44 protein-coding genes and 1 tRNA gene (1 of these 45 running past the window's edge) are annotated in these 57,671 nt (G+C 35.9%); 7 read left to right on the forward strand and 38 right to left on the reverse strand.

Annotation, left to right across the window (positions count from 1 at the left end; genetic code table 11):
* Positions 1–3,554: choice-of-anchor L domain-containing protein (locus LBU54_RS00005; protein WP_224523555.1), on the reverse strand; the 3,554-nt coding region annotated here is incomplete at its 3' end.
* Between the two features lie 219 nt (positions 3,555–3,773).
* On the opposite strand from LBU54_RS00005, the gene LBU54_RS00010 reads away from it, so the two are divergent.
* The 3 genes from LBU54_RS00010 (at position 3,774) to LBU54_RS00020 (ending at position 5,819) form a co-directional block, all read left to right on the forward strand.
* Positions 3,774–4,676 (forward strand): NifU family protein, encoded by a 903-nt coding sequence (locus tag LBU54_RS00010; RefSeq protein WP_224523558.1) that lies wholly within the window; start codon positions 3,774–3,776, stop codon positions 4,674–4,676.
* Positions 4,677–4,743: 67 nt separating this feature from the next.
* Entirely contained in the window at positions 4,744–4,944 is a 201-nt protein-coding gene (locus tag LBU54_RS00015) for a dodecin family protein (protein WP_224523561.1), read from the forward strand.
* 62 nt (positions 4,945–5,006) lie between these two features.
* Positions 5,007–5,819, forward strand: coding sequence for a mechanosensitive ion channel family protein (locus LBU54_RS00020; RefSeq protein WP_224523565.1), 813 nt, complete (start codon positions 5,007–5,009; stop codon positions 5,817–5,819).
* On the opposite strand, the gene tsaB is transcribed toward LBU54_RS00020, so the two are convergent.
* The 32 genes from tsaB to LBU54_RS00180 form a co-directional block, all read right to left on the reverse strand.
* A complete protein-coding gene (gene tsaB / locus LBU54_RS00025; protein ID WP_224523567.1) occupies positions 5,816–6,484 on the reverse strand; it encodes a tRNA (adenosine(37)-N6)-threonylcarbamoyltransferase complex dimerization subunit type 1 TsaB in 669 nt (222 codons plus the stop codon). The genes LBU54_RS00020 and tsaB overlap by 4 nt on opposite strands.
* An 18-nt stretch (positions 6,485–6,502) precedes the next feature.
* Positions 6,503–7,807 carry an efflux RND transporter periplasmic adaptor subunit gene (locus tag LBU54_RS00030; RefSeq protein WP_224523570.1) on the reverse strand — a complete coding sequence of 435 codons (1,305 nt, stop codon included), beginning with the start codon at positions 7,805–7,807 and terminating at the stop codon, positions 6,503–6,505.
* Positions 7,808–7,813: 6 nt separating this feature from the next.
* Entirely contained in the window at positions 7,814–9,154 is a 1,341-nt protein-coding gene (locus LBU54_RS00035) for a TolC family protein (RefSeq protein ID WP_224523574.1), read from the reverse strand.
* Between the two features lie 48 nt (positions 9,155–9,202).
* Positions 9,203–10,366: an efflux RND transporter periplasmic adaptor subunit gene (locus LBU54_RS00040; protein ID WP_224523576.1), complete on the reverse strand. Its 1,164-nt coding sequence runs from the start codon at positions 10,364–10,366 to the stop codon at positions 9,203–9,205.
* A 27-nt stretch (positions 10,367–10,393) separates the two neighbouring features.
* Positions 10,394–11,653 carry an ABC transporter permease gene (locus tag LBU54_RS00045; protein WP_224523578.1) on the reverse strand — a complete coding sequence of 420 codons (1,260 nt, stop codon included), beginning with the start codon at positions 11,651–11,653 and terminating at the stop codon, positions 10,394–10,396.
* A gap of 1 nt (position 11,654) precedes the next feature.
* Positions 11,655–12,899, reverse strand: a complete 1,245-nt coding sequence (locus LBU54_RS00050) for an ABC transporter permease (RefSeq protein ID WP_224523582.1) — start codon at positions 12,897–12,899, stop codon at positions 11,655–11,657.
* Positions 12,892–13,593 carry an ABC transporter ATP-binding protein gene (locus LBU54_RS00055; protein WP_224523584.1) on the reverse strand — a complete coding sequence of 234 codons (702 nt, stop codon included), beginning with the start codon at positions 13,591–13,593 and terminating at the stop codon, positions 12,892–12,894. Before LBU54_RS00055 ends, LBU54_RS00050 begins: the two co-directional genes overlap by 8 nt.
* A gap of 123 nt (positions 13,594–13,716) precedes the next feature.
* Positions 13,717–13,950 (reverse strand): hypothetical protein, encoded by a 234-nt coding sequence (locus tag LBU54_RS00060; RefSeq protein WP_224523594.1) that lies wholly within the window; start codon positions 13,948–13,950, stop codon positions 13,717–13,719.
* Positions 13,951–13,952: 2 nt separating this feature from the next.
* The gene (locus LBU54_RS00065) at positions 13,953–14,498 is read right to left on the reverse strand and encodes a DUF420 domain-containing protein (RefSeq protein WP_224523596.1); all 546 of its coding nucleotides are present in this window, start codon (positions 14,496–14,498) and stop codon (positions 13,953–13,955) included.
* A 2-nt stretch (positions 14,499–14,500) separates the two neighbouring features.
* The gene (locus LBU54_RS00070; RefSeq protein WP_224523598.1) at positions 14,501–15,253 is read right to left on the reverse strand and encodes an SCO family protein; all 753 of its coding nucleotides are present in this window, start codon (positions 15,251–15,253) and stop codon (positions 14,501–14,503) included.
* Positions 15,246–15,950: a hypothetical protein gene (locus tag LBU54_RS00075; protein ID WP_224523604.1), complete on the reverse strand. Its 705-nt coding sequence runs from the start codon at positions 15,948–15,950 to the stop codon at positions 15,246–15,248. Before LBU54_RS00075 ends, LBU54_RS00070 begins: the two co-directional genes overlap by 8 nt.
* A gap of 69 nt (positions 15,951–16,019) precedes the next feature.
* A complete protein-coding gene (locus tag LBU54_RS00080; RefSeq protein ID WP_224523606.1) occupies positions 16,020–16,466 on the reverse strand; it encodes a cytochrome C oxidase subunit IV family protein in 447 nt (148 codons plus the stop codon).
* Between the two features lie 19 nt (positions 16,467–16,485).
* Positions 16,486–17,487: a cytochrome c oxidase subunit 3 gene (locus tag LBU54_RS00085; protein WP_224523609.1), complete on the reverse strand. Its 1,002-nt coding sequence runs from the start codon at positions 17,485–17,487 to the stop codon at positions 16,486–16,488.
* Positions 17,488–17,523: 36 nt separating this feature from the next.
* The gene (locus LBU54_RS00090) at positions 17,524–18,114 is read right to left on the reverse strand and encodes a cytochrome c oxidase subunit 3 (protein WP_224523616.1); all 591 of its coding nucleotides are present in this window, start codon (positions 18,112–18,114) and stop codon (positions 17,524–17,526) included.
* The gene (cyoE, locus tag LBU54_RS00095; RefSeq protein WP_224523638.1) at positions 18,115–19,008 is read right to left on the reverse strand and encodes a heme o synthase; all 894 of its coding nucleotides are present in this window, start codon (positions 19,006–19,008) and stop codon (positions 18,115–18,117) included.
* Positions 19,009–19,108: 100 nt separating this feature from the next.
* Positions 19,109–21,214: a gliding motility protein RemB gene (locus LBU54_RS00100; RefSeq protein WP_224523640.1), complete on the reverse strand. Its 2,106-nt coding sequence runs from the start codon at positions 21,212–21,214 to the stop codon at positions 19,109–19,111.
* A 277-nt stretch (positions 21,215–21,491) separates the two neighbouring features.
* A complete protein-coding gene (locus LBU54_RS00105) occupies positions 21,492–22,220 on the reverse strand; it encodes an energy transducer TonB (protein WP_224523643.1) in 729 nt (242 codons plus the stop codon).
* Between the two features lie 65 nt (positions 22,221–22,285).
* A complete protein-coding gene (locus LBU54_RS00110; protein ID WP_224523646.1) occupies positions 22,286–22,594 on the reverse strand; it encodes a VanZ family protein in 309 nt (102 codons plus the stop codon).
* Positions 22,595–22,640: 46 nt separating this feature from the next.
* Complete coding sequence (gene gcvH / locus LBU54_RS00115) at positions 22,641–23,021, reverse strand: glycine cleavage system protein GcvH (RefSeq protein ID WP_224523649.1); 381 nt, start codon at positions 23,019–23,021, stop codon at positions 22,641–22,643.
* A gap of 61 nt (positions 23,022–23,082) precedes the next feature.
* On the reverse strand, positions 23,083–30,327 hold the full coding sequence (sov, locus tag LBU54_RS00120; RefSeq protein ID WP_394370846.1) for a T9SS outer membrane translocon Sov/SprA: 7,245 nt from the start codon (positions 30,325–30,327) through the stop codon (positions 23,083–23,085).
* A gap of 5 nt (positions 30,328–30,332) precedes the next feature.
* Positions 30,333–30,914 carry a Holliday junction branch migration protein RuvA gene (gene ruvA, locus LBU54_RS00125; protein ID WP_224523657.1) on the reverse strand — a complete coding sequence of 194 codons (582 nt, stop codon included), beginning with the start codon at positions 30,912–30,914 and terminating at the stop codon, positions 30,333–30,335.
* Positions 30,915–31,084: 170 nt separating this feature from the next.
* Positions 31,085–33,364: an NADP-dependent malic enzyme gene (locus tag LBU54_RS00130; protein ID WP_224523658.1), complete on the reverse strand. Its 2,280-nt coding sequence runs from the start codon at positions 33,362–33,364 to the stop codon at positions 31,085–31,087.
* 48 nt (positions 33,365–33,412) lie between these two features.
* Complete coding sequence (gene queG, locus LBU54_RS00135; protein ID WP_224523660.1) at positions 33,413–34,339, reverse strand: tRNA epoxyqueuosine(34) reductase QueG; 927 nt, start codon at positions 34,337–34,339, stop codon at positions 33,413–33,415.
* Positions 34,340–34,374: 35 nt separating this feature from the next.
* Entirely contained in the window at positions 34,375–35,397 is a 1,023-nt protein-coding gene (gene ruvB / locus LBU54_RS00140) for a Holliday junction branch migration DNA helicase RuvB (protein ID WP_224523663.1), read from the reverse strand.
* Between the two features lie 71 nt (positions 35,398–35,468).
* Entirely contained in the window at positions 35,469–37,265 is a 1,797-nt protein-coding gene (locus tag LBU54_RS00145) for a cytochrome c oxidase subunit I (protein WP_224523665.1), read from the reverse strand.
* Positions 37,266–37,302: 37 nt separating this feature from the next.
* Positions 37,303–38,364 carry a cytochrome c oxidase subunit II gene (locus LBU54_RS00150; RefSeq protein ID WP_224523667.1) on the reverse strand — a complete coding sequence of 354 codons (1,062 nt, stop codon included), beginning with the start codon at positions 38,362–38,364 and terminating at the stop codon, positions 37,303–37,305.
* Between the two features lie 26 nt (positions 38,365–38,390).
* A complete protein-coding gene (locus LBU54_RS00155; protein WP_224523669.1) occupies positions 38,391–39,767 on the reverse strand; it encodes a quinol:cytochrome C oxidoreductase in 1,377 nt (458 codons plus the stop codon).
* Between the two features lie 22 nt (positions 39,768–39,789).
* A complete protein-coding gene (locus LBU54_RS00160; protein WP_224523671.1) occupies positions 39,790–40,350 on the reverse strand; it encodes a c-type cytochrome in 561 nt (186 codons plus the stop codon).
* A 1-nt stretch (position 40,351) separates the two neighbouring features.
* Positions 40,352–40,891, reverse strand: coding sequence for a DUF3341 domain-containing protein (locus tag LBU54_RS00165; protein WP_224523673.1), 540 nt, complete (start codon positions 40,889–40,891; stop codon positions 40,352–40,354).
* 8 nt (positions 40,892–40,899) lie between these two features.
* Complete coding sequence (gene nrfD / locus LBU54_RS00170; protein ID WP_224523675.1) at positions 40,900–42,642, reverse strand: NrfD/PsrC family molybdoenzyme membrane anchor subunit; 1,743 nt, start codon at positions 42,640–42,642, stop codon at positions 40,900–40,902.
* A 27-nt stretch (positions 42,643–42,669) separates the two neighbouring features.
* On the reverse strand, positions 42,670–45,765 hold the full coding sequence (locus LBU54_RS00175) for a TAT-variant-translocated molybdopterin oxidoreductase (RefSeq protein ID WP_224523678.1): 3,096 nt from the start codon (positions 45,763–45,765) through the stop codon (positions 42,670–42,672).
* A gap of 28 nt (positions 45,766–45,793) precedes the next feature.
* Complete coding sequence (locus LBU54_RS00180; protein ID WP_224523681.1) at positions 45,794–47,080, reverse strand: c-type cytochrome; 1,287 nt, start codon at positions 47,078–47,080, stop codon at positions 45,794–45,796.
* 270 nt (positions 47,081–47,350) lie between these two features.
* Here LBU54_RS00180 and LBU54_RS00185 point away from each other — a divergent pair, with 270 nt between their 5' ends.
* Positions 47,351–47,671: an SPOR domain-containing protein gene (locus LBU54_RS00185; RefSeq protein WP_224523684.1), complete on the forward strand. Its 321-nt coding sequence runs from the start codon at positions 47,351–47,353 to the stop codon at positions 47,669–47,671.
* A 52-nt stretch (positions 47,672–47,723) separates the two neighbouring features.
* On the opposite strand, the gene infB is transcribed toward LBU54_RS00185, so the two are convergent.
* From infB to rimP, 3 genes are all read right to left on the reverse strand, one after another.
* A complete protein-coding gene (infB, locus tag LBU54_RS00190) occupies positions 47,724–50,393 on the reverse strand; it encodes a translation initiation factor IF-2 (RefSeq protein WP_224523687.1) in 2,670 nt (889 codons plus the stop codon).
* 71 nt (positions 50,394–50,464) lie between these two features.
* Complete coding sequence (gene nusA, locus LBU54_RS00195; RefSeq protein ID WP_224523690.1) at positions 50,465–51,697, reverse strand: transcription termination factor NusA; 1,233 nt, start codon at positions 51,695–51,697, stop codon at positions 50,465–50,467.
* Positions 51,698–51,709: 12 nt separating this feature from the next.
* On the reverse strand, positions 51,710–52,174 hold the full coding sequence (rimP, locus tag LBU54_RS00200; protein WP_224523693.1) for a ribosome assembly cofactor RimP: 465 nt from the start codon (positions 52,172–52,174) through the stop codon (positions 51,710–51,712).
* Between the two features lie 150 nt (positions 52,175–52,324).
* Between rimP and LBU54_RS00205 the strand changes: the two genes are divergently transcribed.
* Positions 52,325–53,149, forward strand: coding sequence for a universal stress protein (locus LBU54_RS00205; RefSeq protein ID WP_224523696.1), 825 nt, complete (start codon positions 52,325–52,327; stop codon positions 53,147–53,149).
* Between the two features lie 52 nt (positions 53,150–53,201).
* On the opposite strand, the gene LBU54_RS00210 is transcribed toward LBU54_RS00205, so the two are convergent.
* Positions 53,202–53,274 (reverse strand) — tRNA-Gln (locus tag LBU54_RS00210).
* Positions 53,275–53,425: 151 nt separating this feature from the next.
* Between LBU54_RS00210 and LBU54_RS00215 the strand changes: the two genes are divergently transcribed.
* A complete protein-coding gene (locus tag LBU54_RS00215) occupies positions 53,426–56,824 on the forward strand; it encodes a glycosyltransferase family 117 protein (protein WP_224523698.1) in 3,399 nt (1,132 codons plus the stop codon).
* A gap of 6 nt (positions 56,825–56,830) precedes the next feature.
* A complete protein-coding gene (locus LBU54_RS00220; protein WP_224523701.1) occupies positions 56,831–57,481 on the forward strand; it encodes a polysaccharide deacetylase family protein in 651 nt (216 codons plus the stop codon).
* Here LBU54_RS00220 and LBU54_RS00225 read toward each other — a convergent pair.
* Positions 57,478–57,671 carry the 3' portion of a thioredoxin family protein gene (locus LBU54_RS00225; RefSeq protein WP_224523704.1) on the reverse strand. Its footprint extends 103 nt past the window's final position, so 194 of the gene's 297 nt are visible here — the last part of the coding sequence; its start codon lies beyond the right edge, outside the window — the gene reads right to left on this strand; the stop codon is at positions 57,478–57,480. The genes LBU54_RS00220 and LBU54_RS00225 overlap by 4 nt on opposite strands.

Genomic DNA, 57,671 nt, shown 5'->3' on the forward strand with positions numbered 1-57,671 from the left:
CCGGGATTGCCCCCGGTGATCTCAGAGTCCTTAAGGCCGAGGTCGATTGACGTGACCCCGTCGGGAACGTCGTCGTCGCAGACCTCCAACGGCGTCGGTGTTACAATGGCGGGTAACGCTATTACTTCCAAATTAAAATCAACACTCGTTGAACAACCTGTTAATGTATTAGTTAAAACAGCAATAATTGTTTGTGGGTTTGCATTATTAGTATATGGGGTTGTAATTTCATTGGTGTTTGTAACAGCATCTACCTGATTTTCAAAATAACTAACTACAACATTAGTTTGACCATTTATTATTTCTGAATCCTTCAACGTTAGGTCAAATACTTCTTGTTGATCACCTGGATTATCGTAATCACAAAGTTCGAAAGGTGTTACAGCTATTAATTCTGGTATTGGATTAACAACTAATTGTAATGTGGTAAAATCATAACATCCCGTGCTAGCATCTTCAACACGGACAAAGATTAACTGAGTATTTGGTGTTGTATTTGCGTAGTTAAATGGCAACGGATTATCACCTGTTACAGCTTCTATATCAGTAGAATGGTAGCTTACTAGCATACCGGTTTGACCTGCCAGAACATCATTACTTCTTAAACTTAAATCAAAACTAGTTAATCCATCCGTATCATCATCACACGCTTCTAACGGCATTAATGGATTTGCAATTGGATTTTCAATTACCTCCAAATCTAAAGTATTAGTATTATAACATCCGGTTATTGAATTTTCGAGTCTGACATAAATAGTTTGATTGTCTGCAATAGTATTTACAAAACCATCAAAGATTTCATCTGTATTTGTCTCTGCTCCAGCCAAGGTTTCATGAAATGTTACATTAATTCCTGTTTGACCAGTCAAGATTTCTGGTGTTTTTATTGACAGTGGAAAATCTACAAATCCATCAGTATCATCATCACATGCTTGTAATGGTGCAACAGCTATAATTTCTGGTAATGGATTAACGATTATATTAAATGATGTTGTATCATAACACGAAGGATGCATTGGATCCTCAATTCTAACATATATCGTTTGAGTATTAGCTTGTGTATTGGTGAAACTACCAGTTATAGCCCCTACATTATTGTCTGCATCGTCCTGAGTAATATGAAATGACACATTAAAAACAGCTACGTCTTGAGGACCAAGTATTTCAGGTATTGTGGAATCAAGCTCAAAAGTTTCGAATCCGTCATTAGAAGTATCGTCACATAACTGTAAATCTTCTGGTGTATTTGCAATGGCTTGTTGATTTACAAGAAGGTTAAACACTGGGTCTGGCGATGCATTGAAACAATTACCATCTAATAGACTTTGCACCCTTACATATATTGGTTGAGGATTAGCAATATTTTGATAGTTTAATGGTAGTGCATTTAAATTATTATTTGCATCAGCAAAACTTGTGTAATACGAAACTTCAAAATCTGTTGGATTCTGCACTCCCAAAATATCTGCAGTTTGAAGGTTAAGATCAAATTCTGCGATACCATCATTAGAATTATCATCACATAATTCTAGATCTGCCACAGCATTAATTGTGGGTTGGTCTGAAGTTGAAATATTAAACGACACCACATCAGGGCAGGCCTGAGTTACATCTGCCAAGCGCGCATAAATAGTCTGTGGATTTGAAATATTAGTATAATTTGTTGGTAACGGATTTAAATTATTCTCTGCATCATCTTCTGTTAAATGGTAAGAGACTACAAATTCTGTGGGATCTAATTCGCCTAAAATATTATCGTCATTTAATGACAAATTAAACTCTGCAGAACCTGTTGAATCGCACAACAGTAGGTCTACTGCCGGACTGGCTTCAGGACTCGGTATAAACTCTACAACTATTGAATCTGAGGTCTGACAGACACCAGAAAAAATAATATCAACGGAATAGTTTCCAGTTTCGGTCACAGATAAAATAGAACCTGTTTCTCCATCAATCTCTTCACCCTCAAAATACCATGTATGAGTTGCAGTAGAAACTCCTGTATCTAAATCTACAGCTATACCACCACATCTTGCTGTACCAGCTGCAATTGTTATATCTTCGCCTAAATCACCACCAAGATCAAAACTTCCAGCCTTTATAAATACTCCTGAATCTAGTGCAGTATCATTGAAGCCGTTACCATCGTCACCAATTACTAATTTTATTGTATAGGTTTCGCCTGGTGTAACGACAGATTGCGCCGTAAAAACATCAGTCCTACCATCAAAAGATATGGGCGGTTGATTGTTACCAGTGTATTCTCCAAAAAACTCTGGATAAATAACCGCTGTTGGACAATTAGCATTGAATGGGTGAATATTTGTAACTGCTATAGGCACATTTGTTCCCGGGATAACAGCGAGATTGGTAGTATTACCCAATGAATCCGTTAATAAGAATGCAAAAGCATCTGAGTAGGTACACTCAAAACCCCCCATATCATACTCCTCAGAAGCCATTAAAAATTCAAAACTAATGTTGTCAGCTAGTGGTACAAAGTCAAATTGAATGAAAGTAGCATTTGTTGTAACTGTTCCTACTACAGCGTCTAAATCAGCATCCCCTGGCCAATTCGCTGTACCTGCACTCATGGCGTTATTGTTTGGACCACGTGCTTCCGAAGCATTTCCAGAAGTCAACAATAATCCTTCTTCAAAAGGAAAATTTACGCCATCACTTACAAAATAACCTATACCATTGGGTTCAAAGGCGCTAAAGGATATACCTGTAGACCATGTAATATTTGAAACTGATGCACAAGGACTATCAATTAAGATATCTTCAATTAATTGGAGTGGTGTAAAAGTATCTTGATCAACCACTACATTTTGGCCAAGAACAAAAACTGTTATTGTTTCTGTACCTGTACATCCTTGGGGATTATCATCTGTAGCAGTAAAGGTGACCGTATAAGTGCCAGCGGTAGTAAATGTGTGTGAGACATCTGCCCCAGTTGCATTATTTCCATCACCAAAATCCCAATTATAAGTAGCATTGGTGCCATCCAAAGAAAATGTTGCGCTACCTGAAAAGTCTACCGTATCACCTGGCAATATACTTATTACGCCAGTAGCATTTGCCACTGGTGTAGTGCTGTCTATTGATGCTACAATATCCTGACAGGGTGTTGCGCACAAAATATCTGCTTCCCAGCCATCCGTAGAACCTGCACCATCTGAAATAAATTCTAGAGTTAAACACCCGGAGACATTCGTGTCTGAAGCACTTACTGTGAAAGGATCTTCTACGCCCTGGAATGAGCCTAGTAAAGGAGCTGTAATATCATCCCCATCGTATATATTAAGAACATCAGGATTTAGTCCTAACTGCGTAACAAATGATAAAAAATCGAGTATTATAAATTCACCTGCATTTTGAGGACAAATCGTTGTGACAATGTTTTCGTTATTGCCATAAAACGCAAATTCTCCGCCAGAATCATAGAATTTATCTGGAGCACATCTATTAAATGTGCCGTTTTGCATATTTAAATCTTGAGCAGTAGTGACCAATGCAGAGAAAATGGCAATGGCAACAATTAACTTTTTCATTGATTAGCTTTGGTTCTTTAATTAATTTCAACAAGAAACTAATTCAAATACCCAATAAAAACTGCACCTCAAACATGCAATATACAAAAGCAACAGATTTTTTTATTGGACAGGGAATTTAAACAAATAATTTGAATTGACTTAAGAAAATAGTCGTAAAACAACATCTTTGGGATTAACGTTTACGCTTTGAATTTCATAAATTTGCAAATAAAAAATATGCCTAAAACAACAATATCCATTCACACAACTTCAAACGATGCAATACTTAAGTTTGAAGCTGATAGATTCTTAACTAATCATAATAGCTTTGAGTTTAATAACATTGACGAGGCTAAAAACTCTCCTCTAGCCCAACAACTCTTCTATCTGCCTTTTGTAAAAAAGGTTTATATAGCTACTAACTTTGTCGCAATTGAGCGCTTTAATATTGTAGACTGGAAAGATGTTCAAGATGAAGTAGCCAAACAACTAGAAGATTATCTTTCAAACGATGGTGTTGTTGTAACAGAAGATGCTTCAAAACCCAAAGCAGCCGTTACAGTTTATGCAGAGAGTACACCAAATCCTAGTGTTTTAAAATTTGTCTGTAACAAAGTCTTAGTCCCCAATTTATATGAATTCTCTTCTATAGAGGAGGCTAAACCCTCTCCTTTTGCAACTGAATTATTTCAGTTCCCATTTGTTAAAAACGTTTTCATTGATAAGAATTATGTTTCAATCACCAAATTTGATATCGTCGAGTGGGAAGAAATTACTTTGCAGGTCCGGGAATTTATTAAGTCTTATGTTGAACAAGGTAAGACCATTTTAAATGACGATGCTCCTCAAAAATTAGAAAAAACAGAAGAAGCTATTGAGCGTAAATTTGAAGCACTTGACGACACTTCTAAAAACATTGTAAACATTTTAGAAGAATATGTAAAACCTGCTGTTGCAAGTGATGGTGGCAATATAGAGTTTAGGTCTTATGATGAAAAAACCAAGAAAGTGCAAGTGTTACTTCAAGGCGCTTGTAGTGGTTGCCCATCATCTACTTTCACTTTAAAGAATGGTATCGAGAATATGCTTAAGGAAATGCTTAATGACCATGCAATTACAGTTGATGCAATTAACGGTTAAATTAGGTGACTCTTACAAAAGTCTTGTGTCTTATAAAGAAATAATTAACAACTAAAATAAAATCATTATGGCAGTATTAAAAGTAATCGAAGTATTATCCAACTCAGAAAAAAGTTGGGAAGACGCAACAAAGAAAGCAGTAAAAGAAGCTGCAAAGACTGTAAAAAATATTAGATCTGTTTATGTTCAAGATCAAAGTGCCATTGTTAAAGGTGACGATGTTACAGAATTCAGAGTAAATGTTAAGCTAACCTTCGAAGTAAAGTAACACTAACACAGAAGGCTCGGAATTTACCGAGTCTTTTTTTAATTAAAAACTAATTACCACAGATGGAAACACAAAAATGGATTGATAAAGGTTTTGATTTAATTATTGAATTTGGACCAAAGCTATTAGGTGCCATAGTTATATGGATCGTAGGTAGCTGGATAATTAAAATCATTCTTAAAGCCCTAAAAAAGGGGATGAACAAGGCGAATTATGATGAAAGCCTAAAAAAGTTCTTGGTAAACCTTTCTAACTGGACTCTCAAAATTGTACTCATCATTGTCGTGCTAGGAACAATGGGTGTTGAAACCACATCCTTTGCCGCGATAATTGCTGCAGCTGGTTTAGCCATTGGCCTAGCATTGCAAGGGTCACTTGGTAATTTTGCTGGAGGAGTTTTAATCATGATTTTTAAACCTTTCAAAATAGGAGATTTAATTGAAGCTCAAGGCGAAATTGGTGCGGTTAAGGAAATAGAAATATTTACTACCAAATTAATAGGATTGTCTAATAAAGAAATAATTATACCAAATGGAGCGCTATCTAATGGCAATATTATAAACTATACATCAGAAGGCACACGACGCGTGGATTTAGTTTATGGGGTTAGTTATGACTCAGACATTAAAGAAACAAAAGATGTTTTGATGAATGTTCTCACCTCACATTCCAAAGTACTTAAAGATCCTAAGCCCGCAGTTACAGTTATGGAGCTAGCCGATAGTTCTGTAAATTTTGCTGTTAGGCCTTGGTGTAAAACAGAAGATTATTGGGACGTTTATTTCGATGTTACGGAAAACGTGAAGATAGCATTGGATAAAGCCGGAATTGAAATTCCATACCCACATCAAGTAGAAATTCATAAACAAGGTTAAGATTTTTTTATTGCAATAAAATCTTTAAGATAATATGGTTCAAAATAAGCGACATCTTCGGTGTCGCTTTTTTGATACTTAATTTCAGCAAGTGCAGACATCTCATTGGCAGATGGGAACTTATTTTCTACAAAAACTGCATTTGGGTGTTCTATTAAGGACTTTGTTTTTTCAACACCACTACCAATGAAGTATACTTTTGCCTTATCTAAATAGTATTTATAGCTGTCATTATCCAAAACCTCAGCCTTTATTTCTCTAATTTGATTTAATTGGGCATCAAATACGGAAGCATATACTTCTAATCTTCGTGCATCTAGCATAGGTATAATAAAACCTGTTTCAATTTCTAATTGACTGGCCAAACTTTTTAAGGTATCTACTGCTATAAGCGGTTTATCTAACGCATAACTAAGTCCTTTGGCAGAAGAAACACCAATACGCAAGCCTGTATAGGATCCTGGGCCTCTGCTTACGGCAACTCCGTCTATTGCTTCTGGTTCTATAGATGTACTTTTAAACACCTCACCTATAAAAATATGTAAGGCCTCCGCATGAGAATAACTTAGACTATTATCTTCTTTTAAAACTAAAGTCTCCCCATCTTTGGATAGAGAGACTGAACAGTTTGTTGTAGCTGTTTCTATATTTAGCAATAATGCCATATATCTTAATCGAGACTCTTACTCGGACTCTTCTTCTGTGGCTTCTTCAGTACTTTTATTCTTTTCTTCTATTAAATCGCCGGGTTTCAAGGTTTTAGAAACCATATTGTAAGGACCAGTGATAATTTTATCATTTTCCTTTAGTCCTGCAACTATTTCAATTGAAGAGTCGTCTTGAATTCCCGTTTCTACTACTTGAAGTTTGGCCTTGCCATTATCATTTACAAACACACACTCAAATTTTTGTTCTTCCTGTGGTTCGTCATCACCAGCTGCATTCATTTTTTCATAAGGCCTTTTTGTAGAACTTGTATCGGTCTTAATAACAATTGCGCTGATAGGTACCGCAATTGCATTTTTTCTAACATTAGTAATAATATCTACGGTTGCTGTCATTCCCGGTCTGAAAGGTGAATAACTTTCGGGTTTGCCTTCAGTTAAATCCTCATAGGATTCCTCCAATATTCTAACTTTTACTTTGAAATTTGTCACTTGGTCTGCAGCGAGATTTCCTGCGGCAGAGTTTGCTATCTCAGTTACAATACCTTTAAATTCTTTCTTTAAATAAGCATCTACCTCAACTATTGTAGAATCCCCAATATTTACTTTAACAATATCATTTTCATTTACATCTACTTCAACTTCCATATTGTTAAGGTTAGCTACCCTTAGAATCTCTGTACCTGCCATTTGCTGTGTACCAACCACACGCTCACCTTCCTCCACGTTTAGTAAGGAAATTGTTCCATTCATAGGTGAGTAAATCGTGGTCCGCGTTAAATTATCTCTCGCCTCATTTACGGAAGCCGCGGCACTTCGTACACTATAAAATGCAGAGCTTTTACCAGCCACAGCAGTCTCATAAGTCGCAATAGCTTGGTCCCAATCGGCTTTAGAAATTACGCCTTTATTAAATAACGCTTCGCTTCTTTCATAATCTGCCTTTGCCTGTTTAAGTGTAGCTTCAGCCTGCTCAAGATTTGCTCTTACATTTTGATAGGTTGCTTGAGCCCTATTTACCGCAGATTGAATTAAATCTGGATTGACTCTTACTAGCAAATCCCCCTTTTTTACTTGTTGGCCTTCCTTGAATGGCAACTCTAAAATCTCGCCTGAAACTTCAGATGAGATATTAACTTCTACCTCTGGTTGAATTTTTCCGGTTGCGGAAACCGTTTCAATAATATCTTTTAACGCAACCTCTTTTACAGTAACTTGTTTGAAATTTCCTTTTTTACCAAACCATCCCATTGATTTTCCTGCCACTAAAAGGATTAGGAGCAGTACGACAATACCAACGATTATCTTTACTGTTTTACTCATTTTATATTAATTTAAGTCAGTTATTGGCAGTCCAAAATAAAATTCTAGGATTTTAAGTCTAAAGATATAATCATATTTTGTTCTTACCACGTCGGATTGCGCATTTTCATACGCAGTCCTAGATTGATTAAAGTCAAATGCATTTGAAAGCCCTACATCGTAACGCTCTTTTGCATATTCAAAAGCTAATCTTCGTGCTTCCTCAGTTTTAAGTGCCGCCTCATAGGTTTTCTTTGAATTTTTGGCGTCATTATAAGCTTGGTACACTGTATTTTCCAAATCCAGCTCAGCCTGCTCTAGCTGATATTTAAATCGTTCAACAGAAACCTTTCGACGTTGCACATTGTTTCTTACACTGAATCCGTTAAAAATTGGGACATTAAGTTGAAATCCAACAGAAGTTCCATCAAATAAATACAACTGATCAATAAATGGAATATTCTCTCCCGTAAATGGATTGGTTTGTGTACTCGCCCATCTCGTATTATAACCAACAAAACCACGAATTGTTGGAAAATAATCTGCACGTGCTATCTGCAAATCTTTTGCTGCCAATTCAAAGTCTGTCTGTGCAATTTTAACATCATTGATTTCTTCCTTTGCTTTATCAGCAATTTCGGATGCCTGTCTATTTAAAATTTCTGCAGAGACTAAACCATATTCGTCATCAACGATATCAAAATTTTCGTAATCTCGTAATTGCAAGGTTTGTGCTAGACCAAATTTTGAAATAAATAAGTTGTTTTCTGCAGCAATAATTTGTTGTGCTTGAGTTGCATCAGTTGCCATAAGTTCTAACAAATCACCCTGTGGTAATACTCCTGCATCAACTAAATCTTGGGTATTCTTTAAATTTTCTTTAGTAACCACATTCTGAGCTCTTAATACTTTTAGTTGCTCGCGATTTGCTAAAATTTGTAAAAATGAATTAGCTACAAATAATGAAATATCGTCCTTCATTTTATCTAGACGATACTCTGATGCTATTTTATTGATTTTGGCTCTTTGTAGCGTTTTCCAGTTGGAAAAACCGGAGGATAAATTTACACCCGAACTCACGCCACCATTTGCAGATCTAAAGGTCGTATTCTCAAACTGGTTGGTCGCCGGGTTAATGTTAGCACCAGTATTTATGTTGTATGAGGCGTTTGAGTTTAAGTTTGGTAAAAAATTCGCAAATGCCTGATTTTTATCAATATCTGCAAGATCTACATCTAGCTCAGATTGTTGAATGGAAATATTATTCTCGAGTGCATATTCAACACACTCTAAAAGCGTCCATTTTTTAACTTGTGCTTGTGCGATTAAACCAAAAAATAAAACTGTTATAATGATTGATTTTTTCATGATGTCTAATATGTCTAGATAAATCTTGTTGTGTTACAAAAAAACTAATTAATTTCTACTGCCGAGTGCTGGCATACCTTGAATTTGATTCCAGATTTTAATATTATCTGATTTTGAAATCCCATTTTTAACCTCTACATAAATTCCATCGCTAATCCCTAACTCAATCTCTCTTCTCTCAAATTCTTGGTCTCCTACAGCCACTTCAACAAACGGTTTTTGAGTTTTCCTATCATATTGCACCAATGCCTCTCTTATAGCCAATACTTTATCTGCCTTATCTAGAATGATCGAAGCGTTTGCACTTAGGCCTGCCCTAATAAATGTAGAGTCCAAATTCTTTAATGACCCTTTAATCGAAAATTGAATAGCTCCATTTTCAGCAATTCCTTTCGGTGCGATGTAATCTAAAACCGCATCAAATTTTGTATTTTCAATAGCTCCAACAGTGATTTCTAAAGGAAGTCCCTCTTTAATTTTCCCTACTTCGCTTTCATCAATTTTCCCTTCAAATATCATTTTTTTAATATCCGCCAAAGAAGCTATTGAGGTACCTTCGTTAAAGTTATTTGCCTCAATGACTTGGTTTCCTTCTTTTATTGGTACATCTAAAACCATTCCTGCAACCGTTGCTCTTACCTGGGTTTGCGCAATATTCCCAAGACCTGATGTGGTACCAGTTTTAATGATATCATAATTTTGTCTTGACTGTTGAAGGTTAATTCTAGCCTGCTCTACTTGTTGTTTAGCCTGTAAATAAGTGTTATTTACCTGATCAAACTCATTTGCCGCAATTACACCCTTATCAAATAATTCTTTTTGACGATCGTAGACAGCCTTTTGGGTTTTAAAATTTATTTCTGCCGTTTCTAAAGCTGTTCTATTAGAAGCTATATTATTTTTAGCACTTGTTAAATTAGAAACATTTGGTATTACTCTAATCTGCGCTATTAAATCACCTTGTTGGACAAATTCGCCCGCCTCAATAAAAACCTCTTCTACTACACCAGAAATATTTGGTTTAATTAACACCTCTTCCTTTGGTACAATGCTTCCTGTTGCCATTGTTTTTACAACAATAGTTTGCTGAGAAGGTGTTTCCGTTGCGTAGACAATAGGATCCTCCTGATTTTTTTGCCATAAATAAATTAGTGCCGTTGCAAATGCAGCAACAATGACTATTAATAAAATTACTGTGGTTGTTCGTTTCATTACGGTGTAATTATTTAATTTTTGAAGTTATTCAATTCTGAGTGCATCTACTGGTTTCATTCTAGTTGCACTGTTAGCTGGAATCATTCCTGCTAATAATCCTGATACTATTAATATGGTAAGTGCAGTAAAAATAACTGACATTCCTACACTTGGATTCGCAAAATTCTCAACAGGTCCACTTTGGTCTAATGAATAATTCATTAACCAAATAACACCGCCTGCAAAAGCCACACCAGTCATTCCTGAAAGTATGGTAAGAATCAAGCTTTCTTGTAAAATTTGTAATCTTATATTCCATGGCGTAGCACCCAAAGCTCTTCTAACGCCAATTTCTTTGGTTCTTTCTTTAACAACAATTAGCATGATGTTGCTGATGCCAATAATACCGGACAATAGTATTAACGCTCCTACAAAGTATCCTACCAAGGTGAGAATAGAGAAGAGTCCAGTTACCTTTGCAAAATCTTCAGAAATATCTCTATGACCAAACGCTCTATTATCGTTCGGGTGAATCGTATGTCTTCCTTTTAACACATTAAAAATTCTTTCTTTTAAGCCAGTAATACCATATTCATCATAGGCTGTGATGGCCATCCATCCAACGCGATCTCCGTAGTTAAAGGCTTGATTAAAAGTTGAAAATGGAATAAATATGGTATTAGCCTCTTCCTCGCTATCGCCTTGGCTGTTTACATTCTTAAAAACGCCAACCACCATAAAATTGACACCATTTATTTTAATGTAGGTCCCTATAGCATCTTCTCCCTTATCGTATAAAGAAGCAACAACATCAACTCCAATAACACAAATCTTGCGTTTTGCATTAATGTCTGAATGACTTATAAAACGCCCTTGAAGAATATCCATTGGAAGTTGTTCAATAAATTCCGGATAATCTCCATAAATTTGAAAAGCTCCAATCTTTGTGCCTCTAGTGACATTGTTAGCGCCACGATAGCCACCTAGTGAATTTCGAGGCGATACATATTTTAATTCAGGGAACTCAGATTTGAGCGCCTTGACATCATCTAACTTATAATTAAATCGTCTTCCTTTAGGCAAACCCTTATATGGGATTGAAACCCTTTGGGTCCAGGTAAACATGGAATTGGCCGCAAAATTGTCAAAACTTGCGATAACACCATTTTTAAGACCATTGGTTAAAGCCAACAATAAAACCAAAATAGTTATACCCCAAAACACACCAAATGCCGTTAGTAGTGTTCTGAACTTATTTGCAGTTAATGCTTCTAATATTTCGTCCCAACGATCTTTATTAAACATCCTATTCGTCCCTTAATGCTATTATTGGTTTTATTTTAGCTGCCCTGTATGCTGGTACAAATCCTGCAAAGCTTCCTGCTCCAACCAGTAAAAATACTGTGTAAAGTGCTGTGTTAAAATCTACTTGAGGATATTTTATGTAGTCATTATCAATTGTTGGTCCTACTAGCTCTAATAATCCCAGGCCTAAAATTAGTCCGAATAAACCTGAAAACATGGTTACGAAGATCGCTTCTTGAAGAATCATTCCTACTATAGATAATGGAACTGCACCTAGAGCTTTGCGTATGCCGATTTCTTTTGTACGTTCCTTAACGATAATTATCATGATATTACCTACCCCAACAACTCCTGCGATAATGGTTCCTATTCCAACAAACCAGAACACCGCTTTTATAATATCAATAAGAGAATATATTTTTTGAGCTTCTTCAAGTGTGTTACTTACGCGAATAGCAGCCGTATCATCTGGAGCAATAATATACTTTTGCTTTAAATCTCTTTCTATATTTTCTAAAAGCAGATTAGATACTTCAACAGATTTAGCTAAACTTTTTTGCATTGGAACTGTAAACTCCATATTGCGTATTCTATCACCTCCATTGAATGCGACTTGAGCCGCTGAAATAGGGATGTACACATTGTCTTCCTCACGTTCTCCTCCAGGATCTGAATATACACCCACAACCTTGAAATTAATTCCGAAAATAGAAACCATTTCGTCAATAGGATTTTTACCCTTGAACATTTCGCTTTTTACCTTCGTTCCGATGACAATCACTTTTCTTGCCTCGTTCTGGTCGGCTTGATTTATAAATCTTCCATCTACAATATTGGCGTTTTCTATGTATTGAAAATCTGGAAGAATTCCCTGAACACTGAAATTACCAGTTTCATTTTTATAGACAATTTGCCCACTCCAGATTGAATAGTTGGCAGAACGATATTCTAAATAATCGTCATAAGTAGAACTTATGGTTTCAAAGTCTTCGTTTTTAAGCTGAATTCTTCGGTTTGGATTTAGTCCTTTATAGCTTTTTGTAGTACTTCTAGTTCTAACACTTATTTCATTCGTAGCATCGTCTGAAAATTGTTCCGTTACACCATTCTGGATTCCTGAACTGAACCCTAGCAAAACCACCAAAATAAATATTCCTGACGCTACAGATACTCCAGTAAGGATAGTTCTAAGTTTATTCTTTCTTAGGGTCTCAAATATTTCTTGCCAACGCTCTATATTAAACATGTTCCTTAGCTCTTATTTGTTTGACTGGACTATCATCAATGATTACACCATCCTTAAGCTGAACAATTCGCTTTGTCATTTGTGCAATATCATTTTCGTGAGTGACAATAAGAATAGTTTTTCCTTCATCATTAATCCCTTGAATTAAATCCATAACTTCATGTGAGGTAACAGAATCTAATGCTCCTGTCGGCTCATCCGCTAACAATACCTTGGGGTCACTTGCAAGTGCTCTAGCAACCGCAACCCGTTGTTTCTGACCACCCGATAGTTCGCTAGGTAAATGGTGGGACCAATCTGCCAATCCCACTTTCTCTAAATAATACTCCGCCTTTTCAATTCGTTCTTTACGCTTCAAACCCTGATAATACAAGGGCATGGCTACGTTATCTAAGGCAGTTTTATAATTGATAAGATTAAATGACTGAAAAATGAAACCTAGGAATTTATTTCTGTATCTAGCGGCAATTTTTTCATTTAGATTTTTGATCGGTACTCCATCAAGAATATAGCTTCCACTATCTGCTTCATCTAACATACCTAAAATATTAAGTAATGTTGATTTTCCTGAACCCGATGAGCCCATGATGGAAACCAGCTCACCTTCCTTGACATTAAAATTGATTCCCTTAAGCACATGAAGTGAATTACTACCCATGTGATAAGATTTGTGTAAATCTTTAATCTGAATCATAGTCGGTTGTTAATTTGGTACAATGTTATGAAAATCACCAAGGTAATTGTGCCAACAAATTGTTAAGACTTCCTTGAATTAACGTATGATTAAGACTTCTAAAAAGAGATTTTGTTACAAAATCTAAGTTATATTTTTTTGTTTGGGAGATTTATTGAATTGCCTATAAATTATATAGCCAAAAACACCAACTAAAATATAGGGTATTGCCATTAAAAAAACGATACCATCATTGATACCTTCAGCCGCAGCTTGGTCGTCACCACTTTCTAACACAGCTCTACACATTGCACATTGTGACCATGCCTTTGTTACAGAAAAAAGCGTGAAAACGACTAAAGCAATTCTATATTTCATATTTATGCGTAATAGGGTGAAATCATTAAATAAACCACTACTCCTGTTACAGCGACATAGAGCCAAATAGGAAATGTAATCTTTGCAATTTTCTTATGACGCTCTATGTTATTAGTTATGGCTCTTACGTAGGTTATTAGAACAAATGGAATTACAACAATTGATAATAATATATGCGTTACTAAAATAAAGTAGTACACATATTTAATAATACCTTCTCCCCCAAATTTAGTAGAGTCGCTAGTCATATGATAGGCCACATACATTACCAAAAAGGCGACAGAACACCATATTGCAGTAGTCATTAAATTTTCATGGAGTACCAGATTCTTGTTTTTAATTGCAATAAAGGCAATAATCAATAGCAAGGCTGTTATACCATTTATTGTAGCATAAATAGGCGGAAGAAACGTTAACGGTTCTACATCAAAACCTAGTTCCCTTAAATTAATACCAAACAAGGCTGCCACTGCTACAGGTATTACGATAGACAACACAACAATCCATTTATTGTATTTCTTTTCTTTTTCTATATCTACTGAATTCATATTTATTCTTTCAATAATTTAGCGATGTCTTCTTTTAATATTGTAATTTCTTGAGGAATGCCTTCGTCATCAACACCTTGATCTTCCGGAACCAAGCCATTATAAAAAATTAAAGGATTTCCAAAGTTATCTCTTCTAGATCTTATAAATCCTTTCTTATCAATAAGTGCAAAATTTCCAGAATGCTCAAAACCACCTTCAACAGTATCGTCTTTGGCTGTGTAGAGGTTAAATCCTTCGTTTGCCAACTTGTAGATTTCTGTTTCATCTCCAGTCATTAGATGCCAGTTTGGGTTTGTAATACCATATTTTTCTGCGTATGACTTTAATACTTCTGGTGTATCTATCTCTGGAGTTATTGTAAATGATGCAACACCAAAATCCTCAAAATCCTCAAACTGATTTTGTATTTCCACAAGATTCCTGTTCATTATTGGACAAATTGTTGGGCAAGTGGTAAAAAAGAATTCTACAACGTATACTTTGCCCAAATAGTCTTCATTAGAAATTATTTGGCCGTCTTGATTTGTAAAACGAAATTCTGGTACTTTTTTGGGTGACCCATTTATATCCAAGTAAGCCAAATCACTTTTATTTTCATTAATATTAGTTTTCGAGACCTCCTTACTGCGACTTTCTTCTCTTGTAACATCATTGTTTGATATTCGATCTAGGATTCTTGGTATGAAGATTATCCCGAATACTAATATTATGAACGCAATCCCAACGTAAGAATAGTTTGTTTTTTTACTCATCGGTCTGTTTTAAATCTATAGCACGTCTTGAGTCTGAATTCTGAAACTTGCCTTTTCTTTTTTGTCTATATTCTGTAAAAAGAATGCGCATGTCGTCACTCATTTTATTTTTAATTTCCGCCACTTCAATACAATTGTAAGCATATAGCTCGCGTAGCGGTTTATTTGCCTCAATTTCTCTTTTTTCACGGTCATCTAATCGCCCTCTTTGATTTAGGTCTTTGTCAATTATAAAAACCTCATCTGTAGCAAGATTTGCATCTAACTCCTTTGTTGACTTCAGACTAGAGTATATTTCTCTTATTTTACCTTCAGGTATAAAAACATAGTGCCAGAACTTAAGATCTTCGTATTTGGCAATTTCCTTATTTAATTTATCATATTCTTCTTGAACTCCCTCTGTTCCTATTACTACTATCTGAAATTTCTTGAACCCTTTAAATTTGTCGTAAACTAACTCCTTCAAATTAGATCCTGCTATTGCCTTTTCTATAGGTTTATTTCCAAAAAAAGCTAGCACAGTTATATGGTCCTTTAGTTTAATTTCATTTGACGATGTTATATCTTTAATGTTATTATTAACAATTTCTAAAGGTTCATAATTATGAGTAGATGGGTATAGTATTAACAAAAACGCAACTGGCAAAAAGAATAGAATTGTCAGTACTGAGTAGCGTTTTAATTTCTCGTTTTTCATAGTGCAAAAATAAAAAAGGTGGTTCAATAAAACCACCTTTTTAAATATCATTTAACGTAACCTTTTTCTTTAAAAATCACGCTTTATCAAAGCATCTTCAGAATTATAAACTTCAAAAACATAGCCTCCCTCTTGTAACAAGATAAAGATTAGATAACAGATAAGAAAAACACCCGTCCAAACAACCATTTTTCTCAAACTTCCCTTTTCATCTCTCATGTGCATGAAATCCCACGTAATGTAATATGCTTTTACCAAGGTGAGTACAATGAATATTAAATTTAACGGTTTCATGTATATGAATGGTGAGAGCAAAATATTTCCTAATGTAGCAAAGAAACCACCCTCAAATGGGGATAACCATGTATACATAAGAAACTCTGGTTTATATATACCTAACAGTACCTCTACCGCTGTAACAACTGTTAAAAAGACTAGTACACCCCAAATTTTCTGAGTGTTAGACTTAAATTTCCAAAGTCCTCTAAATATTTCTAATTTATGTTCGTGCGCCATAATGATTTTTAATATTTTATTAAACTAAGTAGAAGAATGTAAATACGAATACCCAAACTAAATCGACAAAGTGCCAGTAAAGACCAACTTTCTCAACCATTTCGTAACTACCACGTCTTTCATAGGTACCTAGTATAACATTAAACCAGATAATTATATTAATTACTACTCCAGAAAATACGTGGAATCCGTGAAAACCGGTGATAAAGAAAAAGAAATCAGCAAAAAGAGAGGTGCCATATTCATTAACTCTTAAGTTAGCGCCCTTAACTACCAGTTGTCCATTGTCTTTTATCTGTTTTAGGGATTCTTCTCTAGATAATATTGTTTTTTCACCTTCGTCATTTATAATTTGAGTTCTAACCAAGATGTTTTCATTCGCTTCAAGACCATTGTATATTTCACTAACAGTATACGGTGGTAAAGCCTCTTCTGTCACGTACCATAGTCCATTTTTGCGTTCATGCTCTGTTCTAACGGTGGCTTCTGTTATTGCAAAATCCTCAATAGAAATTCGCTTGAATTTCTCTTTCCCGTCTACAGTAACATACTCTCCAAATTGTAAAATATTACCACCTTTAGTTTGTACAGCGCCATAATCCCCATTAATAAAAGTTGCCCACTCCCAAGCTTGAGAACCAACGAATATCGCACCACCTATAATGGTTAAAAAGAGATATAGCGTCACCTTGGCTTTATTCATATGATGCCCGGCATCTACGGCTAATACCATAGTAACGGAAGACATAATTAGAATAAATGTCATGAAAGCAACATAAATCATTGGTAACTCTTGGCCATGTAAAAACGGAACGTGCGTAAATACCTCATCAGCAATTGGCCATTCTTTAATGAATTTGAATCTTGAGAAACCATATGCTGCTAAGAAGCCAGAGAAAGTCAAGGCATCAGATACGATAAAAAACCACATCATAAGCTTGCCGTAACTTGCTCCAAGTGGTCTATTTCCTCCGCCCCATGTTTTTCCTTCTGTACCAGTACTTGCTACTGTAGAATCCATAAGTCTATTTTAAGTTTTAAGATTGGACAAAAATAATCAAATTATATATCTAAAAAAATATAAAAACAAAAACAGCACAACCCATAGGATATCTACAAAATGCCAGAAAATAGAAGCGAGTTCAAAACCAAGCATATTCTCTGAATTATACTTCTTTTTAAAATGATTATAAATAACAACAATTAGTGCGATTAACCCAGCAATGACGTGTGCAATATGAACAACAGCTATGATGTAGATAAAGGAAACTGTAACGTTGCTGGTAGGTCCAGTGAAGTTATATCCAGCCTCAATTAATTCTCCGAAACCTGCAAATTGATTGTAAATAAAAGCAACACCCAAAACAAACGTAAATAACAATCCTATGGTTACACCTTGTAGATTGTTCTGCTTGAGTGCTTTTTTAGCGACTATTAATGTTACACTACTAACAATTATTAATATTAAGCTAATTAAAAATGCATTTGGCAATTGAAAATCCTCCAGCCAATCTTCCCGTTTTCTGCTTACTATAAATGCACTTATTAGCCCAGCGAATGTCATGATCAGAGATCCTATACCAAACCACAACATCATTTTTTTTGATCTATTCTGTTTTTCTTCTTGTGTTCCTTCTGTTAAATCCATCTAACTCAAAAATTTATCTGCAACATAAACCATCTGCAACATTGTGATGTAAAATACACTAGAGAGCATTAACTGTTTTGCTGCCCTAGTTGATCGTTCCTTAAACAATCTAAACGCGTAAGCAATCATAACCAATCCCAATCCAAAAACAATTATTGCCCCAACAATAGATAGTTTAAGATCTCCTGTAAAACCAAACACAGGCAAAATAGAAACTAAGGTTGTCCAAATACTATACATTATAATTTGAACAGCAGTTCCTTTATCTGGTTTTCCCGTGGGCAACATAAAAAATCCCCCTTTTTTGTAATCTTCATGCAAAAACCAACCTATTGACCAAAAATGTGGAAACTGCCAAAAAAACTGAATTGCAAACAGTGTCCCAGGTTCAATTCCAAAAGCATTTCTTGCTGCAACCCAACCCAGCATAAATGGTATTGCACCTGGCAAGGCTCCAACAAAAACAGATAAAGCTGTTTTAGTTTTTAAAGGTGTGTAAACACTTGTATACAAAAAAATTGAAATTGCGCCCCACATTGCGGTTTTAGGATTGATCGTGTAAAGCGTTATTAAACCAAGAATTGTGAATGATGTTGCAATTATAAAAGCTGTGTTAACGGACATTCTACCAGCAGGAATAGGTCTATTTTTAGTCCTGTCCATTAGGGCATCCAAATCTCTTTCAATAATTTGATTATAGGCATTTGAGGCTCCAACCATAAAGTAACCACCTACAGCTAATAGTAGCAAGGTGACAGCACTTATTGTTTCGGCACCTAAAAGGTACCCTGCCAATGAGGAAAAAACCACACTCACGGACAAACCCATCTTGGTGATTTCCTTAAAATCAGTGAAAACAGAAACAGTTGATAACGATGATTTTGCGCTACTCACAGCAATTTTTTAACATTAATTCTTAGCGAGGGCAAAGATAACTTGAAAATTAATTATCACCAACCAATAAGTACAGTTTTAGCAATACTTAACAGGGTATTTAAAAATCATTATACCAATTAAATAAATCCGTTCTCAACCCTATACTAAACCAAAATGTATTAGAGTCTACTGTTGAAGTTGTAATTGCTTCAGGATTAAAATCTCTGTAAATAATATTAGTAAAAAGCTTTAAATTAGTTTCTGGGTTTAATAAGTAGCCAGCTTGAAGTTCGGTCATAAAACTATTGGTTTTATTTCCTTGCCCAATTGTTATATTCGTATTTCCAACTCTATTATCCTCATCAGCAAAAATATCACCTCCATAATTAAAACTATCTTCGGCAGTATTAAAATCAAATCCACGCTGGCCCATTACAATCTTAGCATCGGCAAACCAACGCTTGTAATTATATCGCCCAATTAAAACAACTTCTCTAAAGTTAGATCCCCAAAGGTGTGCCATTGGTTGGTTAAAATGCGCATAGTTTAAAATGATTGAATTATGTGAATAAGTGTAGGGTCTTACTTGATTGTACTCAGCTTGAAGCAATAAGTTATCGACCTTAAATGCATTAAAATATTTTGCTCCTAATTGAAATCCAAACTTGTTTTTCCAACTTTTCTCTCCGGCTCTAACATCACTCAACGAGAACTCATCCAGAACAAATTGACCATAAATATTAACCTTGTTATTCCATTTGTACTTTCCGCTCAAACCCAAAATAGCATTACCAGCATCTTGACCGGTCTGAAATTCTATTGCCCTAAAGAAAATTATTGGATTTAAATAGTTTACATCAAAGCCTCTGTTATTTGTGTCTGCCCACATTACCGATTCAAACAAACCAATATTTAATCGTTTTGAGACATTCCAACTTAAATAATGGTTCGCCATATATTTAGTAAAAAAAGCACCATCTACCGTTACTTCGGGCCTTACATCTTTCAACCACATCCAAGTACTCGTGTATTTAATTTTCCAGAAACTAGTATTCAACTTTAAAAATGGGTAAGGACTACTTACATCACTTTGTAAAAGGGATCGGTAACCATCTCCGATGAAGTTTTTCCCATGGCCAAATTGAATGTTTAGAAAATCTGCAGGAGTGTATGATAAATAAGCCTCCGCAACAGGATAATCATAAGAATCTTTTTTAAACCGCTTTGCAATACCTCTACCAGGTATAATTGCTGGGTCAGGACCAAAAGCTTTTAAGCTTTCAGCATATCTGTTAAAGTAGTCTGCAAAACGTCCTTGGCTTTCATAAACGGATGTCGTTAGATTAAACCGTTTACCTAAACCAGCTTGAATGAAAATACCCCTTGTATTATTCCATGTAGAATTAAAATCTGCCTCAGTATCCCTACCAACCTGTAAGTCTACAATTGGGTCTACCGTAAACCAATAATCTTTTCCTTGGACGGCAACAAGATGTTCGTTAAAAACTTTACGGCCTAACCAAGAATCTGTTGCTTTTACCAAACTTTCTCTTTCTGCTTTTATATCATAGTATTTAGCAACGTCGGCATACAGAAAAGGTTTTGCTGCAGTGTGACTATTCGTACCAATAGCATTCATTTCATCATCAAACCTCGCATAAAAAGAGTGTGTAAAGGGTACATTTAATTGGCTTGTATATTCTAACTTATCGTAAGGCTTAATCTGAGCATTTATTTTGTCAAATTCCTCTGATAACGTTGCGCTTAAACTATCATAGCCCGTGGTATTATCTACCGCATCCTTATGTGAAGACTCTATTGGTTCTTCAAGTGGTATAGGAATGTCAATACTATACTGCACAAACGTTGCCTTGCCGTTGTAAGTTGCTGGCTCAACTTTTGGAAGTAAGCCAAATACACGCTTACTCTCTTCTTTTAATTCATTATAAATAGCATCAATGTAAATGACATTAAATTCACCTTCTTTATTTACTTCAAACAATACTTTTATTTCGCCTTGATAAGTGTCTTCAATAACGATCTCTGGTACCACGAAATTTTTAAAAATGAAAGTATTAAGTGTAAAATTGAAACAAGACTTAATTTGATCTACGGTAAGAGAATCACACTCCTTAAACACAGGAGGTTTTTCATAAGCTGAAAGATTTTGACTGTTACAAATTACAGAACCTAATAATGCAACAATTAGCAAAATCTTTTTCATAAAGAGAGTTTAATTAATTTAACGAAAGATACTTATTTTTTAGTACCAGCTAAAACAAAAAATCACTTATGAATCAATAAAAGTTTGATTTGAGATTGATGATAATTCAGTCGTTTTGGTGGACTTAGAATGAATCAGCCAATAATAATTTTAAAGGATAATATCACAATTATATTTTTCCATAAAGGAATCAAGCAACTAACTTTTAAATTGCATTTCAAAAAAAACCCGTCCAAATAATTTTGAACGGGATTCTTATATTTAATAACTGTATTTCTTAGTCTTGTACTTGGAACACAATTGGTAATGAGTAAGGCACAATTACAGCCTTTCCTCTTTGTTTACCAGGCTTCATTTTAGGCAATAAACTAATTACACGTTTAGCTTCTTTTTCTAATCCTGGGTGCGGGCCACGTGCTCCTACACCTACTATGTTTCCAGATTTATCTATTTTAAATGAAACGAAAATACGTTTTCTACCTGCAGGCAAACCTAAATCACTAGCGAGTTCTGTATTAAACTTTTTGTTTACAAATTTCGCTACCTTCTCAGACATGCACTTTTTCTTCGCTGCATTCCCCTTTTCTCTTTCACATCCAGGGAATACAGGTACGTTTTCAATAACCGAGAAAGGCACCTCAATATCTTCTTCTACCTCTTCTACAACCACTTCTTCTACTTCAACGATTTCAGCTTCCATTTCTGTCTCAGTAGATTCTATAACCGTCTCCTCAACTTCCTCTTCATCCTCAACTACCTCAATAACCTCCGGTGCAGCTGGTGGTGGTGGTGGTGGAGGTGGAGGTGTTACTATCTGTTCTGTAATTGGTACTTCTTCTTCTAACTCGTCATCTAGATTTAAAGAGTCTAAAGCGATATCACTTTTATCGTATGTCTTATAATTTATTGACATATAAGTGATTGCCAACATTAAAGCAAGTCCAACTGCAAAATAGATAGAACTATTTCGACTCACATCTGATTTTGGATTTTTCTTAGGTTCCATATTACCGGTTTTACTATAACATCGCTAATTTAATTAATTAAATATTAAAATAGCAAGGCTTTCAATTATTTTAACTTTAACAACGAATATCTAACTGCAATTAATGTGCCAAGAAGAACACCCAAGGCATTTGCCAGCATATCCAAGACATCAAAAGTTCTGTTAGGATTTAGCAAAAATTGCAATACTTCCAATAAAGCTCCTAATGAAACTGAGGCCAAAACAACGATGGAAATGATGCGCTGGTTATTTAAAGGCTTATAATAAGTAATCCATAGAGATACCAAGATGAAGTAAGCCACTACATGATAGATCTTATCATCCATACTAGAGCCCAAATCCGGTATGTGATCTATATTAATAAGACTGAGCACAATCAAAGCGATTGTATAAAAAATAGAAAAAAATAGCAGTAGTTCCTTAAGCACTAATAAGGGCCTTGTAATCTTCCGCAGATAATAAATTCTCGATTTGAGAATCGTCGTCAATTTTGAGTTTTATCATCCAACCATCTCCATAGGGATCTGAATTTACCTTTTCTGGTTCATTTTCTAAACCTTCATTAAACTCAATGATCTCTCCAGAAAGGGGTAGAAACAAATCTGAAACTGTTTTTACAGCTTCAACAGTACCAAAAACCTCTTCGGCATCTAAAGTCTCATCTAAGGTGTCTACCTCAACATAAACTATATCTCCTAATTCTCCCTGCGCAAAATCTGTAATGCCTACAGTTGCTACATCCCCTTCAATTCTCACCCATTCGTGATCTTTGGTGTACTTTAATTCTGATGGTATATTCATCGCTTAATATTGTAATAAATTAGAGCAACAAAAATAATTTTTTAATTGCTTCCATTCAAAATTAATTACCAAAATTATAACGTAAGGTAATTCCTGATCGTAACGAAGTTTGTGGGAAAGAAGTAGATATGGCAAAATCTGAGAAAGTGTAGTCAAAATAAAAAATGCCCGTTAAATTTTTGCTGAATGCGTAATCTGCCGTAAACTTTGCTCCCCAAATAGTTTGACCTGCCGTGACTTGATTATTCTCTAAATCTAAGTATCGGATTATTGTTTTGTTATCTCTTACAGAAATATCAGCACGCATATTAAGATCACTCTTTATAATTTGTTTTGCTCCTGCTAATTGTGATCTAATTCTTAAATCCTTAATTCTATAACCCAGACCTAGGGTATATTCTTCACCTTGAATTTCAGTTAATAGATTATTATCAAAGCTTAATGAAAGCAGTCTGTCGGTTTTAATTTCGGCAAGAACTTTTATTGAGTTCTTCATTTCAAACTCTAATCTGATGAGCGGACTAAACTGCTCCTCTAAATTTATATTGCTGTAAAGTGTTTCGTTTTTAAAATTACCCGATTGATCTAATACAGTGTCTGGTTGGTCTGCATAAGGTTGACCTAGATTAAACTCACTAGGGTCCAAATCAAGGTTTGTCCTGAACTGATTTATGGTATATCTAGATCTATATCCATGTTGAATTGAAAATCTTCTAAAGGTCTTTTTAAACCATGGGATTCGCATTAACCCGGTATACTTCAATGTCCAATTTGGAATTGGAACATCCCTAAATGCACTTGTACTTATTTTCTCAGCATCTGCCCCTTGGTATGCCGCTAAAAAGGCCGGTAGCAATACACGCTGACTATTTTTGCCAAACCCTAATGGATAGCCTTCTGCATCTGTAGCAAACGTATTAGTCCCATAAAATTCCCTTGCCAATCTATTGGCAACGATTAAACGATTCGCTCTAAAATCGTCAAATGTTGTAGACTGTAATTCATCGCTCCTGCTAAAAGCTGTTCGTATTAAGGCCGTAGAAATATTAAAGTTTCCGAAGGCGTTAGTGATTAAATCTTCATACTGGTCACTTAAGCCATCATTATCAATATCAATTGCCCTGAATGTCTCGTTAATGTTTTCTGCAAATGTTCTGTTACCAATTAAGTCTATCTTAAGATCTCGCATTGGCTCGAGATTCATGGAGTAATCTAACGTCTTATTTGTTACTTCTGTATACTGCTGATTGAATTCTGGGAATATTGTTAACCATCCATTCTCAGCAACTACACCTCTTATGTCGCGTTGGCTTCCAAATGTGTAATCCCAAGTAGGCCTTAAAGTACCGATAAAACCAGGAGTTGGTAAATAACCGGGTAAAAACGTTCCATTATTTTCTGAATAACCAAATTGTACTCGTTTTACCATGGTAACTATATCAATTAAGGTGTTGTATGCTTTTTGACCAACACTGCCTTTTTTCGTTGGATTTGCTCTACTGCCTTCTGCAGGGACATCAGGAGTTGGCGCTGTTCGACTTTTAACCGCAGTGTTTCTGCCTCGTCCACGCTGATTGCCCTTTCTAACCAAACCAATACTTTTATACAGGGTCTCCATATTTAATGTGGTATTGAGGTTATGCGTATTGGAGTTTTGTATTGAATGACCGAGATTATAAGTCTGACCGTCTAGCACAAGTCCCTCATTTAAATCAGACCCTTTTTGCCATTGAAATGCACCATTGTAAGCATATGTGGCCCTTAAAAAACTTAAAATTGGGATTTTGTACAATGGTATTTCATAGTTTACCTGAAGCTGTTGCGTCTGAAGATTTGGATCACCAAAATCAAAGAATCCATCCCAGACATCTAAATTTGGATCTTGTCTACCATTTATCCTGTCATCAATAAAATAATTCCTAACAATATTGGTATTTGCTGCTGTAAAATTGAGACTTAAAGCATCGGTAAGGTTATAATTTATGGCGTATTGAAAATCAAATGTATAATTACGTCTGAACAATTCTTCTATTGCGATATTATCACCGCCTAACTCAACTTCCCGGAATTTTTGCTTACTGAACTGCCTATTTATGTCCGTGTTTACAGAAATACTACTTGGTAATAAATTGAAATTGAAATCTTTTAAAATTTTCCAGTATTTTCCTCTAAAGAGTGAGTCATTCTTTTTAAAGGGTTCAATTTTTGCAGGTTCGAAAGCATAATTATAATTGACCCCAGCTCTTATATTTTGATCTAAAGAATTTTCTATCTCAAAATCCCTGTGCTCTACCTTGTTATACGAATAGTTAAAGGTTAGATTTTCTACATCATAGAAGTGACGTTTGCCATCGCCCATTTTTTGTTTTCGTACACCAATGAAATTTATACTCTTCCGCTTTGTGTAATTTTCATTTACCTTGAGAATTGAGTCCGTATCAGTAGTATTATTTAATTGGGTTTCTAATTCTATATCTCTGTAATACTCATCAAATTGTGGTGTTATAATTTCTTCACTTTGGGCGTAATTAAACGGAATTTGAATTCCCCATTGCTTAGGAAGTAATTGTCCTAATTGTACGTTGGTTACAACATCGTACTGTTTTACATCTTCTCTACTGCGCTCATTTGGGTTTTGCTCAATTCCACCAAATCCAATAGTACTGCGTCTTCCTGTGGCACTGATATCAGCAAAATCTGCAATATTGGAATCCATACTCATAACAGCTGCCCAACCTCCCTCATTTTCGAGGTCTGACATACGTAACTCATTAAACCAAACTTCACCACAAGCATTCATACCTGTATTCCCCGAATTCTTTAAACCAACCATTAACACCCTAATATCTCCAAAGTTTGGATTTCCTTTAATAGCTACTCGTTGTTGTCCTGTTGGTAAAGGTGAAAATTCAGGTACCGGGTTTTCATTTAGAACGCCATCTACTACATCATAAAACGTAGGGTCTACATTAGTTAGTGATTGATCAAAAATACCTTTAGATTTAATGTCTTGAAGTATAGCCAATGGCATATTAATTTCGTTAACTCTTGGCCATATTTGTTCTTCTATTGTCAAACCATCGTCAACCAATTCTGTGGGCAATAATGGAATTTCAATTTGATAGAAGTTATCCGTAAAATCATTTCCCATTCTAATAAAAGCAATTAGTTCACCTTCTTGGAGAACGGAACCTTCTTGAGCTTCGGCATGTAAAAACATTCGCAGCCTTTTATACTGTCGCATGTCTACATTTATATTTTTAAATACACCCTTAGAATCTTCTGGTTCTAATTCACAGGCTTGTAACACTAAAGACTGCTCATTCTGTCTAATTATATTGTTGTTGTTATTTAATTCTTCACGTCTTACTCCTGGTGGAATTACGTAATCACCATCGTTTTCCTGAACACCTACAATTGCAACATTAAATTCTGCATCTGCACTATTATTGGTTGGATCGTTGTCTAAATCTAAGGTGTAACGTCTCCAATCACTTCGCACTAAATCCAAAGTTGCAAAACGCAATATGGTATTCTCAGTGAATTCCCTTAGATACAATCTTGCAAAACGCACTGAACGAATATCTCTAATACCACCTACGGCATTTGTTGGTTCATTTATAGGTAATCTAAATTGATACCATGTTACGCTTCGTTCTTGACCATTAGGTAATGTAACCGTACGTTGCTTTACGTCGTTAATCTGTGGGTTGTTAATATTCAGTACTGTGGGATTAATATCTACCTCATACTCAAAATAACTATCAATGGTATTCATTGTGTTATCTCTGTTAATGTCCTCTACATCTGGTTGCGTTGTAGATCCTCTATTGGTATCTGTAAATATATCTGGTGTGTTACCTTCTTGACCGTTATATCTTTTGTAACGTTCTTGTATAGATCCATTTGTGTTTAAATAATAAACATAGTTATCCTTTGAAGGGTCTTCTCCAAATTGTGCACCAAATTGCAAGGACTCTTCTATGTCGTCATATCCATCATAACCAACATCCTGATTTGCACGTTCTTGACCTGTTGTGGCAAAGGTGTAAATCAAAGATTGATTTTGTGGTACCACACCTCCATACGGTGTTGGATTTAATAAGGAAACATCACCATCTTCTGGAAGACCGTTTTCATATTGTTTCTTTCCGTCCTTTAAAACATCCTCTGAAATGTTACCTAAGTTTACATACAGTTTACCACCTTGACCTGCAGGATTATCCAAAAACGGGTCTTGTACCCAAAACTCAATGTATTCCACATTTGCCTGCTCAAAATCTGTTGAGGTTATCTGTCTTGTTATACCGGCCCAGCTGTTATTTGGATTTAAAACATCATTGGTTGCCTGTGGATCAAAGTTGTATGGCCCCCTTTCAGATGGATAATAGGATAGGTCTAATGTATTAATTACTGAAGTTTGTCCCTGAACAATGTCTACTTCTGGGAATATTTCGTCTATGAAAACCCGTCTTGTATATAGGTCCGAAACATCTTCGTCTGTTATGCCATCTGGTCTCTGGTTACTATAAAAGATAGGATCGATGGTGTACCAGTTTAAAAAAGCTCTACCATAACCATTCTCTGTTCCAGGGTTATCGTTTCCAGGTATATTAGCGGGTAGATTTCGTGGTCTACTTGACAAAAACCACGATAATGGGCTTAATAAATCTATCGCCCCTTGTGTTCCTTCAAAATCATCGATATAAGCTGTTGCTTCACCATTAAAATCGGTCCCTTTAGGAGCTCCTGGTAATAAATAGGCAAACTCACCTCTAACAGAAAGATTTGAAGGAACATCTGTATCTATGTTTGGCAATTTGTTTGCTAATCTGGTAAGGAATGGCAATTCTGTCGAAAAATTACCATTCATTCCAAAAATTGTATTGTTTATAGGCTCTGCATTGAAATTAGCCTTTTGTGTAATAGGGCGTTCATTTAAATTTAAGAGCGTAGCACCAAGGACAAAATTTTCATTAAACTGATGCTCTACATTTATACCCGTGAATCGTCTTGTTTGTTGCCCGAAAACAGCATTGTTTTCAACATCTACATTAATTGGTGTATTTGATGCCTTAAGGGCTTCATCTAAAATCTCAACACGTCCTAATTGATAGTTTACGGTATAATCTATGCCTTCCACAAGTAATCGTCCACCTGCTGTGACACGAACAGAACCTCTAGGCACGTTAAATGCACCTATGGGTATACCGCCACCCGCACCACTACTTTTAAATCTACCTTTTATTTGAAATTTATTTTTCTCAGCATCATCCAAAGCTTGTGTTTTTGTAGACTTGTATAACAAGTCGTAAACATACTTCTCTTGGTTTGCATTTGGATAAACATCGAGCTCATAATCGGCATCATTGTTATTTGGATTACCATCATCATCCAAGACATCAAATAAATACTTACCGAATGGCTCTGCCTTTGTAAATATGATTTTTCCGTTTTGAGTAAGTACAGTTAGACCAGGTACATAGTCAAAAAAACCATCGCCACGTTCTTGAGGGTCATTATTAAAATTGAGTCGGTCTAGATGAAATAATCGAATGAGTGGTGTTTCATTGATTTCAGTGTCATCACCGTTAAAAGGCGTGTTATTATCAAAAAGTGGGAATGTTGTGCCTTCAACCGGACGAATATAATTTACAGGTGACGCTTCTGTATAAAATATATTCAATCTAAAATCTTCTTGACTTAACTGAAAAGCACCAGTGTCATAGATGTTTTTCATCATTAAATCCCAAATAGGAAGATCAACTACAGTTACTGCACTTTTAAGCATTTTTAGTATTAAACTTTGGTTATTGATAACCTCGTTACCTGTACCTGTATCTACTGCAGTTGCATCAACACCATCATTGGCAAATTCACCAACCTGATAAACCTCGCCACCGACGGTATATTGAAATGCAACAGCAAGCACCTCGTCGTTTAATAATCTCTGATTTAATGAAATATAACCCAATTCAGTGTTTAACACGTAATCCTGCCCTTCTTGTAGCTTTCTAGCGGCTTCTAATTTTCCAAAATCAAATCCCTCATTAGCTGGGACGTTTATTCCTGATTCAACGATGGTTATATCCCTTACATTATCATTTAAGATTGAGCCAGGCCCACCAATATTTGTTGGGTCTAAATCATTATTTTCGTTTCTCGGAAATTCAGTTGGGTTATTTACAAATCCAGGTGGTATAGGCTCAAAACCAATATTATCGATTTGGGACTCTCCTAAATCCTGAAACGCCACAACATTTCTCACATTATCCGTTTGATTGTTTCTATTGGTTACCCAAACTTCTACCCTAGTAATCTGTAACCCTTGATTATCAATGAATGGATACTGTAACAAAGCCTTGTCATAGTTATTTCTAAAATAGTGTGCTAAGAAAAAGTGCCTGTTTTCGTCGTAATCCCTTGCGAAGAATTCAAATTCTTCAAGTGTTCCTCCACCCTGTGCAACAACTGATCTTGATTGTGATTGTTGCTCAGAAAAAACAGCGGTAACAGTAGTCCTTCCAAACTGAAGCTCTGTTTTAACACCAAAAAGGCTTTGTGCTCCCGTAATAAGTGAGCTGTTAAGTGGCATATTAACATTACCAACTTCAATTTTTCGGATGATATCATCCTCTGTGGGCGTATATTCTAATTTAACTAAATTCTGAAAATCGAAAGTAGACTCTGTATCATAATTGGCAGTAACTTGAAGTCTAGTACCAACTTTTCCTAAAAGACTCAAACTGATTCTCTGGTCAAAATCGAATGTAAAATTGGTTCTGTTTCTGGGCGAAAAAGCAGGATTATCTTGTCTTGAAAATAACACACCTAAGTCTACTTCAACAGAACCTTGAGGTACTACATTTATGCTATTACCTCCAAAAATAGTTTCAAACAATCCAGAATCCACGTAAAATTCTGGCAACAAGTTTTTTTGATCTTCTTCTGTACCGTCTTTTTTTCCCGCGGCTGCATCTGCCATTTGCTTATAATATTCCTTCAACCTCTCTTGAAGTACCAACTTTTGAAATTCTTCAGGTGTTAGAATTAAAGGATAGTTAGTATTGAAATTCCCAATTTTTTCTGTGTAAATGTATCTGTCCAGAATTGGATCATACGTGTATTTTGAAACAATACTGCTTGGGTTTGGCATAACCAGCTTTCCAAAAGCAAACGTAGTTTTTGTGGTATCCTGGGCTTGCTCATTTTCCTGAGCGCTCAAAAAACCACTTAACAGTGTAACCACTATTAAGCATAAAAAACGAAAAGAATTGAAGTGTTGATTATAGTTAGTTTTATTCAATTGTTTTATAGGTTTTTAAGAGCTTCTTTAATAATTTGCTCTACAAGGGCATCTGGTTGTGCTTTTAAAATCTTATCAATAACTTTCTCTGATTGTTTTTTGTTAAATCCTAAAACTTCTAATGCAGATAACGCTTCATCTTTGTTAGTATTGTTTGGTATCAAAGAAAGTTCGTCTATACCATAAACTTTTAACACTTTATCCTTTAAATCAATAATAACACGTTGCGCAGTTTTAGCTCCAATACCTTTTACACTTTGAATTAAGGCAACATCTTCACTCGCTATGCCCTCCTTTACTTGCTCTGGTGACAACGATGATAACATGGTTCGGGCTGTATTTGCACCGATGCCACTAACAGAAATAAGTAATTTGAATATTTCACGCTCCGCCTTTGAAGAAAAACCATATAGCGAATGCGAATCTTCCCTTACTTGAAGATAGGTATATAATTTTATATTTTCCCCATCTGGGATTTGAGAAAAGGTATGCAGTGAAATATTGATAAAATAGCCGACACCATTGCAATCTATAACAATATCCGTAGGATTTTTTTCAACAAGTTTCCCCTCTAAGTGTGTAATCATAAATCCTTTAAAAAACTTAGATTAACCCACACAATTCAATTTTCTTTAATCTCGTAACTACTGTGCTTCTAATTTGATGAGATTAACGACGTAAATATCATAGGTTAATAGGCCAAATGTAATAAAATATTTTACATTACAAAGGACTGATTATTGAAAGCAAAGTGTTTTTACTGCTGTCTTTTTTCACGCTCTTGGGCATCAATTACAGCAATTGCAGACATATTTACAATTTCATCTACGCTTGCACCTAATTGTAATATGTGAACCGGCTTATTCATCCCCATCATTATTGGTCCTATTGACTCGACTTTATTTAATTCCTTTAAAAGCTTATACGTAATATTTGCAGCATCTAGATTAGGAAAAATTAAAGTGTTTACTTTCCTTCCTGCCAATTTAGAGAATGGGAAAATATCTTGGAGCATTTCTGAGTTTAGAGCGAAATCTGTTTGTACTTCGCCATCTACTATCATATCTGGGTAAGCTTTATGGAGAAAAGCAACGGCATCATTAACTTTTCCTGCCCTTGGATTATCTGAAGAACCAAAATTTGAATATGAAGTCATCGCAATTACAGGCTCAATACCAAACATTTTCGCAACATTAGATGTCATTCGCGCTATTCGCGCTAAGTCCTTTGCGCTAGGATCTATATTTATAGAGGTATCACTCAAAAACATCGGTCCTCTCTGCGTTATCATTACGTTTGTTGTTGCTATTCGTGAAACGCCATCCGCCATTCCAATTAGTTCCAACATTGGTTTGACTACATTAGGATAACTTCTGGAATAGCCTGTTACCACTCCATCTGCATCTCCTTCATTTACCATCATTGCTGCATAATAGTTTCGTTCTCTCATTTTTTGTTCGGCAGCGTATAATGTAACACCTTGTCTCTGGCGTTTCTCCCAATATGATTTAGCATAGCGGTTCTTGCGTTCTAATTCTTCATCTGATTTTGGATCTAAAATTGGTACATCTACATCAAATTCTATCTCTGTCATGAGATCTAAAATGGTATCACGCCTTCCTAATAATATTGGGTTTGCGACACCTTCTTCATAAACTATTTGAGCAGCCTTAAGAACATCTAATTGATCTGCTTCTGCAAACACTATTCTCTTAGGATTCGTTCGTGCCCTTTGGAGTAACATTCTTACCAATTTATTGTCTGACCCCAATCGTTCCATTAAGGTGTTTTTGTATCTATCCCAATCTTCAATAGGCGCTTTTGCAACACCACTTTCGATCGCTGCTTTTGCAACTGCTGGAGGAACTTCTTCAATTAATCTCGGGTCAAACGGCTTAGGTATTATATAATCTTTTCCAAAGGTTAATCTGGTTTCGTTATAGGCAAGATTTACTTGTTCTGGCACAGGTTCTTTTGCTAGTCTTGAAAGTGCCTTCACAGCCGCCATTTTCATGGCCTCATTAATTTTTGTTGCTCTAACATCTAAAGCACCTCTAAAAATGAAAGGAAACCCCAAGACATTATTTACTTGGTTTGGATGGTCACTACGACCAGTAGCCATTATAATATCCTCTCTTGTCTCAATTGCCAAATCATAGTCAATCTCAGGATTTGGATTGGCCATAGCAAATACAATGGGATCCTTGGCCATAGATTTAAGCATCTCTGGTGTTACGATATCGGCCATAGATAACCCTATAAAAACATCTGCGTCTACCATAGCCTCTTTTAAGGAGTCTATCTTTCTATTAGTTGCAAATTCAGCTTTCTGGGACGTTAAATTAGTGCGATCTGTTCTAATAACACCTTTACTATCTAGCATTACGATATGCTCTTTCTTGACTCCAAATGCTTTATAAAGGCGTGTGCACGAAATTGCTGCTGCACCAGCACCACTTACTACAATTCTTATCTCCCCTATTTTCTTTTCTGCTAATTCTAGTGCATTTAGTAATGCAGCGGCAGAGATTATTGCCGTACCATGTTGATCGTCATGCATTACCGGAATATCCAATTCTGCTTTTAGACGACGTTCTATTTCAAAGGCCTCAGGAGCTTTAATGTCTTCTAAATTAATTCCTCCAAAAGTTGGCGAAATATTTTTTACGGTCTCTATAAACTCATCAACATTTTCAGTATTAACTTCGATATCAAAAACGTCTATATCTGCAAATATTTTGAATAGCAAACCTTTTCCCTCCATAACAGGTTTTGAAGCTTCTGGTCCAATATTTCCTAAACCCAAAACTGCAGTACCGTTAGATATAACAGCAACTAAATTTCCTTTTGCCGTATACTTGTAAACGTTATCTACATTTTTATCTATTTCAAGGCAAGGTTCAGCAACTCCTGGAGAATAAGCCAAAGACAGATCTCGCTGAGAGGCATATTTCTTCGTAGGTATAACTTTTATCTTTCCTGGTGTTGGTTTGGCATGATAAACCAAAGCTTCTATTCGCTTACTCTGTTTGCTCATTTCTCAAAATGAATTAGTCCCAAAGATACACAATGAAATATTTAAAGCTTAATCCTTCAAAAAGGCAATGTTTCTCTTTAAACCTGAATATTTAGTCCGTTTTACCGCAGATTTTTTGAAAACTTTTTTAAATGTCTCTTCAGTTATTTCTTCCCAATCTTTTTTTGTCATTTCCAACATTTCTGGATTTGGATTAAACAACGGTTCGTTGTGACCTCTTGAAAATCGATTCCATGGGCAAACATCTTGGCAAACATCACAACCAAACATCCAGTCGTCAAATTTACCTCTAAGCTCAGTTGGTATATTCTCTTTTAACTCAATGGTAAAATAGGAGATACACTTACTCCCATCTACTACATAAGGTTCAGTTATCGCTTCAGTCGGACAAGCATCAATACAAGCTGTACAAGTGCCACAATGATCTGTTACAGGTGTATCATACTCTAATTCTAAATCAATTATTAATTCTGCAATAAAATAGAATGACCCTACTTGTTGCGTTAGAAGATTAGTGTGCTTTCCAATCCACCCTAGACCAGATCTTGCCGCCCAAGCTTTATCTAGAATAGGGGCGGAATCAACAAAAGCACGTCCATTTACGTCACCAATTTCATCTTGAATTGCGCATAAAAGCATTTTTATTTTATCCTTGATAACAAAATGATAATCTGTGCCATAAGCATACTTTGACAGTTTATAACTATCAGTATTCTGTTCATGATTGGGAAAATAATTCAGGAGTAAAGACACCACGCTTTTCGAACCTTCTACTAAAAGCGTTGGGTCCAAACGCTTATCAAAATGATTTTCCATATAACGCATTTCACCATGCATATTCTTGTTTAACCAATTTTCTAGCCTTGGTGCTTCCTTTTCAAGAAATTCAGCTTTACTTATACCACATGACAAAAAACCGAGGCGTTTGGCTTCGGTTTTAATAAATTTTGTGTATTTGGTTTTATTATTCAACATAGTTATGGAATACAAACTTGTTCAATATGACACACTCAAAATAATCCACCTTGTTTTGGGCCTTTTATTTTTCCGAGGTGACTATAAGCTTGTTCCGTCACCTCTCGCCCTCTAGGTGTTCGCATAATAAATCCTTGTTGTATTAAAAATGGCTCGTAGACTTCTTCTATCGTCTCTGCACTTTCACTTACAGCTGTTGCAAGCGTGGTAATCCCTACAGGACCACCTTTAAATTTTTCAATAATGGTTGTCAAAATTTTATTGTCCATTTCGTCCAAACCGTGTGCGTCAACATTTAGGGCCTCTAAAGAAAACTTGGCAATATCAATATCTATACTTCCATTACCTTTTATCTGAGCAAAATCTCTTACACGTCTTAATAGCGCATTGGCAATTCTAGGTGTTCCTCGACTACGACCAGCGATTTCAATTGCCGCTTCCATAGAAATTGGCACATTCAATATGGATGCGCTACGCTGCACGATAGTAGTCAGTAACTCTGTATTATAATATTGTAGTCGACTACTTATCCCAAAACGTGCTCGCATCGGTGCAGTCAACAAACCCGAACGCGTAGTTGCACCAACAAGCGTAAATGGATTTAAATTTATTTGAACCGTTCTGGCATTTGGTCCAGACTCAATCATAATATCAATTTTATAATCCTCCATTGCTGAGTATAAATATTCCTCTACAATAGGACTTAAACGATGAATTTCATCTATGAACAATACATCTCGATCATCTAAATTAGTAAGTAATCCTGCTAAATCTCCAGGCTTGTCTAATACTGGACCTGATGTTACCTTTATTCCAACATTAAGTTCGTTGGCCAAAATATGTGCTAAAGTTGTTTTACCAAGCCCAGGCGGACCGTGAAATAAGGTATGGTCTAAGGCTTCTTCTCTAAGGTTCGCGGCCTGAACAAAAACTAACAAATTCTTTAATACTTGATCTTGACCTGTAAAATCATCAAACGTAAGGGGTCTTAACTTTTTTTCTACGTCAAGTTCCTCTGGTGAATAATTTTCGTTGGAAGGATTTAGATTTTCGTTCATATAAAACAAATATAAAGAAAAAGCCTCTCTTAATTAGAAAGGCTTTTTATATGATTGTATTAAATATAATCTTAGTGATGGAGTTCTTCTTCTCCCTCTTTCATTGGTACATTTTGGGGAACAAAATCCTCATCATGACCAGGCTTGGAATAGTCATAAGACCAACGGTATACGTGTGGAATTTTACCTGGCCAGTTACCGTGTATATGCTTCACTGGTGCAGTCCACTCCAAAGTATTTGATTTCCATGGATTCTGTTCTGCTTTCTTACCATAGAAAATACTCATAAAGAAGTTGTATAAGAATACCAATTGTACTAATCCACCTACCAATGCAAACATTGTAATTACAACTTGCGCATTTGTTGTATCATCAAATAGTGGGAAGTTTGAGTTAGTATAATAACGTCTTGGTAAACCTGCCATTCCGATAAAGTGCATTGGGAAGAAGACTCCGTAAGCACATATAGCTGTTACCCAGAAGTGCAAATATCCAAGATTCTTATTCATCATGCGCCCGAACATTCTTGGGAACCAATGGTAGACTCCAGCAAACACTCCATATAGTGCTGAAATACCCATTACTAAGTGGAAGTGGGCAACCACAAAATATGTATCATGTACATTGATATCCAACGCACTATCTCCTAATATAATACCAGTTAAACCACCAGTAATAAATGTAGATACCAGCCCGATTGAAAATAACATTGCCGGATTCATCTGAAGATTACCTTTCCACAGTGTGGTTATATAGTTAAATGCTTTTACCGCAGATGGTATTGCAATTAATAATGTTGTGAACGTAAATACAGATCCTAAGAATGGATTCATACCAGAGATAAACATGTGGTGACCCCAAACTATTGTTGATAAGAATGCTATTGCTAAAATTGAAGCAACCATTGCACGGTAACCAAAAATTGGTTTACGGGAATTTGTTGCGATTATCTCGGATGTTATACCTAGTGCCGGTAGAAGTACAATATATACCTCAGGGTGACCTAAGAACCAGAATAAGTGCTCAAATAATACTGGTGAACCACCTTGGTAATGTAATACTTCACCTTGAATAAAGATATCTGATAAGAAGAATGACGTTCCAAAACTTCTATCCATTATTAATAATAATGCTGCAGACAATAATACTGGGAATGAAATCACACCAATAATAGCAGTTACAAAAAACGCCCAAATTGTTAATGGAAGTCTTGTCATAGACATTCCTTTTGTACGTAAATTAATAACTGTTACAATGTAATTTAGCGACCCAAGAAGTGAAGAGGCAATGAAAATTGCCATAGACACTAGCCATAAGGTCATACCCATTCCTGAACCACCTTGAGCCAAAGGCAAGGCCGAAAGTGGCGGATAAATTGTCCAACCCGCTGCTGCAGGTCCTGCTTCTACAAAAAATGAAGCTATCATGATTACACAAGAGATAAAAAATAACCAGTAGGAAATCATATTAAGAAAGCCTGAGGCCATATCTCTTGCTCCAATTTGTAATGGAATTAATAGGTTACTAAATGTACCGCTAAGTCCAGCAGTTAGAACGAAGAACACCATTATGGTTCCATGTATTGTTACAAGTGCTAAATAAATATCGGCATCCATAACACCTCCTGGTGCCCATTTGCCTAAAAGCGCCTCAAATAGTGCATTTGGCTTTTCTGGCCACGCTAACTGAATCCGCATTAAAAGCGACATTAAAATACCAATGATACCCATTACTATTACACCAGTAATTAAATACTGCTTTGCAATCATTTTATGATCTTGACTAAATATGTATTTAGTCACAAATGTTTCTTTGTGGTGATGTACGTCGTGATCGTCGTGTACGTGTGTATCTACTGTTGCTGACATAATCTTTCTTTTATTCTCTTTTTCGTTTAATTTTTTTCTAATTTAATAAAGAATTCGCAAATGTAGTTTGCTCCTTCATCCATGCATCAAATTCTTCCTGTGTTTCCACAACTATTTTCATTTGCATGTTGTAGTGCGATTTACCGCAGATTTTGTTACATAACAATAAGTAATCAAACTCATAAAGTAAATCTTGACCTGCTTCTTCTATTTCGGCTTGTCTTTCGACTCTCAATTCATTAATGTATTTGACTTTATCCTGAATATCAGGATTTTGACGCATTTCTTCAGTCGTAACTGTAGGTGTAAATGCAAATTGTGTTACCATACCTGGCACACAGTTCATTTGAGCTCTGAAATGTGGCATGTAAGCAGAGTGCAATACATCTTGAGAACGCATTTTAAATAGAACTGGCTTACCTACAGGTAAGTGTAGCTCAGTTACAATAACATCATCTTGCGCATTAGGATCTGCCTCATCAACACCTAATATGTTTGCTTTATCTAGATCTATTAACCTAACATTGGCTTTACCTAGAACATTGTCGTCGCCTCCATATCTTGCCTTCCAGTTAAATTGTTGCGCATAAAGCTCTACTACCATTGGGTCACTTTCCTCATCTATTGTCATTATATCGTTCCAAGTAAATAATCCATAGATTATTAAACCTGCCAAAACAATTACAGGTATTCCTGTCCAAACGGCTTCGAGTGTGTTGTTATCCGCATAGAATAATGCTTTTTTACCTTTTTCTCCTTTGTACTTATATGCAAAATAATGCAGTAAGAATTGTGTTACTATCTGAACAATAAAAATTACAACTAAAGAAATAATCAATAAGTTGTCGATTTCTGGTCCGTGCTCCGAAGCTGAATTGGACACTAAGGGTAAGTCTCCTAAATATATGAAACTAACTATTGTTATTGCATAAATAAATACTAGGAAACCGAGCATCAAATAACCATTAATTCTGTTATCCTTATCATCGGCGATTTGTGTATTTGAAGCCCCTACTTGAGCTAAATCAAATATCTTTACCATCTGCCATAAAGCAACTGCTACAAAAAGTACAATTAATACTGTTAATAAAGCTGTCATTATCGTTTTTCTTCTTTTTTAATAAATTAATAATGGAAATGTTCACTTTCCTTCATAAATGGATTTCCTTTGGCTAACAAAGGTGCTTTGCTTAACGCAGTAAAGACAATTAGCAAAAATAATCCTCCAAATAATAATATTGATCCAATTTCTGGTATCCCAATAAACCATCTGTCTACAACTGTAGCTGGCATAATCATATTAAATACATCTAAGTAATGGCCACAAAGTATTACAATCCCAGCCATAACTACAAACCATGGAATACGCTTATAATCGCTATTCATTAAGATAAGTAGAGGGAATACAAAATTCATAACTACCATACCAAAGAACGGTAATTTATAATACTCTATACGGGTCACAAAATAAGTCACCTCTTCTGGAATATTTGAATACCATATGAGCATAAATTGGGAGAACCACAAGTATGTCCAAAATATGCTAATACCAAACATAAATTTGGCCAAGTCGTGTATATGACTATCATTTACGAATTGTAACAATCCCTTAGATTTAAGATAGATTGTCATCAAAGCAATAACAGTAATACCACTCACAAACATACTTGCAAAGACATACCAACCAAATAAGGTACTGAACCAATGTGGATCTACACTCATTATCCATAACCAGGAAACTACAGATTCTGTCACAATATAAAATACTAAGAACCCTGCGGACCATCTAAATGCCTTTTTAAAGTTCGAATTATTATCTGATGTATCTTGAGCTATTGAAAATTTACGAGATAAATAACGGTAAGCGCTCCATCCTAAGATAAAGAATAAACTAAGTCCAATAAATACACCTTTATTCAAAAATCCTGATTTCCCCTGTATGAGCTTATCATGAGCAACAACTTCAGGATCCATCCAGACAAAGATGTGCTTATCTGCAATCAAGGCAATAGCAAATACTATTAACGCACCAGGTAGAACATAAGCTGTAATAGCTTCCATAACTCTAAATAAAACTGGAGACCATCCTGCCTGTGCTGCGTATTGAATAGCATAAAACGCTAAAACACCTAACGATATCATAAAGAAGAAGAATGCCGCAACATAGAGTGCTGCCCAAGGTCTATTATGAATTTGATGCAGAACATGTTCTTCATGACTCATTTCGTGACCAGATCCATGTGCTTCTGCATCATGCCCTTGGTCAGAATGCATGCTATCCGAATGAGAATCAGTTTCGCTATGTCCCGACATCGCATAGCTCTCGCCATGACCTTCTGCACTACTATGATCGCCATCATGTGCTTCATTTGCAAGGTACTCTGATATATTATCCTCATTAACTTTGTGAGAATCCCAGAAGCCATAGCCAACACCTAATAATCCTAAGACTACTAGAACGATAGCACCCATTTTTAGTCGATTTGAAATCTTATATTCCATTTATATAACCTTTATCTAAGTCTTACTTTTCTAATTCCGCTTTTAATTTCTCAACATAAGCTGTAACCTGCCACCTTTCTTCTTCGTTTAATTGGTTTGCATAAGAACCCATAGTATTTTTACCATAATAAATGACATGATATATACTTCCAGTTGTTATTGCTCTTCCGGCATCATCATAACTAGGTACTCCGAGTATTTTCTCGCGCTGTACAAGTTTTCCTTGTCCATTTCCTTTGGCCCCATGGCAAATACCACAGTAAACATCATATAATTCTTTGCCACGTGCATAATCTATTTGAATCGAATCGAGTGGGCTAGTTAGAGTTGCTTTTGCTTCATCGTATCCCGCATTGGTATCTTCAAATTCATATGGCATAAAATCACCCCTTGGAATAGTTCCTTCTGCAGGAATTTGTGCTTCAATACCATTATTAAAAGCATCCGATTCCTGGTAGGCTTCGTAACCTACAGGCTCATACATGTTTGGCATGTACTGATAATTAGGTCTAGAATTCTTTTGACAAGACATAAATCCGGTCACCAAAACTAATACTGTGATATATTTTATTACTCTCTTCATATTAATGTGAGTCTTCTTCTTTATCTACTAAGTTTATTTCGACAGCCCCAGTATCTTGCAACAATGAAGTTAGTTCGTTTTCATTATTGTGAACCGCTATCTCTATTAGAAAGTGATCATCTGTTGTTCTTGGGTCTGGATTCTCAGCTTTTTTAAATGGCCACATTCTACTACGTAAATAGAATGTTATAACCATTAAGTGAGCAGCAAAAAATACCGTAAGTTCAAACATAATTGGAACAAATGCCGGCATATTTTCTAAATAACTAAAACTTGGTTTACCGCCAATATCCTGAGGCCAATCTTTAATCATAATGAAATTCATCATTAGAATTGCTACTGTAAGACCAACGCACCCATATAAAAAGGATGTTATTGCAATACGAGTAGGAGCCAAGCCCATTGCCTTATCTAATCCGTGAACTGGAAAAGGTGTATATATTTCCTCGATGTGATGTTTTTCTGCCTTTACCTTTTTAACGGCAGCCATCAGAACATCATCGTCCGTATAAATAGCATGAATTACTTTTGAAGCTTCCATAGACTATATTAGTTATTTAATAAATTTTTTGCCTGACCAGCCCAATCGTCTCGCTCAGCTCTTCCAGGGAAAGAACCTGTGATTGAATCTAATAAGTCATATTCCTTTTTTGTCATTTTACTTACTTGTAAGAAAGTATAAATGCCAATACTATTAAGGACCTCTTCCATTTTTGGTCCAACGCCATTAATTTTTTTCAAATCGTCTGCTGTTTGAGTAGCAGCATCAAAAGCACCTATTGTCCCCAGAAGACTATTTACCTTTACATTCTTTTCGCCCGAATCAACAGTTGAACTTTCAACTGTAGTATTTATTTTAATATTTCCTGAAGAGGTTCTTGAGTCTACACCAGCACCAACAAGACTTTTACCTTGCTCTCTTAAATTCTTATAATTCTCTCCCGAAGACTTTAAAATTGTTTTGACCTCTGCCTGAGCAATCACAGGGAAAGTCCTTGCATACAATAAGAATAATACGAAGAAGAAACCGATAGTTCCAATAAAAATACCAATATCAACAAAAGTAGGGGAGAACATTGTCCAAGAAGACGGTAAGTAATCTCTATGTAATGAAGTTACAATAATTACGAAACGCTCAAACCACATACCTATATTTACCACTATTGATATAAAGAACGAGAACATAATGCTTGTTCGTAATTTCTTAAACCACATGAATTGTGGTGAAAAAACGTTACAAGTCATCATGGCCCAATAAGCCCACCAGTAGGGTCCTGTTGCCCTGTTTAAGAAAGCGTATTGCTCATACTCTACACCAGAATACCATGCGATGAACAACTCTGTTATATATGCCACGCCAACAATAGAACCAGTAATCATAATTACAATGTTCATTAACTCTATATGCTGCACAGTAATGTAATCCTCAAGGCTACATACTTTTCTCATGATTATAAGAAGGGTATTTACCATTGCAAATCCAGAGAAAATCGCCCCTGCAACAAAGTAAGGTGGGAATATAGTTGTATGCCAACCAGGTATAACCGACGTGGCGAAGTCAAACGATACAATGGTATGTACCGAGAGTACTAACGGTGTAGCTAATCCAGCTAGCACCAATGACACTTCCTCAAATCGTTGCCAATCCTTTGCTCTACCAGACCAACCAAAACTAAGTAGTGAATATATTTTCTTCTGAAATGGTTTTACAGCTCTATCTCTAATCATTGCAAAGTCTGGTAATAAACCTGTCCACCAGAATACTAAAGACACCGATAAATATGTAGATATTGCAAATACATCCCATAATAATGGCGAATTAAAGTTAACCCATAATGATCCGAATTGGTTAGGAATTGGCAATACCCAATATGCTAGCCATGGACGACCCATGTGAATAATTGGAAATAGACCAGCTTGGATAACCGAGAAGATTGTCATTGCTTCAGCAGAACGGTTAATTGCCATTCTCCACTTTTGGCGGAATAACAAAAGTACTGCCGAAATCAGTGTACCTGCGTGACCAATACCAACCCACCAAACGAAGTTAGTAATATCCCAAGCCCAGTTTACAGTCTTATTTAGACCCCAAACTCCAATACCAGTCGATATGGTATAAATAATACAACCTATTCCCCAAAGGAATGCTACCAAAGAAATACCGAAAACAATCCACCAAGCTTTATTGGCTTTGCCTTCCACGGGTCTTGCTACATCAACAGTAACATCGTGGTATGATTTTTCTCCAGTAACTAAAGGTCTTCTAATAGGTGCTTCGTAATGAGACGCCATAATTATATAATTGATTCTTTAATTTATTTATGCTTTAGCTGTATTTCTTACTTTAGTTTGATAAACTACATTTGGTTTAGTACCAACATGTTCCAGTAAGTGATAAGCTCTTTTATCTACTTTTAAGGCAGCTATTTCACTGTCTTTATCATTTATATCTCCAAATACCATCGCACCGTTTCCGCAAGCAGCAGAGCATGCAGTCTGGAATTCACCATCCCTAACTTCACGTCCATCACGCTTGGCATCTAAAATTGTCTTTTGAGTCTTCTGAATACAGAAAGAACATTTTTCCATAACACCTCTTGAACGAACTGTTACATCTGGATTAAGAACCATACGTCCTAAATCATCATTCATATAATAATCAAACTCGTCATTCTTATTATACAAGAACCAGTTGAAACGACGTACCTTATAAGGACAGTTGTTAGCACAATATCTCGTACCAACACAACGGTTATAAGCCATATGATTTTGACCTTGACGTCCGTGAGCAGTTGCTGCAACAGGACATACGGTTTCACAAGGCGCGTGATTACAATGCTGACACATTACAGGTTGGAATGCAACCTGTGGGTTGTCGGCTGGGTTTTCCATTTCACCAAACTCACTTAATGAGCTGCTTAAACCAGAAATATTATCTTTTTTCTCGTTATCACCTTCAAAAGAATCTTGCGATGAATAATACCTGTCAATACGCAACCAGTGCATATCTCTACTGCGTCTCATCTCTGTTTTTCCAACAACAGGAACGTTGTTTTCTGCATGACATGCAATTACACAAGCCCCACATCCCGTACAGGCGTTTAAGTCTATTGATAAATTAAAATGGTGCCCAATTGAACGATCAAAAGAATCCCATAAATCGACATCCGGAGAAGTTACTGGAGTTTCAATATGATCTTTAGATACTTTTGGTACGGCATTCCAATATTCCTTGTCTTTAGTATTGAATATTTCTAACGTTGTTTCTCTAATAATGTCTCCGCGACCCATCAAAGTATTGTGTAACTGAACACATGCAAACTCATGCATTCCTTCAGCTTTACTTATAGTCACATTTTGTACAGCATTAAAGTTTTGATATAATGGATATGCATTAACTCCTGTTTGCATTTCTGCTTTCAAACCAGATGTTCTACCATATCCGAATGAAAGTCCTACTGAACCTTTTGCCTGTCCTGGTTGAATAATTACTGGCACATTTGAAACAGTTACTCCATTTACCGTAACGTTTGCATAGCTCCCATTTAATCCACCATTAGCAACATTTTCATTAACCAATCCCAAACGATCTGCGTCAGATTTAGAAACAGTCAAATAATTATCCCAAGATGTTCTTGTAATAGGATCTGGAAATTCTTGCAACCATGGATTATTAGCTTGTTGCCCATCGCCCATACCTACTTTAGTGTAGAGTGAAAGCTCCATCTCTCCAACTTTAGCGGACGAAGCTAATGCCATTCCTGCCTTTGCACTTGGTGTTTCTAATGTTTCGTCTGTGTTATCTTCTGATTCACTTTCATCAATTGATGAACTAACAAAGAATCCGTCCTGCACAGCCTTGTTAAAAGATTCTCCATTAAGAATATTTGCTGTCCATACTTCCTTTATATAATCTCTGTAAGAGGACGCATTGCCATTCCAAGCTAAAAGTACCTCTTGAAATTGTTTTGTATCAAAAAGAGGACGAATTGTAGGCTGCATCATAGAGTAATGGCCTGACTTCATTTCAAAGTCGCCCCAAGATTCCAAGAAATGAGGTGTTGCTGCTATATACTGACAGTTTGTTGATGTTTCGTCTTGTTTCATTGAAAACGCAACGGACAAGTCTGTTTTGTTTAATCCTTCAGCAAAGTCAGAAGCATTTGGCATTGTGTACATAGGATTTACGCCATACGTAATTATCGCACCTACCTGGCCTGCTTTCATATCAGCAATAAGCTGCTCTACTTCACTACTATTACCCTGTCTTGTCATAATAGTTGTCTTAGGGTCAAATGCCTTACTTTTTAAGTACTCATTAATTTCTAATACAACTGTTTGTGCGTTTACATCCTGAATCCCGGTAACAACAACAGCATTACTTCCGGCGTTACTCAACTCTTTAGCTGCAACTTTTATCGCTGCATCAAGATTTTCTGAGAGTTTAGCACCTCCGACAGAATTACCTGTCACATAACTGTATAATTTGGCTAGGGCTAATTTCTGTTCACTTGGTTTAAGAGGAACACGTTTATCCGCGTTCGCACCTGATAAAGACATATTAGATTCAAACTGAATATGTCTTGACATTTTACCGTTTTCCGGTACACGTCCTTTAGCATAACCAGACTCAAATCCGCCACCTTGCCAATCTCCAATAAAATCAGCACCTATAGAAACTATTGTTTTTGCCTTAGAGAAATCGTAGTTAGCCATTCCTCTTTTACCATATTTTGCCTGGTAAGCATCTAAAGTTGCTGATTCCGAAACCGCGTCGTAAGTCACGTGACGAACATTACCATATTTATCAGAAAACTCACTAATTAATTTATGTGTTGAAGGACTAGCTAAGGTTTGTGTTAGTAATACAATTTGTTTACCGTCTTTTAACTGATTTAGAGCCATAGAAGTTTCAGACATGAATGTATCCCATGAAATTTCAGTATCCCCCTTCATTGGTGCCTTAACTCTTAAATTATCGTAAAGCCCTAAAATTGAAGCATGAACCCTAGCATTTGCCATGCCGTTCGTTGATGCATCCGTATTATTTTCAATTTTAATTGGTCGACCTTCTCTTGTCTTAACTAAAATACTAGCGAAATCATATCCGTCTGCAATTGTCGTAGCGTAAAAGTTTGCTACTCCAGGAATTATCTCCGTTGGTTGCACAACGTAAGGTATAGATTTAATTACAGGACCTTCACATGCTGCCAAAGAAGCTGCTGCAGTGCTAAACCCTACGTATTTTAAGAAATCACGACGCGAAGTTGATGAAGATTCTAATGACTCTTTATCTCCTAAAAATTCGTCTGTTGGAATTTCTTCCACAAATTCATTTTGCTGTAGCGTCTCAACAATAGAGCTATTTTCATTTAGCTCTTCAACACTTTTCCAGTATTTCTTGTTTGATGACATATAATTCTGAATTACTTCTTAATTTCTATTAATAATGACACTTACCACATTCTAAACCTCCCATTTGTGCTGCAGTTAACTGCTCAACACCATACTTTTTAGAAAGCTGTTCGTGTATTTTGGTATAGTATCCGTTGTCTTTAACTTTTACATTTGTCTCTCTGTGACAATTAATACACCAGCCCATCGTTAGCGGTGAATGCTGGTACATAATTTCCATTTCTTCAACTGGGCCATGACATGTTTGACACTCTAAACCAGCAACCGAAACGTGCTGTGAGTGATTAAAATATGCAAAATCCGGTAGGTTATGAATACGTATCCATTTAACTGGTTGTGTTTCTCCAGTATATCCTGTTCCATCCCAACCAACTGCTTCATATAATTTCTGGATTTCCGCGTTATAATCTACACCAAATTCTTTTATACCTTCCTGCTGGGTTGCCTCAGCGACTTCGCCAATGGCCTTATGGCAATTCATACAAATATTCAATGATGGAATACCAGAATGCTTACTTACTCTCGCTGAAGAATGACAGTATTTACAATCAATTCCATTTTCACCTGCGTGAATTCTATGGGAATAATGTATTGGTTGCACAGGTTCGTAACCTTGGTCAATACCAATTTGCATGAAATAACCGTAAGCAAAATAGCCACTCGCTAAGAGCAAGAATATTACACTTACAAGCACCAAGAATTGATTTTGAACAAATGCTTTCCAAATTGGAATACGTTTTTCTTCGATAACGGCTTCAATTCCCTTAGCTTCTGCAAAGCGATTTAATGTGCGCTTTACTAAAATCAACGCCAATGCCAATAAAGCAAATAATACGGCTAACGCTCCAAGAATTAAATCATTGGAAATCCCTGGTTCTTGAACCATAACTTCTGCTCCTGTTTCAACTGGCGCTGGTGCAGGTGGCGGTGCAGCCGTATATGCTAAAATATCGGAGATATCTTGATCGCTCAATTGCGGAAAGGCATTCATAGCAACTTGATTCCACTCATTGTAAATCTTATTTGCGTAAGCGTCACCAGATTTTATTAATGCAGAACTATTGCGTATCCATTTATTAAGCCATTCTCTATCCAATCCTTCCTCTTCATATAGCCTTTGCTCAACATTTGCTAATGCAGGTCCAGTCATTGGTTTATTCAACTTATGGCATGCCGCACAATTTGCGTTGAATAAAGATTTACCATTTGCTGGATCGCCCTCTTGAGCATTAAGTGAAGTTGAAAACGTAAGTAATAAAATAAAACCAAGACGAAGTATCTGTGAGGTTAAATTACGGTAGATAACGTGTTTCATATTTTAAGTTGAATTATCTTCTAAACTTTGGTATGATTTTTTCTGTAAATATGACAAAAATCATGTTTCTATAAACTCTGGCAAAAATAAGATATAAAGTGAATTTTCCGAATGTAAGTGAAGTGTTAGTATCTAATTTATAATTGTTCTAAATAAGATTTTTAAACGAATTGCGTTCAATAGTTTAACTTTGCAAATAAAGGCACTATTATGAGATTAAATATCAGTAAATTAATCACTTTTTTAGCATTAGTGTTGATAACGTTATCAATGCAAGCACAAACAGGTACAGTAACGATAGATCAAGATAAGGATATTGAAAAATTACTGGAATACAAAAAGGATATAAGGACAAATAAAACCTATAAAATTCAAGTTTTTCAAAGTGTAGATCCTGACCGTGCTCAACGCGAAAAATCAGAATTTTTAAATTCATTTAGTGAGTGGCCGGTAGAAATTCATTGGAATACACCAAATTACAAAGTCTGGGTTGGCAATTTTAGTACTCGACTAGAGGCAGATAGAGCCTTACTAAAAATCAAAAAACAGTATATGAACGCTATTATTTTTCAGCCTAAGACTGAAAAATAGTAATAAAAAAGGCAACCAAATTGGTTGCCTTTCCAGTTATTCATTTGAAAGGTTATTTCAGCTTCTTTTTTACTTCTACTTCTTGGAATGCTTCAATAACATCACCCTCTTTTATGTCATTATAGTTCTTAACCTGCATACCACAATCGTAGCCTTTAGAAACTTCTTTTACATCATCTTTAAAACGTTTTAAGGAAGCTAACTCGCCTGTAAACACAACAACACCATCTCTAATCAATCGGATACCTGAGTTTCTAAAAATCTTTCCGTTAGTAACCATACATCCAGCAATAGTACCAATCTTAGAAATCTTAAATGTTTCACGAATTTCGGCAGTACCAGTAATTTCTTCTTTGAGTTCTGGTGAAAGCATTCCTTCCATTGCATCTTTCAGATCGTTAATTGCATCGTAAATAATAGAATATGTTCTGATATCGATTTCTTCCTTATCTGCTATTGCACGGGCATTACCTACCGGACGAACATTAAATCCAACGATAATTGCATCTGATGCAGAAGCCAACAATACGTCACTTTCTGTAATGGCACCTACACCTTTGTGTATTATATTAACTTGGATTTCTTCAGTTGATAATTTCTGGAATGAATCTGTTAATGCCTCAACCGATCCATCTACATCTCCTTTGAGAATAATATTCAACTCCTGGAAATCTCCAAGAGCAATACGTCTTCCTATTTCATCTAAGGTAATATGACGTTGTGTTCTGACAGATTGCTCACGTTGTAACTGTGTACGTTTAGTTGCAATTTGTTTGGCCTCACGCTCATCTTCAAATACATTGAATTTATCACCTGCTTGTGGCGCACCATCTAAACCTAATATTGAAACTGGTGTTGAAGGGCCAGCTTCTTTAACCTGCTTGCCACGTTCATCATGCATGGCTTTAACTTTACCGCTGTTCTTACCTGCAAGGACATAGTCTCCAACTCGCAGTGTACCTGCTTGCACTAAAATAGTAGATACATAACCTCTTCCTTTATCAAGATATGCTTCGACTACAGTACCATTAGCTGGTTTGTTCGGATTGGCTTTAAGTTCTAAAAGCTCTGCTTCCAAAAGCACTTTCTCCAATAGTTCCTTTACTCCTGTCCCAAATTTGGCAGAAATATCATGAGATTGGATTTTTCCGCCCCAATCTTCAACCAATAAATTCATATTTGCCAAGCCTTCTTTTACCTTTTCTGGATTAGCATCTGGTTTATCTATTTTATTTATTGCAAATACGATTGGAACTCCGGCGGCTTGTGCATGCGAAATTGCTTCTTTTGTTTGCGGCATGATTGCATCGTCCGCTGCCACAACTATAATAGCAATATCTGTAACTTGTGCACCACGCGCACGCATTGCCGTAAAGGCTTCGTGCCCTGGGGTATCTAGGAATGCTATTTTTTGACCGTTTTCTAATTGCACACCATAGGCACCAATATGTTGGGTAATACCACCCGACTCACCAGCAATTACATTTTCTTCCCTTATATAATCAAGCAACGACGTTTTACCATGATCTACGTGTCCCATAACTGTTACTATTGGAGCACGTGGTTTTAAGTCTTTTGGATCATCTTCTGCCTCCTCAATCGCTTCTTCAATATCCGCAGTGACAAACTCTACTTCGTAACCAAACTCTTCAGCAACTATCGATAGGGTTTCAGCATCAAGTCTTTGGTTCATCGTTACCATCATGCCAAGCGACATACATGCCGAAATTACCTCTGTTACACCAACATCCATCATTGTTGCAACCTCACTTACTGTAACAAATTCCGTAACTTTTAATATTTTACTTTCAGCTGCTTCTGCCTGTAATTCTTTTTCAGATTGCTCTCTGTGCAGGTCTCTCTTTTCTCTTCGGTATTTTGCACCTTTCCCCTTACTTGATTTACCTTGGAGTTTCTCTAAGGTTTCGCGGATTTGTTTTTGCACTTCCTCCTCGGTTGGTTCTTCTTTAACCGCCTTAGGCCTAGCACTTCCTCTTCCTTTTTGCCCACGTCTTTTATCAAAGTTTGGTTTTCCAGATTCTATACCGCCTTTACTAATGCGACGTCTTTTCCGTTTACTCCCTGTATCTCCTTCAGTCTTTTTTTCTTCCTTTTTCTTTTTTGGCTTGTTAAACTGCGAAAGGTCTATTTTCTTACCTGTTGTGGTTGGCCCTGATAACTTTTTGTATTGTGTTTTTAATTTTTCTTCAACAGGTTCTTCCTCAACGGTTTCTTCTACCTTTTTTGAGGTCTTCTTCGCTGTAACTTCTGTTGCTTTTGATTGCTCTGAATCTTTTTTTGTCTCTTTTGGCTTCTCTACTACTTGATCTGCTTTAGCTTCTGTTTTCTCAACTTTCTTTTTAGGTGTTGGCTTTTCGAGATCTATTTTACCGATCTTTTTTGGACCACTTAAATCTGCCTTTGCCTTAACTACAGGTGACTTTACAGTCTCATCTTTCTTTTGTTTTTCCTCAATCTCCCGTTCACGTTGCTCACGAAGCTCTTCTTTTTCCTTAAGTTTTGCCTCACTTACTTCTTGAGCTTTTTCGCGCTTAGTAGCATCGGTCTGAAACTCGTCCGAAAGCGTATCATAAACTTCTTGTGAAATTTTGGTATTTGGGCTCTTCTCTATTTCGATTCCCTTTGATTCTAAAAAATCAACTGCTCGATCTAGTGAAATGTTTAATTCCCTTAATACCTTATTTATTCTTATTTGAGCCATAAATTGCCTGTAATATAACTTAAAATTGTTTTATAGCAATTCAACAAAAATTATTAGAGTTGAATTGTTATTTAGTCTTCAAATTCTTCTTTAAGAATCTTAATAACTTCTATGATTGTTTCTTCTTCTAAATCCGTTCTCTTTACCAAGTCTTCTACATCCTGTTCTAGGATGCTTTTTGCAGTGTCCAGTCCTGCTTTGCTAAACTCGTCAATTATCCAGCCATCAATCTCATCACTGAATTCCGTTAGTTCTACATCTTCCTCTGCTCCCTCTCTAAAGACATCGATTTCATATCCGGTTAATTGGCCTGCCAATCTAATATTATGACCACCTCTACCTATAGCTTTAGATACTTCTTCTGGTTTAAGCAAAACTTCAGCCCTCATATTTTCCTCATCTAATTTCAATGAAGTTACGCGTGCTGGACTGAGCGCTCTGGTAACGAATAGTTGTATGTTGTTTGTATAATTAATTACATCAATATTTTCGTTTCCTAGTTCTCTTACTATTCCGTGAATTCTAGAACCCTTCATTCCAACACATGCACCAACCGGGTCAATTCTGTCATCATAAGAATCTACTGCCACTTTTGCTTTTTCGCCTGGAATACGTACAACTTTCTTAACCGTAATTAATCCGTCAAACACCTCAGGTATTTCCTGTTCAAAAAGTTTCTCTAAGAAAATAGGAGATGTTCTAGACATAATGATAGCAGGTTTACTACCTTTAAGTTCTACGCTTTCTATTATCCCTCTCACGTTTTCACCTTTTCTAAAGAAATCTGATGGGATTTGTTTATCCTTTGGGAGTATAATTTCATTTCCTTCATCATCTAAGAGTATAATTGCTCTGTGACGAATGTGATGAACTTCTGCTGTATAAATCTCACCCTCAAGCTCTTTAAATTGCTTGTATATATTGGTATTATCGTGTTCGTGTATTTTGGATATAAGGTTTTGTCTCAATGCCAAAATGGATCGTCTTCCAAGATCTACTAGTTTTACTTCTTCTGCAACATCTTCCCCTACTTCAAAATCTGGTTCAATTTTTTGAGCCTCTGATAATGCAATTTCCTGATTTGGGTCTTCAACCTCACCATCTGCAACCACTATTCGGTTTCTCCATATTTCCAAATCACCTTTATCTGGGTTAATAATGATGTCGAAATTGTCATCATCACCATACTTTTTCTTTAAAGCATTGCGCAATACATCTTCTAGAATCGCCATAAGCGTCACTCTATCAATTAATTTATCGTCCTTAAATTCTGAAAATGATTCTATTAACGCTACATTTTCCATAATTGAATTGAATTAAAATTTTATTTTCACTTTTGCTTCTTGAATGTCTCCAAAAGCAATATTAGCCTCTTTAATTACTGTTACTTTACCTTTTCCTACCGGTTTGGGCTCTCGTGTTTTCCACTTAAGCAATACGCTCTTATCATTAACATCAATTAATTCTCCAGTAAGTTTTTCACCATCTACAGTTCTTACCTCTAGACTTCTGCCTACATGTTTTTTATATTGCCTTGGCATAACCAACGGAGAAGTTGCCCCACAAGACGTTACTTCTAACGCAAAATCGTGCTCGTCTCTATCAAGATTGTGCTCTATGGCTCTGCTAATAAAAATGCAATCATCTACTAGAACTCCATCATCTCCATCTAAAACAACCCTGATTGTATTGTCCGGTAAAATTTCGAAATCGATGAGAAATAAGTCTTGACGCTCATTGAGCGCACTTTCTAATAAATTTCTTACGTTTTCTTTAAACATTTCTTGATATAAAAAGAGAGGACCTCTCGTCCTCTCGTTTATTCCTTTTACCAAATAACTCTGCAAATATACAATATTTATGGATTTTTCAAAGGTGTTGCAAGTGGAATTATTTTCTTAAATTTATAAGACTAACATAAATCAAGCACAATGAATAGAATATTAGTCCCAACAGATTTTTCGGAACAAGCCGAAAATGCTTTGAAAGTTGCAGCCATGCTTGCCAAACCTAACAACGCCGAAATCTATTTATTGCATATGATGGAAATACCAATGCAACAGATAGACCCCATAAATGCTCATAGTGACGTCCCTGAGGCTCTATTCTTTATGAAACTTGCCCATAAAAAGTTTGAAGATTTAATGGATAGTGATTTTTTAGAGGGTATCACAGTGCACGAAACTGTTAAAGCAGATCTTACTTTTAATGAAATTAAAGAAGCCTGTAAAGAATTTAATATTGACATGATAGTAATGGGTTCTCACGGAGCCAAGGGAATTAAGGAAATGTTCGTTGGATCTAACGCGGAAAAGGTCGTACGCACTTCGGAAGTTCCTGTTTTAGTTATTAAGAACAAACACCAATCGTTTATTGTTAATGATTTTGTTTTTGCATCGGATTTTAAGAATGACAATAGAGAAACGTACAAACAAGCTGTACAATTTGCTGAATCCTTTGGGGCAAGAATTCATTTACTTATGGTTAATACCGCAAGCAACTTTATCACTACAATAGAGGCCAAGGAAAGAATTCACGATTTTATCTCTGGACAGTCCTTCGATAATTACTCGATAAACATATACAATGACATTAGTGTAGAGCAGGGGATTTTGAATTTTTCAAAAGATGTTAATGCCGATCTTATTGGTATAAGCACCCACGGAAGACAAGGCATTGCTCATTTTTTTAACGGCAGTATAAGTGAAGATCTTGTCAACCACGCCAAGCGACCTGTTATTACATTTAAGATTTAATCCTATTCTCATAATAAAAAAAGTCCTAATCGAATTGATTAGGACTTTTTTGTTGGCCCACTAGGGCTCGAACCTAGACTCTTCTGGACCAAAACCAGACGTGTTGCCAGTTACACCATGGGCCATTCCCTTAAAAGAGGATGCAAATTTAAAACAAAGATTTGCTTAGGCAAAAAAAAACTAAAAAATAATTTAAATTACTTAACGTTAACTTAAAAACCTATGCTGTATTGTATTTATTAGTAAATTCGCCAGCATCAAAAAGTACCTTTATTCATGGGAGATTTTAACTTTAAGAAGTTGAATACAATTTTAGGTTGGCTAGTTTTTACAATTGCATTTGCAGTCTACGCGCTTACCATAGAACCAACCGTCAGTTTTTGGGATGCAGGAGAATACATTTTAACATCATCAAAATTGCAAGTTGGCCATCCACCAGGTGCGCCTCTTTTTCAAATGCTAGGTGCTTTCTTCTCTGTTTTTGCGCTTGAACCTTCTCAAATAGGTATGATAATGAATATGATGAGTGCTGTGGCTAGCGCATTCACTATACTATTTATGTTTTGGACCATAAGCATGTTGCTAGTTAAACTTGTTAAATACAAAAATGATTCAAGCAACAAAGGAATAGCGATACTTGGCAGTGCATTAGTTGGTAGCTTGGCATTTGCATTTACTGACTCCTTTTGGTTTAATGCTGTCGAAACCGAAGTCTATGCCATGGCTACCTTAATTATGGCCGCAATGTTTTACCTAGCTTTACGCTGGGAGCAGGACATGGACAGCCCGAGAGGAAATAGATGGCTTATTTTAATTGCATTTATAATTGGATTATCCTTCGGTGTTCATTTCATGGGATTACTTACCATACCGGCAATTGGCTTAATTTATTACTTTAAAAATTACAAAACAATAACGGTTAAAAACTTTATTTTGGCAAATGTTATTTCCGCAGCCATACTCCTGTTTATTTTTAAGCTATTATTACCCTCTACATTAAAACTATTCGGTTATCTCGAAGTATTTTTTGTGAACTCCATTGGTCTACCATTTAATTCTGGAACACTAATAACTGGGTTACTTGTAATTGGCTTGTTTTATTATGGCCTCAATTACACGAAAAAGATGGCAATGGTTCATGCCAATACACTCATTCTATGTTTAATGTTTATTTTCATAGGTTTTTCGTCTTGGATGATGTTGCCAATACGTGCTAACGCAAATGTTATTATCAATGAAAACAATCCTTCTGATGCACGAGAGCTTCTTGCGTATTATAATTTAGAGCAATATCCAGAAACCCATTTATTTTATGGGCCGCAGTTTACAGAAATTTATTCAGGGCAGGATGAAGATGAACCCTTTGTTGATGACAAGAAAAACTATGAACGTGACGAGGACAAAGGGGAGTATGTTATCATAAACGACTGGGAAAAAAGTAAACAAAATTACAACCATGATCATGCTTCAATTTTACCTCGAATGTGGAGTAGTGAGCATGCCGAAAATTATATGATGTTTACTGGCTTGATTGATTTTAAAGTAGACCCTACCATTCAGACTAGAGCTTATAATGAAGCTATAAATGCTGGCATCCCAGAAGAACAAGCCAGCCAATATGCTCTGCAAGAAAAAAGAAGAGTTGATCAATTAGTTAATAACTTTAGAATGAGTGTTGCTCAAGGCGAAGTTGATTATGAGGGATATGACAAGTTTTTAAGATCGTATGCGCAACGCTATTTAATTGTAGAGAAACCCTCATTTATTGATAATCTGGCCTATATGTTTCAATATCAGTTTGGCTACATGTATTGGCGTTATTTTATGTGGAACTTTTCTGGTAGACAAAATGATATACAAGGAAAATATGATGATTTTAATGGTAATTGGATTTCTGGAATCAAATTTATTGATGAGTTCCATTTAGGGATGTCTCAAGATGATTTACCTTCGGATGTTTTAAACAACAAGGCCAGAAACACATATTTTTTCTTACCCTTTTTACTAGGTCTAATAGGGTTACTCTTCCTCATAAATACAGATAAAAAGAGATTCTGGGTATTACTTGTGTTTTTCTTGTTAACCGGAATTGCTATTCAATTCTATACCAACGTTAGACCATTTGAACCGCGCGAACGTGATTACTCCGTTGTTGGTTCTTTCTATGTTTTTGCCATTTGGATTGGATTTGGTGTTTATGCCTTATATGATTTACTAAAAAGCAATGTCAAAACGAAACTCCTAGCCCCTGCCATAACCTTAATTTGTCTTATAGCAGTACCTGGATTACTTATAGCCAATAATTGGGACGACCATGATAGATCTGGAAAATATACGGCCAATGCAATGGCAAGAAAATACTTAGAATCATGTGCTCCGAACGCTATTTTATTTACTATTGGCGATAATGACTCCTTCCCCTTATGGTATCTACAAGAAATTGAGGGCGTTAGGACTGATGTTAGAGTGGTTAACACCAGCTTATTTCAAACAGATTGGTATATAGATCAAATGAAGCGTAAAGCATATGAAAGCGATCCTATACCATCGCAACTTACACATAAGCAGTATAGAGCCGGCACGAGGGATGTAATTATATATCGGGAAATAAGCGAACGTATTGCTAATGACACATTGGATATTAATAGATTTATGGATTTTGTTTCAAGCGAAAAGCCTAATACCAAATTTAGATTTGTTGTAGAAAGTATGGGAGAAGACCCTAGACAATATCCAAAACATTTGCTTAATTCAAACTACTTTCCAACACGAAATATCAGTATCCCTGTAAATAAAGAGGAAGTGCTAAAAAACGGTATCGTAAAGGCTAAGGACGCTGATAAGATTGTAGATAATCTATATACCAAAATTGCGGGAGGCTACATTTACAAAAACCGCTTATTAATGTTGGATATTATTGCAAACAACAACTGGGAACGACCAATTTATTTTACTGGTGGCGCCTTTGGAGACGAGGATTATGTTTGGTTAAAAGACTATCTTCAATTAGATGGAATGTGCTACAAGTTAGTTCCAATTAAAACACCAGTGGATAGAGCAAATCCTTATGATATGGGTCGTGTAGATGCTGAGCTTATGTACCAAAAAGTAAAAGAATGGAATTGGGGTGGCAGTGGCGAAGATATCTATCACGATATCGAAACTAGACGCAATGGTATTACTTACAGAGGCAATATAGCAAGGCTTATAGAACAACTCATTAATGATGGCCAAATGGATAAGGCTGAGGAAATGGCAGATCTTGCGATGGAAAAAATGCCGGTAGATATATTCGGATTTTATTCATTGTTAGAACCCTATGTTAGTGCTTACTATGAAGTAGAAAATCAAGAAAAAGCAAGACAACTGTATAGAGATGTTTCAAGAAAATACCAAGAAAACCTTATGTTCTTGAGTAGTTTAAGGTTAGAAAACCAAGAAAAATATATTGAAGAAATCTATACCGATATCCAAAGATACAGATCGTTAGTTGATGTTACTGTAGTTTATGATCAAGAGTTTGCACTTGAAGAGACAAAAAAATTCAATGGTTATCTAAGATTATTCGACGCATTATTAGGCCCTGTTTTAGAAGAACCAGAGGCAAGAGAGGACCTTGATATTAATGATTTACTAGAGGAAAGCGATACTACTATTTCACCCGAACAAGAATAGAAGGTTGTGCAAGTTATTCCCGCAAAAACTCCGGACTTTGTAAAATCACTTTTTCCGAACTTAGTGTGGAATATCACAACTAACAATAAAGAACTTTATTTAACCTTTGATGATGGCCCAACTCCTGAAATTACAGTATGGGTCTTAGACATCTTGCGACAATACAATGCTAAAGCAACATTTTTCTGTATTGGTAATAATATCGAAAAACATCCAAAATTATTCTCTAAAGTAATTGATCAAGGTCACGCTATTGGTAACCATACATTTAATCATTTAAAAGGCTGGAGACATACAACCAAAAACTACATAAAAGATGTGGTGAGAACCGAATCATTAATTGATTCTTTTCACACAGATCATAGCGAAAACTATAGAAAATTTTTTCGACCACCTTACGGCAAGTTTAAAGTAAAACAAAGCAAGAAACTTCAAGAGTTAGGGTACAACATAATAATGTGGGATGTTCTTTCCTATGATTGGGACTCTTCTATAAAAGCTGAAGATTGCCTTAAAAATGTAATTTCTTCAGCTAAGGCGGGTAGCATAGTAGTATTTCACGACAGTATTAAAGCCTACAAAAACCTTCAATATACCTTACCTGAAGTTTTAGAATATTATACGACTAGGGGTTATACCTTTAAGGCACTTTATTAAATATATTCTTGTATTATTCCAATAAGTGTGTTGGCGTCTTGTTCACCGCTATGGCGCCATTTCATTTCACCATTTTTATAAATAATTAAAGTCGGTAACCCTTTAACGCGAAGTGCTTCTGCAAGCTCCTTGTTCTTATCAACATCAATTTTTATGACTTTGGCTTTGTCACCTAGTGCTGCAGCTACAT

The sequence above is a fragment of the Winogradskyella alexanderae genome, from assembly GCF_020166335.1.
Taxonomy (GTDB): Bacteria; Bacteroidota; Bacteroidia; order Flavobacteriales; family Flavobacteriaceae; genus Winogradskyella; species Winogradskyella alexanderae.

Coding starts and splice junctions, on each gene's coding strand:
- LBU54_RS00060 (WP_224523594.1), bottom strand. CDS start 13,950: ATGAAATATAGAATTGCTTTAGTCGTTTTCACGCTTTTTTCTGTAACA.
- infB (WP_224523687.1), bottom strand. CDS start 50,393: ATGGCTCAAATAAGAATAAATAAGGTATTAAGGGAATTAAACATTTCA.
- LBU54_RS00045 (WP_224523578.1), bottom strand. CDS start 11,653: ATGTTTAATAAAGATCGTTGGGACGAAATATTAGAAGCATTAACTGCA.
- LBU54_RS00055 (WP_224523584.1), bottom strand. CDS start 13,593: ATGATTCAGATTAAAGATTTACACAAATCTTATCACATGGGTAGTAAT.
- LBU54_RS00020 (WP_224523565.1), top strand. CDS start 5,007: ATGGAAACACAAAAATGGATTGATAAAGGTTTTGATTTAATTATTGAA.
- LBU54_RS00185 (WP_224523684.1), top strand. CDS start 47,351: ATGCAAGCACAAACAGGTACAGTAACGATAGATCAAGATAAGGATATT.
- LBU54_RS00165 (WP_224523673.1), bottom strand. CDS start 40,891: ATGGAAGCTTCAAAAGTAATTCATGCTATTTATACGGACGATGATGTT.
- LBU54_RS00155 (WP_224523669.1), bottom strand. CDS start 39,767: ATGGAATATAAGATTTCAAATCGACTAAAAATGGGTGCTATCGTTCTA.
- LBU54_RS00105 (WP_224523643.1), bottom strand. CDS start 22,220: ATGGAACCTAAGAAAAATCCAAAATCAGATGTGAGTCGAAATAGTTCT.
- LBU54_RS00030 (WP_224523570.1), bottom strand. CDS start 7,807: ATGAGTAAAACAGTAAAGATAATCGTTGGTATTGTCGTACTGCTCCTA.
- LBU54_RS00035 (WP_224523574.1), bottom strand. CDS start 9,154: ATGAAAAAATCAATCATTATAACAGTTTTATTTTTTGGTTTAATCGCA.
- LBU54_RS00040 (WP_224523576.1), bottom strand. CDS start 10,366: ATGAAACGAACAACCACAGTAATTTTATTAATAGTCATTGTTGCTGCA.
- LBU54_RS00085 (WP_224523609.1), bottom strand. CDS start 17,487: ATGGATTCTACAGTAGCAAGTACTGGTACAGAAGGAAAAACATGGGGC.
- LBU54_RS00215 (WP_224523698.1), top strand. CDS start 53,426: ATGGGAGATTTTAACTTTAAGAAGTTGAATACAATTTTAGGTTGGCTA.
- LBU54_RS00090 (WP_224523616.1), bottom strand. CDS start 18,114: ATGGATTTAACAGAAGGAACACAAGAAGAAAAACAGAATAGATCAAAA.
- LBU54_RS00075 (WP_224523604.1), bottom strand. CDS start 15,950: ATGAAAAACGAGAAATTAAAACGCTACTCAGTACTGACAATTCTATTC.
- LBU54_RS00070 (WP_224523598.1), bottom strand. CDS start 15,253: ATGAGTAAAAAAACAAACTATTCTTACGTTGGGATTGCGTTCATAATA.
- nusA (WP_224523690.1), bottom strand. CDS start 51,697: ATGGAAAATGTAGCGTTAATAGAATCATTTTCAGAATTTAAGGACGAT.
- rimP (WP_224523693.1), bottom strand. CDS start 52,174: ATGTTTAAAGAAAACGTAAGAAATTTATTAGAAAGTGCGCTCAATGAG.
- LBU54_RS00015 (WP_224523561.1), top strand. CDS start 4,744: ATGGCAGTATTAAAAGTAATCGAAGTATTATCCAACTCAGAAAAAAGT.
- LBU54_RS00100 (WP_224523640.1), bottom strand. CDS start 21,214: ATGAAAAAGATTTTGCTAATTGTTGCATTATTAGGTTCTGTAATTTGT.
- LBU54_RS00010 (WP_224523558.1), top strand. CDS start 3,774: ATGCCTAAAACAACAATATCCATTCACACAACTTCAAACGATGCAATA.
- LBU54_RS00150 (WP_224523667.1), bottom strand. CDS start 38,364: ATGACAGCTTTATTAACAGTATTAATTGTACTTTTTGTAGCAGTTGCT.
- LBU54_RS00175 (WP_224523678.1), bottom strand. CDS start 45,765: ATGTCATCAAACAAGAAATACTGGAAAAGTGTTGAAGAGCTAAATGAA.
- tsaB (WP_224523567.1), bottom strand. CDS start 6,484: ATGGCATTATTGCTAAATATAGAAACAGCTACAACAAACTGTTCAGTC.
- LBU54_RS00145 (WP_224523665.1), bottom strand. CDS start 37,265: ATGTCAGCAACAGTAGATACACACGTACACGACGATCACGACGTACAT.
- LBU54_RS00130 (WP_224523658.1), bottom strand. CDS start 33,364: ATGAGCAAACAGAGTAAGCGAATAGAAGCTTTGGTTTATCATGCCAAA.
- queG (WP_224523660.1), bottom strand. CDS start 34,339: ATGTTGAATAATAAAACCAAATACACAAAATTTATTAAAACCGAAGCC.
- ruvB (WP_224523663.1), bottom strand. CDS start 35,397: ATGAACGAAAATCTAAATCCTTCCAACGAAAATTATTCACCAGAGGAA.
- LBU54_RS00205 (WP_224523696.1), top strand. CDS start 52,325: ATGAATAGAATATTAGTCCCAACAGATTTTTCGGAACAAGCCGAAAAT.
- ruvA (WP_224523657.1), bottom strand. CDS start 30,914: ATGATTACACACTTAGAGGGGAAACTTGTTGAAAAAAATCCTACGGAT.
- LBU54_RS00160 (WP_224523671.1), bottom strand. CDS start 40,350: ATGAAGAGAGTAATAAAATATATCACAGTATTAGTTTTGGTGACCGGA.
- LBU54_RS00065 (WP_224523596.1), bottom strand. CDS start 14,498: ATGAATTCAGTAGATATAGAAAAAGAAAAGAAATACAATAAATGGATT.
- LBU54_RS00180 (WP_224523681.1), bottom strand. CDS start 47,080: ATGAAACACGTTATCTACCGTAATTTAACCTCACAGATACTTCGTCTT.
- LBU54_RS00080 (WP_224523606.1), bottom strand. CDS start 16,466: ATGGCGCACGAACATAAATTAGAAATATTTAGAGGACTTTGGAAATTT.
- nrfD (WP_224523675.1), bottom strand. CDS start 42,642: ATGGCGTCTCATTACGAAGCACCTATTAGAAGACCTTTAGTTACTGGA.
- gcvH (WP_224523649.1), bottom strand. CDS start 23,021: ATGAATATACCATCAGAATTAAAGTACACCAAAGATCACGAATGGGTG.
- LBU54_RS00050 (WP_224523582.1), bottom strand. CDS start 12,899: ATGTTTAATATAGAGCGTTGGCAAGAAATATTTGAGACCCTAAGAAAG.